This window comes from Streptomyces siamensis, assembly GCF_039543605.1.
GTDB classification, from domain to species: domain Bacteria; phylum Actinomycetota; class Actinomycetes; order Streptomycetales; family Streptomycetaceae; genus Streptomyces; species Streptomyces siamensis.
Window position 1 is genome coordinate 1 of sequence record NZ_BAABKB010000032.1, and the last position, 55,727, is coordinate 55,727.

52 protein-coding genes, 3 tRNA genes and 1 pseudogene are annotated in these 55,727 nt (G+C 71.9%); 35 read left to right on the forward strand and 21 right to left on the reverse strand.

All coding sequences use genetic code 11. The features are described 5' to 3' along the window. The first annotated feature begins 299 nt into the window (after window positions 1-299). From ABEB03_RS33615 to ABEB03_RS33675, 13 genes are all read left to right on the forward strand, one after another. Entirely contained in the window at window positions 300-2,921 is a 2,622-nt protein-coding gene (locus ABEB03_RS33615; RefSeq protein ID WP_425589342.1) for a sensor histidine kinase, read from the forward strand. A 68-nt stretch (window positions 2,922-2,989) separates the two neighbouring features. Next, window positions 2,990-3,424 carry a roadblock/LC7 domain-containing protein gene (locus ABEB03_RS33620; RefSeq protein WP_095937899.1) on the forward strand — a complete coding sequence of 145 codons (435 nt, stop codon included), beginning with the start codon at window positions 2,990-2,992 and terminating at the stop codon, window positions 3,422-3,424. Window positions 3,425-3,426: 2 nt separating this feature from the next. Then, the gene (locus tag ABEB03_RS33625) at window positions 3,427-3,798 is read left to right on the forward strand and encodes a DUF742 domain-containing protein (RefSeq protein WP_028798869.1); all 372 of its coding nucleotides are present in this window, start codon (window positions 3,427-3,429) and stop codon (window positions 3,796-3,798) included. Further along, window positions 3,776-4,375 (forward strand): GTP-binding protein, encoded by a 600-nt coding sequence (locus tag ABEB03_RS33630; protein ID WP_345656621.1) that lies wholly within the window; start codon window positions 3,776-3,778, stop codon window positions 4,373-4,375. The genes ABEB03_RS33625 and ABEB03_RS33630 overlap by 23 nt, the downstream gene beginning before the upstream one ends. 60 nt (window positions 4,376-4,435) lie before the next feature. After that, entirely contained in the window at window positions 4,436-5,071 is a 636-nt protein-coding gene (locus ABEB03_RS33635; protein WP_345656622.1) for a GAF domain-containing protein, read from the forward strand. 231 nt (window positions 5,072-5,302) lie between these two features. Further along, entirely contained in the window at window positions 5,303-6,496 is a 1,194-nt protein-coding gene (locus ABEB03_RS33640) for a Gfo/Idh/MocA family protein (RefSeq protein ID WP_345656624.1), read from the forward strand. 146 nt (window positions 6,497-6,642) lie between these two features. Beyond that, on the forward strand, window positions 6,643-7,671 hold the full coding sequence (tdh, locus tag ABEB03_RS33645) for an L-threonine 3-dehydrogenase (RefSeq protein WP_345656626.1): 1,029 nt from the start codon (window positions 6,643-6,645) through the stop codon (window positions 7,669-7,671). A gap of 160 nt (window positions 7,672-7,831) precedes the next feature. After that, window positions 7,832-9,025, forward strand: a complete 1,194-nt coding sequence (locus ABEB03_RS33650) for a glycine C-acetyltransferase (RefSeq protein ID WP_095937904.1) — start codon at window positions 7,832-7,834, stop codon at window positions 9,023-9,025. A 31-nt stretch (window positions 9,026-9,056) separates the two neighbouring features. Continuing rightward, complete coding sequence (locus tag ABEB03_RS33655) at window positions 9,057-9,962, forward strand: LysR family transcriptional regulator (RefSeq protein ID WP_345656627.1); 906 nt, start codon at window positions 9,057-9,059, stop codon at window positions 9,960-9,962. 61 nt (window positions 9,963-10,023) lie between these two features. Beyond that, window positions 10,024-10,584, forward strand: coding sequence for a helix-turn-helix domain-containing protein (locus ABEB03_RS33660; RefSeq protein WP_345656628.1), 561 nt, complete (start codon window positions 10,024-10,026; stop codon window positions 10,582-10,584). Continuing rightward, a complete protein-coding gene (locus ABEB03_RS33665) occupies window positions 10,581-11,141 on the forward strand; it encodes a GNAT family N-acetyltransferase (RefSeq protein WP_345656629.1) in 561 nt (186 codons plus the stop codon). Before ABEB03_RS33660 ends, ABEB03_RS33665 begins: the two co-directional genes overlap by 4 nt. 30 nt (window positions 11,142-11,171) lie before the next feature. Further along, window positions 11,172-11,531: an MmcQ/YjbR family DNA-binding protein gene (locus tag ABEB03_RS33670; RefSeq protein WP_345656630.1), complete on the forward strand. Its 360-nt coding sequence runs from the start codon at window positions 11,172-11,174 to the stop codon at window positions 11,529-11,531. Window positions 11,532-11,651: 120 nt separating this feature from the next. Then, window positions 11,652-13,067, forward strand: coding sequence for an MFS transporter (locus ABEB03_RS33675; protein WP_345656632.1), 1,416 nt, complete (start codon window positions 11,652-11,654; stop codon window positions 13,065-13,067). A 56-nt stretch (window positions 13,068-13,123) separates the two neighbouring features. Here the strand turns inward: ABEB03_RS33675 and ABEB03_RS33680 are convergent, their stop codons facing one another. Further along, entirely contained in the window at window positions 13,124-14,035 is a 912-nt protein-coding gene (locus tag ABEB03_RS33680; protein ID WP_345656633.1) for a transketolase family protein, read from the reverse strand. Window positions 14,036-14,058: 23 nt separating this feature from the next. After that, on the reverse strand, window positions 14,059-14,760 hold the full coding sequence (locus ABEB03_RS33685; RefSeq protein WP_345656634.1) for a transketolase: 702 nt from the start codon (window positions 14,758-14,760) through the stop codon (window positions 14,059-14,061). Between the two features lie 151 nt (window positions 14,761-14,911). Between ABEB03_RS33685 and ABEB03_RS33690 the strand changes: the two genes are divergently transcribed. Beyond that, window positions 14,912-14,985, forward strand: a tRNA-Pro gene (locus ABEB03_RS33690). A 156-nt stretch (window positions 14,986-15,141) separates the two neighbouring features. On the opposite strand, the gene ABEB03_RS33695 is transcribed toward ABEB03_RS33690, so the two are convergent. Then, window positions 15,142-15,690 carry a YceI family protein gene (locus ABEB03_RS33695; RefSeq protein ID WP_345656635.1) on the reverse strand — a complete coding sequence of 183 codons (549 nt, stop codon included), beginning with the start codon at window positions 15,688-15,690 and terminating at the stop codon, window positions 15,142-15,144. A 197-nt stretch (window positions 15,691-15,887) separates the two neighbouring features. On the opposite strand from ABEB03_RS33695, the gene ABEB03_RS33700 reads away from it, so the two are divergent. Then, window positions 15,888-16,457 carry a MarR family winged helix-turn-helix transcriptional regulator gene (locus tag ABEB03_RS33700; protein ID WP_345656637.1) on the forward strand — a complete coding sequence of 190 codons (570 nt, stop codon included), beginning with the start codon at window positions 15,888-15,890 and terminating at the stop codon, window positions 16,455-16,457. A gap of 136 nt (window positions 16,458-16,593) precedes the next feature. Here ABEB03_RS33700 and ABEB03_RS33705 read toward each other — a convergent pair whose 3' ends face one another. Then, window positions 16,594-17,406, reverse strand: coding sequence for an SAM-dependent methyltransferase (locus ABEB03_RS33705; protein ID WP_345656638.1), 813 nt, complete (start codon window positions 17,404-17,406; stop codon window positions 16,594-16,596). Between the two features lie 309 nt (window positions 17,407-17,715). Here ABEB03_RS33705 and ABEB03_RS33710 point away from each other — a divergent pair, with 309 nt between their 5' ends. From ABEB03_RS33710 to ABEB03_RS33720, 3 genes and pseudogenes are all read left to right on the forward strand, one after another. Next, window positions 17,716-18,903 carry a thiolase family protein gene (locus tag ABEB03_RS33710; RefSeq protein ID WP_345656640.1) on the forward strand — a complete coding sequence of 396 codons (1,188 nt, stop codon included), beginning with the start codon at window positions 17,716-17,718 and terminating at the stop codon, window positions 18,901-18,903. Window positions 18,904-18,957: 54 nt separating this feature from the next. Further along, window positions 18,958-19,206: pseudogene (locus tag ABEB03_RS33715) on the forward strand (AMP-binding enzyme); the annotation flags it as partial. A gap of 75 nt (window positions 19,207-19,281) precedes the next feature. Continuing rightward, the gene (locus ABEB03_RS33720) at window positions 19,282-20,055 is read left to right on the forward strand and encodes a sulfite exporter TauE/SafE family protein (protein ID WP_345656641.1); all 774 of its coding nucleotides are present in this window, start codon (window positions 19,282-19,284) and stop codon (window positions 20,053-20,055) included. Here ABEB03_RS33720 and ABEB03_RS33725 read toward each other — a convergent pair. The 3 genes from ABEB03_RS33725 to ABEB03_RS33735 form a co-directional block, all read right to left on the reverse strand. Further along, entirely contained in the window at window positions 20,044-20,832 is a 789-nt protein-coding gene (locus ABEB03_RS33725) for an HAD-IIA family hydrolase (protein ID WP_345656642.1), read from the reverse strand. The genes ABEB03_RS33720 and ABEB03_RS33725 overlap by 12 nt on opposite strands. An 80-nt stretch (window positions 20,833-20,912) precedes the next feature. Next, the gene (cobF, locus tag ABEB03_RS33730; RefSeq protein ID WP_345656643.1) at window positions 20,913-21,683 is read right to left on the reverse strand and encodes a precorrin-6A synthase (deacetylating); all 771 of its coding nucleotides are present in this window, start codon (window positions 21,681-21,683) and stop codon (window positions 20,913-20,915) included. A gap of 78 nt (window positions 21,684-21,761) precedes the next feature. Continuing rightward, entirely contained in the window at window positions 21,762-22,286 is a 525-nt protein-coding gene (locus ABEB03_RS33735; protein WP_345656644.1) for a DUF309 domain-containing protein, read from the reverse strand. A gap of 100 nt (window positions 22,287-22,386) precedes the next feature. Between ABEB03_RS33735 and ABEB03_RS33740 the strand changes: the two genes are divergently transcribed. Continuing rightward, window positions 22,387-22,463: transfer RNA gene (locus tag ABEB03_RS33740), tRNA-Pro, on the forward strand. Between the two features lie 64 nt (window positions 22,464-22,527). Here ABEB03_RS33740 and ABEB03_RS33745 read toward each other — a convergent pair. Further along, window positions 22,528-23,064, reverse strand: a complete 537-nt coding sequence (locus ABEB03_RS33745; protein ID WP_095937919.1) for an NUDIX hydrolase family protein — start codon at window positions 23,062-23,064, stop codon at window positions 22,528-22,530. A 313-nt stretch (window positions 23,065-23,377) separates the two neighbouring features. Between ABEB03_RS33745 and ABEB03_RS33750 the strand changes: the two genes are divergently transcribed. The 4 genes from ABEB03_RS33750 (at window position 23,378) to ABEB03_RS33765 (ending at window position 27,397) form a co-directional block, all read left to right on the forward strand. Further along, window positions 23,378-23,611 (forward strand): hypothetical protein, encoded by a 234-nt coding sequence (locus tag ABEB03_RS33750; protein WP_345656645.1) that lies wholly within the window; start codon window positions 23,378-23,380, stop codon window positions 23,609-23,611. Further along, complete coding sequence (locus ABEB03_RS33755) at window positions 23,608-24,693, forward strand: maleylacetate reductase (protein ID WP_345656646.1); 1,086 nt, start codon at window positions 23,608-23,610, stop codon at window positions 24,691-24,693. Before ABEB03_RS33750 ends, ABEB03_RS33755 begins: the two co-directional genes overlap by 4 nt. A 279-nt stretch (window positions 24,694-24,972) precedes the next feature. Continuing rightward, complete coding sequence (locus ABEB03_RS33760) at window positions 24,973-26,391, forward strand: hypothetical protein (protein ID WP_345656647.1); 1,419 nt, start codon at window positions 24,973-24,975, stop codon at window positions 26,389-26,391. A gap of 238 nt (window positions 26,392-26,629) precedes the next feature. After that, window positions 26,630-27,397, forward strand: coding sequence for an NPP1 family protein (locus tag ABEB03_RS33765; protein WP_345656648.1), 768 nt, complete (start codon window positions 26,630-26,632; stop codon window positions 27,395-27,397). A gap of 75 nt (window positions 27,398-27,472) precedes the next feature. On the opposite strand, the gene ABEB03_RS33770 is transcribed toward ABEB03_RS33765, so the two are convergent. Next, window positions 27,473-28,360, reverse strand: coding sequence for an SDR family NAD(P)-dependent oxidoreductase (locus tag ABEB03_RS33770; RefSeq protein ID WP_345656649.1), 888 nt, complete (start codon window positions 28,358-28,360; stop codon window positions 27,473-27,475). A 71-nt stretch (window positions 28,361-28,431) separates the two neighbouring features. Between ABEB03_RS33770 and ABEB03_RS33775 the strand changes: the two genes are divergently transcribed. The 3 genes from ABEB03_RS33775 (at window position 28,432) to ABEB03_RS33785 (ending at window position 31,817) form a co-directional block, all read left to right on the forward strand. Further along, window positions 28,432-29,355, forward strand: coding sequence for a LysR family transcriptional regulator (locus ABEB03_RS33775; protein WP_345656844.1), 924 nt, complete (start codon window positions 28,432-28,434; stop codon window positions 29,353-29,355). A 131-nt stretch (window positions 29,356-29,486) separates the two neighbouring features. Further along, a tRNA-Pro gene (locus ABEB03_RS33780) sits at window positions 29,487-29,560 on the forward strand. Between the two features lie 442 nt (window positions 29,561-30,002). Next, window positions 30,003-31,817: an ABC transporter ATP-binding protein gene (locus ABEB03_RS33785; RefSeq protein ID WP_345656650.1), complete on the forward strand. Its 1,815-nt coding sequence runs from the start codon at window positions 30,003-30,005 to the stop codon at window positions 31,815-31,817. A gap of 121 nt (window positions 31,818-31,938) precedes the next feature. Here the strand turns inward: ABEB03_RS33785 and ABEB03_RS33790 are convergent, their stop codons facing one another. Continuing rightward, window positions 31,939-33,882: an FAD-dependent oxidoreductase gene (locus ABEB03_RS33790; RefSeq protein ID WP_345656652.1), complete on the reverse strand. Its 1,944-nt coding sequence runs from the start codon at window positions 33,880-33,882 to the stop codon at window positions 31,939-31,941. Between the two features lie 236 nt (window positions 33,883-34,118). Here ABEB03_RS33790 and ABEB03_RS33795 point away from each other — a divergent pair, with 236 nt between their 5' ends. The 7 genes from ABEB03_RS33795 to ABEB03_RS33825 all read left to right on the forward strand — a co-directional run bounded on the left by ABEB03_RS33795 (window position 34,119) and on the right by ABEB03_RS33825 (window position 39,438). Continuing rightward, window positions 34,119-35,243, forward strand: coding sequence for a SchA/CurD-like domain-containing protein (locus tag ABEB03_RS33795; protein WP_345656653.1), 1,125 nt, complete (start codon window positions 34,119-34,121; stop codon window positions 35,241-35,243). A 67-nt stretch (window positions 35,244-35,310) separates the two neighbouring features. Further along, window positions 35,311-35,793, forward strand: coding sequence for a cupin domain-containing protein (locus ABEB03_RS33800; RefSeq protein ID WP_345656655.1), 483 nt, complete (start codon window positions 35,311-35,313; stop codon window positions 35,791-35,793). After that, on the forward strand, window positions 35,790-37,067 hold the full coding sequence (locus tag ABEB03_RS33805) for a beta-ketoacyl-[acyl-carrier-protein] synthase family protein (RefSeq protein WP_345656656.1): 1,278 nt from the start codon (window positions 35,790-35,792) through the stop codon (window positions 37,065-37,067). Before ABEB03_RS33800 ends, ABEB03_RS33805 begins: the two co-directional genes overlap by 4 nt. Next, a complete protein-coding gene (locus ABEB03_RS33810) occupies window positions 37,064-38,311 on the forward strand; it encodes a ketosynthase chain-length factor (RefSeq protein WP_345656658.1) in 1,248 nt (415 codons plus the stop codon). The genes ABEB03_RS33805 and ABEB03_RS33810 overlap by 4 nt, the downstream gene beginning before the upstream one ends. Before the next feature lie 25 nt (window positions 38,312-38,336). Beyond that, entirely contained in the window at window positions 38,337-38,594 is a 258-nt protein-coding gene (locus ABEB03_RS33815) for a phosphopantetheine-binding protein (RefSeq protein ID WP_345656659.1), read from the forward strand. Window position 38,595: 1 nt separating this feature from the next. Further along, window positions 38,596-39,075 (forward strand): SRPBCC family protein, encoded by a 480-nt coding sequence (locus ABEB03_RS33820; RefSeq protein WP_345656661.1) that lies wholly within the window; start codon window positions 38,596-38,598, stop codon window positions 39,073-39,075. Between the two features lie 27 nt (window positions 39,076-39,102). Beyond that, window positions 39,103-39,438: a TcmI family type II polyketide cyclase gene (locus tag ABEB03_RS33825; protein WP_345656662.1), complete on the forward strand. Its 336-nt coding sequence runs from the start codon at window positions 39,103-39,105 to the stop codon at window positions 39,436-39,438. 87 nt (window positions 39,439-39,525) lie between these two features. Here the strand turns inward: ABEB03_RS33825 and ABEB03_RS33830 are convergent, their stop codons facing one another. The 6 genes from ABEB03_RS33830 to ABEB03_RS33855 all read right to left on the reverse strand — a co-directional run bounded on the left by ABEB03_RS33830 (window position 39,526) and on the right by ABEB03_RS33855 (window position 46,165). Beyond that, window positions 39,526-40,554, reverse strand: coding sequence for a methyltransferase (locus ABEB03_RS33830; RefSeq protein WP_345656663.1), 1,029 nt, complete (start codon window positions 40,552-40,554; stop codon window positions 39,526-39,528). 50 nt (window positions 40,555-40,604) lie between these two features. Continuing rightward, window positions 40,605-41,669: a right-handed parallel beta-helix repeat-containing protein gene (locus tag ABEB03_RS33835; RefSeq protein WP_345656664.1), complete on the reverse strand. Its 1,065-nt coding sequence runs from the start codon at window positions 41,667-41,669 to the stop codon at window positions 40,605-40,607. Between the two features lie 179 nt (window positions 41,670-41,848). Next, on the reverse strand, window positions 41,849-42,499 hold the full coding sequence (locus tag ABEB03_RS33840) for a hypothetical protein (RefSeq protein WP_345656666.1): 651 nt from the start codon (window positions 42,497-42,499) through the stop codon (window positions 41,849-41,851). Between the two features lie 57 nt (window positions 42,500-42,556). After that, window positions 42,557-42,787: a DUF397 domain-containing protein gene (locus tag ABEB03_RS33845; protein ID WP_345656667.1), complete on the reverse strand. Its 231-nt coding sequence runs from the start codon at window positions 42,785-42,787 to the stop codon at window positions 42,557-42,559. Continuing rightward, the gene (locus ABEB03_RS33850; RefSeq protein ID WP_345656668.1) at window positions 42,784-43,647 is read right to left on the reverse strand and encodes a helix-turn-helix domain-containing protein; all 864 of its coding nucleotides are present in this window, start codon (window positions 43,645-43,647) and stop codon (window positions 42,784-42,786) included. Before ABEB03_RS33850 ends, ABEB03_RS33845 begins: the two co-directional genes overlap by 4 nt. Window positions 43,648-43,945: 298 nt before the next feature. After that, on the reverse strand, window positions 43,946-46,165 hold the full coding sequence (locus tag ABEB03_RS33855) for an NADP-dependent isocitrate dehydrogenase (RefSeq protein WP_345656669.1): 2,220 nt from the start codon (window positions 46,163-46,165) through the stop codon (window positions 43,946-43,948). 322 nt (window positions 46,166-46,487) lie between these two features. On the opposite strand from ABEB03_RS33855, the gene ABEB03_RS33860 reads away from it, so the two are divergent. Then, a complete protein-coding gene (locus ABEB03_RS33860) occupies window positions 46,488-48,044 on the forward strand; it encodes a M1 family metallopeptidase (RefSeq protein ID WP_345656670.1) in 1,557 nt (518 codons plus the stop codon). A 65-nt stretch (window positions 48,045-48,109) separates the two neighbouring features. On the opposite strand, the gene ABEB03_RS33865 is transcribed toward ABEB03_RS33860, so the two are convergent. The 3 genes from ABEB03_RS33865 to ABEB03_RS33875 form a co-directional block, all read right to left on the reverse strand. After that, window positions 48,110-49,210 (reverse strand): mechanosensitive ion channel family protein, encoded by a 1,101-nt coding sequence (locus ABEB03_RS33865; protein WP_345656671.1) that lies wholly within the window; start codon window positions 49,208-49,210, stop codon window positions 48,110-48,112. 445 nt (window positions 49,211-49,655) lie between these two features. Further along, on the reverse strand, window positions 49,656-50,420 hold the full coding sequence (locus ABEB03_RS33870; RefSeq protein ID WP_345656672.1) for a crotonase/enoyl-CoA hydratase family protein: 765 nt from the start codon (window positions 50,418-50,420) through the stop codon (window positions 49,656-49,658). An 82-nt stretch (window positions 50,421-50,502) separates the two neighbouring features. Then, window positions 50,503-51,477: a lysylphosphatidylglycerol synthase transmembrane domain-containing protein gene (locus ABEB03_RS33875; protein WP_345656673.1), complete on the reverse strand. Its 975-nt coding sequence runs from the start codon at window positions 51,475-51,477 to the stop codon at window positions 50,503-50,505. A 288-nt stretch (window positions 51,478-51,765) separates the two neighbouring features. On the opposite strand from ABEB03_RS33875, the gene ABEB03_RS33880 reads away from it, so the two are divergent. Next, complete coding sequence (locus ABEB03_RS33880) at window positions 51,766-53,685, forward strand: ABC transporter ATP-binding protein (RefSeq protein ID WP_345656845.1); 1,920 nt, start codon at window positions 51,766-51,768, stop codon at window positions 53,683-53,685. A gap of 387 nt (window positions 53,686-54,072) precedes the next feature. Here the strand turns inward: ABEB03_RS33880 and ABEB03_RS33885 are convergent, their stop codons facing one another. Then, window positions 54,073-54,663 carry a TetR/AcrR family transcriptional regulator gene (locus tag ABEB03_RS33885; RefSeq protein WP_345656674.1) on the reverse strand — a complete coding sequence of 197 codons (591 nt, stop codon included), beginning with the start codon at window positions 54,661-54,663 and terminating at the stop codon, window positions 54,073-54,075. A 310-nt stretch (window positions 54,664-54,973) separates the two neighbouring features. Then, window positions 54,974-55,672 (reverse strand): NADPH-dependent F420 reductase, encoded by a 699-nt coding sequence (locus ABEB03_RS33890; protein WP_345656676.1) that lies wholly within the window; start codon window positions 55,670-55,672, stop codon window positions 54,974-54,976. Between the last annotated feature and the right edge of the window lie 55 nt (window positions 55,673-55,727).

Below are 55,727 nucleotides of genomic sequence, written 5' to 3' on the forward strand. Positions count from 1 at the left end.
CCCTCGCCGTTTGTTTGCGACCGCTTCTGACCAGCTCCGATCGAATCGAGGCGCCGGGGGAACGCGTGTCCGAGAGGGTTATCGGTCGGTCGTACGAGGCCTCATACCAGAGCGGGACGTCTGCCGGGGGACTTTGTCAACTGCCCACCGCACATGATGGCTTGGCGACTACTGTCAGTTGCCGTCGGGCGACGCGGGGCCGATTTTTTCGGCTCTCCCGACCGACACCGCGATGGCGCACGCCCGAGTCGCGGACCCGCGGGAGCCCCATGCCCCGACGTACCAGTACGAGGACGCCGATGTCTCACCTTCGCGCACCGGCCGCACGCGCAGACCGTCGTGAGGGCGGCGGGCGGCACGGACGGCCGGTCGCCCACACCGCCCCGTCGCAGCCCGAGACGCATCTGCGACCCCAGCTGCTGCGCCTCGCGGTGCTGCCGCCGACCGCCGTGGCCCTGAGCGCGTGCGCGGCCGTCCTGTTCATCGTGCGCTCCACCGGAATCCGGCCCGGCCTCGTCCTGTGGGCCGTCCTCGCGGGGGCCGGCGGCGTCGCCCTGGCCGGCATCCTGATCGCCGCGGTGGCGGCCGGCCGCGCCGCCAGGTCCGTACGGGACCGCGTCGGCGCACTGCGGCGCAGCAGCGCCCGCACCGAGGGCGAACTGCGCGCCCTCGTCGAAGGACTGCGCCGTGGCGAGAGCCCGCCCGCACGCAAGACGCGCCGTCAACCTCCCGCGCACGCCGACGACTTCGATCTGCTCGCCGCCGACCTCTCCCGCGCCCACGACGGTGCCGTCGCCGCCGTGGTGCAGGCCGCCCAGCTCTCCAGCCGGACGGGCAGCGAACAGAAGGTCGAGGTCTTCGTCAACCTGGCCCGGCGTCTCCAGTCGCTCGTGCACCGGGAGATCTCGATCCTCGACGAGCTGGAGAACGAGATCGAGGACCCTGACCTGCTCAAAGGCCTCTTCCACGTCGACCACCTGGCCACCCGCATCCGCCGCCACGCCGAGAACCTCGCCGTGCTGGGCGGCGCCGTCTCCCGCCGCCAGTGGAGCAACCCGGTCTCCATGACGGAGGTGCTGCGGTCCGCGATCGCCGAGGTCGAGCAGTACTCCCGGGTCAAACTGGTGCCCCCGATCGACGGCACCCTGCGCGGGCACGCGGTCGCCGACGTCATCCATCTGCTGGCCGAACTCGTCGAGAACGCCACGGTGTTCTCGGCACCGCACACCCAAGTGCTGCTGCGCGCCGACCTCGTCACCTCCGGCCTCGCCGTCGAGGTCGAGGACCGTGGCCTCGGCATGCCCGTGGACGAGCAGAACAAGATGAACGCGCTCCTCACCGATCCCGACCAGGTCAACGTCGCCAGCCTGCTCCAGGACGGCCGGATCGGCCTGTACGTCGTTTCCCAACTGGCTCGGCGGCACGGCATCCACGTCCGCCTCCAGAGCAACATCTACGGTGGCGTCCAGGCCGTGCTCGTCGTCCCGCAGGAACTGCTCGGCGGCGCCCCGGGTGAGCCAGGGGCGCTGCCGCAGGGGCGGCCCGACACGACGGGAAGGGGATCGCGTCCCGCGCCGGCGGACCCGAACCCGCATCCCGCACCGGCAGCTCCGGCCGCGCAGCCCGTGCCCGCACCCGCGGGCGCCCGCGTGGTGGCGCCCGTGCCCCGGCAGGCACAGCGGGAGCAGCCACCCCCACGCGTCCCGCAGGCCCGGCCCGGCGGTGCCCCCGCACCGCTCCCCGTACGCGGGACCCGGGCGGCGCGGCCCAACCCGGCGGACGCCGTGCCCGGCATCCGCCCGGAGGACCGGCACACCGTCGCGGAGAACGTGACCGCGCCGCCCACGCCACGCGTCGGGACCGTGCGCGGCACCATGGGCAAACCCCAACTGCCCAGGCGGCGGGCCCAGGAGCACATCGCGCCCCAACTGCGTGACGGGCCGGCCCCGCGCCAGGACCCCGAGTTCGTCGCCGGCCACGACCCGGGGCTGATGGCCGCCTTCCAGCGGGGCATCGGGCTCGCGGAGGCCGCGCACGCCGAGGCGGCACGCGGGGAGGAGCCGCCCGCGGACCGGCCGCACCTGGACCTGGTCCCCACGGACCCGCCGGCGCCCCGGGCAGCGGGCGTCGCGGGTCCCGTGAACGGCGGCGACCACCACGCGAGCCTCGGAGGCACGGGCCTCCGCAGCGAGGGTCCCGGGAGCGGCGGCTCCCCATACGCGCGTCTCGGCAGCGAGGGTCCCGGGAGCGGCGGCTCCCCATACGCGCGTCTCGGCAGCGAGGGTCCCGAGAACGGAGGCGCCCACTACGCCGGTCTCGGCAACGGGGGTCCCGGTCGCGCGGATGCCCACTTCGCGGGTCCGGGGACCTCGGGTCCCGGTCATGCGGACCCCGGCGGCGCGGACGCCCACCACACGGTCCTCGGCAGCGCGGGCCCCGGGATCGGCGGCGACCACCCCGCGGTTCTCGGAAACGCGGGCGCGGGCCACGCGAACGTCGCGAACGTGGGCCGCTGGGTCCGGGAGGCCGGTCCCGCGGATCTCGGGAGCACCGGCGCCGGCCACCCGCACCTGGGGAACACGGGCGTCGGCCGGGCGGACCTCCGGAGCACGGGCGGCAACGATGCAGGGCTCGGGAGCATCGACGCCGGCCACCGGCATCACGGAAACGCGGGCACCGGGCATGCGGAGTCCGCGCACACCGGTCATGCGGAGTCCGCGAGCACCCGCAGCGGGCTCACGGAGGAGCCGGCCACGGCACACATGGCCGAAGCGCCCACGACGCACGGGCCGGCACCGCACGGGACACGACCCACGACGTACGCGCCGGCACCGCACGAGACACAGGGGACACGGCACACCCTGCCCACGCCCGGACACGACCTCGCCCCCCGGCACGACGGCAGTGCTCCGGCCGGATGACCAGCCCCCTCACCACCCCCACCCCCTGCGCTCCCGCAGGCCTTCGTACCCCAAGGAGTCGATCCACCATGGCGAGCGATGCGCCGACCGGCCTCGTGTCCGACCTCGACTGGCTGATGAGCGGACTCGTACAGCGCGTGCCCCACACCACGAGCGCCGTACTGCTGTCCTGCGACGGACTCGTGAAGTCGGTCCACGGTCTCGACCCGGACAGCGCCGACCACATGGCGGCGCTCGCCTCCGGCCTCTACTCCCTCGGCCGCAGCGCGGGTGTCCGCTTCGGGGACGGCGGCGACGTACGACAGGTCGTCGTGGAACTCGACTCGACCCTGCTGTTCGTCTCCACCGCCGGCTCCGGCACCTGTCTCGCCGTGCTCGCCGGACGCGAGGCCGACGCGGCGGTGCTCGGCTACGAGATGGCGATGCTGGTCAAGAGCGTCCGCCCCTATCTGATGACCGCGCCCCGGCAGCACTCCGTCGAACCCCCGGCGATGAGGCCTTGAGCGTGGCCGCGGCCGGGGACGGGCCTTGGCTCGACGACGCGGCCGGACGCCTGGTGCGTCCCTACACGGTCAGCAACGGCCGGACCCGGCCGACGACCGCGCTCGACCTCCTGTCCCAGGTGATGGCCACCGGGGCGACCCCCCTCGGCTACCTCGGCCCCGAGCACACCCAGGCACTGGAACGCTGCCGGGCGCCCGTCTCGGTCGCCGAGATCGCCGCCCACCTGCGGCTTCCGGCGGTGGTCACCAAGGTGCTGCTGTCCGACCTCGTCGACTGCGGGGCGCTCACCACGAAGCCCCCGGAGTTCCACCACAACCCCACTGACCGGTCTCTTCTGGAGGCAGTGCTCGATGGACTACGACGACAGCTCTGACCCGTTCCCCACCGCGCTGAAGATCTTGGTGGCGGGAGGGTTCGGGGTCGGCAAGACGACCTTCGTCGGAGCGGTGAGCGAGATCGCGCCGCTCAGCACGGAGGAGCTGCTCACCACGGTCAGTGCCGCGACCGACAATCTCGACGGCATCGAGAACAAGGTCGAGACGACCGTCGCGATGGACTTCGGGCGCATCACCCTCGACCCGGAACACACGCTCTACCTGTTCGGCACCCCCGGGCAGGAGCGGTTCTGGTTCATGTGGGACGAGCTCTCCGAAGGCGCGCTCGGCGCGGTGATCCTCGCCGACACCCGCCGCCTGGAGGACTCCTTCGCGGCCGTCGACTTCTTCGAGCAGCGCGGTCTCGGATTCATCGTCGCGGTCAACGAGTTCGACGGTTCCTACCGCTACGACCCCGAGGAGGTGCGGGCGGCCATCGACCTCGACCCCGAGATCCCCGTGGTGCGCTGCGACGCCCGGATCTCCAGTTCGGGCGTGCAGACCCTGCTCACCCTGGTCCGGCATCTGCTCGCCCACGCCCCCTCCCACGCCCCGAGCCACGGGGCCCACACATGACGCACCCGCCACGTCACGGAGCCCACGCATGACGCCATTCCCGAGCCACGGAGCACGCAGATGAGCTACGACCCGCCGCGTCCGGCCGGTCGTCTGCTGCTGACGCCGGAGGACAAGGACGCGCCGGCCCGGGTGCGGCGGCTGCGCCTGCTCGGGCTGGGCACGTACGCGGAACCCGCCTTCGACGCCTTCGCCGACCGCCTCGCGGACGTCGCCGCGGTGCCGTACGCCATGGTCAACTTCATCGACGAGCAGCGGCAGTTCTTCGCCGGCCTGCACACCCCGGACGGCAACGTGACGGGCGTCGCGCCCACCGTGCCGGACACCGGGGACGGCGCCGCGTCGACCACGGGCGCCACCTCCGCCGCCGAGCCCGGCACGGACCCCGACGCGGGGCGGTACCGGAACCGCGACTTCGGCTACTGCCCCCACGTGGTGGTCCGCCGCAAGGCGCTCGTCCTGGAGGACGTCTGCGACTACCCGCGGTTCGCCGGCAACGCGGTCGTCGACGAGATCGGTGTCCGCTCCTACCTCGGAGCCCCGCTCATCGACCGCACCGGCATCGCCCTCGGCACGATCTGCGCCGTCGACGTCGAACCGCGCCCCTGGGGGAGAGCGGGCCTGGAGACCATCAAGGCGATGGCCGCGGAACTCGTCGAGCAGATCGGACGACGGGAGGACGGGCGGGCCCTGTGAGGGCCTGCTCCGGTGTCGCGGCCCGGCATCGGTCGGGGACAGGGCCCACGGAGGACGCAGGTGACGCGCGGCCCGGCAGCGGTCGGCGCCCCGAGGCCCGGCAGCGGTCGAATCCTGGCGCCCCGAGGCCCGGCAGTGGTCGAATCCCGGCGCCCCGTGGGAGGTTGGGCGTGCCCCCGCCGAGGAACGCTTGCGCCCGGACCTCCTCGACACCGCACGGAAAGGCACACCATGACCGATCTGCGTCTCGGTGCCCTCGGCTTCGGACTGCGCGGCTCCCTCGCACGCGTCGCCCACCGCCCCGGCCGGGGCTCGCGCGTGACCGTCGTCGCCGAGCACGATCCGGCACAGCGGGACCGCGCGGCCGACCGCATCCCCGGCGTCCGTACCGTCGACGACCACCACGAGGTCGTCGACGACCCCGACGTCGACGCCGTGCTCGTCCTCACCCCGGACCACACGCACGCCGACATCGCCTGCCGGGCGCTGCGTGCCGGAAAGCCCGTCCTCGTCGAGAAGCCCCTGGACATCACGATCGAGCGCTGCGACCTGATCCTGCGCACCGCCCACGAGACGGGCACCCGCCTGTACGTCGGTCACAACATGCGCCACATGCCGGTGATCCGTCTGATGCGCGACATCATCGCGCGCGGCGGGATCGGCACGGTCAAGACCGTGTGGGTGCGCCACTTCGTCGGCTACGGAGGGGACTGGTACTTCAAGGACTGGCACGCCGAACGGCGGTGCACCACGGGCCTGTTGCTGCAGAAGGGCGCCCACGACATCGACGTGCTGCACTGGCTGGCCGAGGGTTTCACCGAACGGGTGCAGGCGCTCGGCGGCCTCATGGTGTACGGGGACAACCCGCACCGCCGGGCCCCGGGGGAACCCAAGACCGACGACTGGTACACGAAGGACGGCCACTGGCCCGCGCACACCCAGCGCTCACTGAACCCGGTCATCGACGTCGAGGACGTGTCGCTGGTCAACATGCGCCTCGACAACGGAGTGCTGGCGGCCTACCAGCAGTGCCACTTCACCCCCGACTACTGGCGCAACTACACCGTCATCGGCGACGCCGGGCGTCTGGAGAACTTCGGGGACGGCCCCGGCGCCGTGGTGAAGGTGTGGAACAGCCGGCGCTCCGGACAACGGGACCGGGCCGACGCCGAGTACCCGGTGCCCGCGGTGGACGAGGACGCCGAGCACGGTGGCGCGGACCCGCTGCTGATCGACGAGTTCCTGCGCTTCGTCCGCGACGGAGGGCGCACCGACACCTCCCCGGTCGCCGCGCGCATGGCGGTGGCGGCGGGATTCCGTGCCACGCAGTCGCTGCGGGACGGCGGCACCCCGCTCGACGTGCCCCCGCTCGACCCGGAACTGGTCGCCTACTTCGAGCGGGGACAGGTCCGCGAGGAGGCGTGAAGGAAAGCTGGGGCCGCGCTTAAGAAAACCTCGATGGACCAGGAGTACCCGCGTACGGCAGATTTCTCGGGGAATTCACCCCTCTCCCCGGACCGGGCCCCTTCGGCGTGCCCTGCCCCGGGAACCTCACCCACAGGAGCCGTCGCGTGAAGGCGCTGGTCAAGGAGAAGGCGGAGCCCGGACTCTGGCTCACGGACGTCCCGGAGCCGCAGGCCGGCCCCGGCGACGTACTGATCAAGGTCCTCAGGACCGGTATCTGCGGCACCGACCTGCACATCCGCAACTGGGACGGCTGGGCGCAGCAGGCCGTCAGCACGCCCCTGGTGCTCGGCCACGAGTTCGTCGGCGAGGTCGTCGAGACCGGCCGTGACGTCGCCGACATCAAGGTCGGCGACCGCGTCAGCGGCGAGGGCCATCTGGTCTGCGGCAAGTGCCGCAACTGTCTGGCCGGACGCCGTCACCTCTGCCGGGCCACGGTCGGCCTCGGCGTCGGCCGCGACGGAGCGTTCGCCGAGTACGTCGTCCTGCCCGCGTCCAACGTCTGGGTGCACCGCGTCCCCGTCGACCTCGACGTCGCCGCGATCTTCGACCCCTTCGGCAACGCCGTGCACACGGCGCTGTCCTTCCCGCTGGTGGGCGAGGACGTCCTGATCACCGGAGCGGGCCCGATCGGTCTGATGGCCGCCGCCGTGGCCCGCCACGCGGGAGCCCGCAACGTCGTGATCACCGACGTCAGCGAGGAGCGCCTGGAACTCGCCCGCAAGATCGGTGTGAGCCTGGCCCTCGACGTCTCGGAGGCGACGATCACCGACGGCCAGCGCGAGCTCGGTCTGCGCGAGGGCTTCGACATCGGCCTGGAGATGTCCGGCCGCCCCGAGGCGATGCGCGACATGATCGCCAACATGACGCACGGCGGCCGGATCGCCATGCTCGGCCTGCCGTCCCAGGAGTTCCCGGTCGACTGGTCCCGGATCGTCACCTCCATGATCACGATCAAGGGCATCTACGGCCGCGAGATGTTCGAGACCTGGTACGCCATGTCGGTCCTCCTCGAAGGCGGACTCGACCTCGCCCCCGTGATCACCGGCCGCTACGGCTTCCGCGACTACGAGGCGGCCTTCGCCGACGCGGCGAGCGGCCGCGGCGGCAAGATCATCCTCGACTGGACCGCTTGATCTCCGGCTCGGTTCGCCACCGGGGCGCACCAGCCCGGCCGGAGGCCCGACCGTGCCCGGCCCGTCGGGCCTCCGGCGCGCTCGCCCTCCCGGCACAGGTGCGCCCCTCCGGCCCACTCGCCCCCTGCCCCTGCGCCCCCTGCACTTGATGGAGCCCCTTATGTTCGACTCCGTACGCGACGATCTCCGCGCCACCCTCGACGAGATCCGCGCCGCGGGCCTGCACAAGCCCGAGCGGGTCATCGGCAGCCCGCAGTCCGCGACGGTGAACGTCACCGCCGGCGGCCGTCCCGGCGAGGTCCTCAACTTCTGCGCCAACAACTACCTCGGCCTCGCCGACCACCCCGACGTCGTCGCGGCCGCCCACGAGGCGCTCGACCGCTGGGGCTACGGCATGGCCTCCGTGCGGTTCATCTGCGGCACGCAGGAGGTGCACAAGGAGCTGGAGGCGCGGCTGTCCGCGTTCCTCGGCCAGGAGGACACGATCCTCTACTCCTCCTGCTTCGACGCCAACGGCGGCGTCTTCGAGACCCTGCTCGGCGCCGAGGACGCGGTCATCTCCGACGCCCTCAACCACGCCTCGATCATCGACGGCATCCGGCTGTCGAAGGCGCGCCGCTTCCGGTACGCGAACCGTGACATGGCCGACCTGGAGGCCCAGCTCAAGGCGGCCTCGGACGCCCGCCGCCGGCTGATCGTCACCGACGGCGTCTTCTCGATGGACGGCTATGTCGCGCCGCTGCAGGAGATCTGCGACCTCGCGGACCGCTACGACGCCATGGTCATGGTCGACGACTCGCACGCCGTCGGCTTCGTCGGCCCCGGCGGACGCGGCACGCCCGAGCTGCACGGCGTCATGGACCGTGTCGACATCATCACGGGCACCCTCGGCAAGGCGCTCGGCGGCGCCTCGGGCGGCTACGTGGCCGCCCGCGCCGAGATCGTCGCGCTGCTGCGCCAGCGTTCGCGCCCGTACCTCTTCTCGAACACGCTCGCCCCGGTGATCGCGGCGGCCTCGCTCAAGGTGCTCGACCTGCTGGAGTCGGCCGACGACCTGCGGATCAGGCTCGCCGAGAACACCGCGCTGTTCCGTTCCCGGATGACCGAGGAGGGCTTCGACGTCCTTCCCGGCGACCACGCGATCGCCCCCGTCATGATCGGGGACGCGGCCGTCGCCGGACGCATGGCGGAGCTCCTGCTGGAGCGGGGTGTCTACGTGATCGGCTTCTCGTACCCGGTCGTTCCGCAGGGCCAGGCCCGCATCCGGGTGCAGCTGTCGGCCGCCCACTCGACCGAGGATGTGAACCGCGCGGTGGACGCCTTCGTGGCGGCCCGCGCCGAGCTCGACGGCTGAGGAACCCCCGCGACCTGAGAGAATCGGTCGCATGATCGAAGCGCGGCGGCTCCACATCCTCCGTGCGGTGGCCGACCACCGCACGGTCACGGCGGCTGCCGCCGCGCTCTACCTCACGCCCTCGGCGGTCTCCCAGCAGCTGACCGCGCTGGAGCAGGAGACGGGCCACCGCCTCGTCGAGCGCGGCGCGAAGGGCGTCAGGCTGACGCCCGCCGGTGAGATCCTGCTCGGCCACACCAACGCGGTGCTGGCCCAACTGGAGCGCGCGGAGGCCGAGTTGGCCGCGTACGGCGCGGGTTCGGCGGGTACGGTGACCATCGCGTCCTTCGCGACCGGCATAGGTCTGGTGGTCGCGCCCGCACTGGCGCGCCTGTCCGGCGCGGCCCCCGGGATCCACGTCCGGGTGCAGGACGCCGAGGGCGACGCCAGTCTGCCGATGGTGCTCGACCGGCAGATCGACATCGCGGTCGCCGTCGAGTACCGGGGAGCCCCCGACGCCGACGACCCCCGCCTGACGCACGTCCCGCTCTACGCGGAGCCCTTCGACGCGGTCGTCCCCGTCGCCCACCGCTTCGCCGACGCCGACGAGGTGCCGCTCGCCGAGCTGGCCAAGGACCCGTGGATCGGCCCCTACCCGGGCAACCCCTGTCATGACGTGGTCGTCCTGGCCTGCGAGAACGCCGGCTTCCAGCCCCGTCTCGAACACTCCTCCGACGACTTCCGTGCCGTCGTCGCGCTGGCCTCGGCCGACGCGGGCGTCGCACTCGTACCCCGCTCGGCGCTGCGCGGCATGGACCTCACGGGCGTGGTCGTGCGCCCTGTCGACGGCGTCGCGCCCACCCGTCGTGTCTTCGCCGCCGTACGGCGGGGAGCGGAGGGGCATCCGTTGATCCGGCCGGTCCTGGACGCGCTCACCGAGGCCGCGACCGCCGACTGAGCAAGCCGCCGTCCCGGATGTGGGATAGCATCCCGAATGAGGGACGCGAGAGGGAGGCGCCATGGGCGACGAGGTCGATGTCCGGCTCGGTGCCCGGCTGGCCGAGCTGAGGGCCGAGCGCGGCTGGTCCCTCGGCGAGCTGGCGGAGCGCAGCGGAGTGAGCCGGTCCACCCTGTCCCGCACCGAGCGCGCCGAGATCAGCCCCACCGCGTCGCAGCTCAACCGGCTGTGCGCGGTGTACGGACGCACCATGTCGCAGCTGCTCAGCGAGATCGAGCCGGAACCCGCCCTGCTGGTACGGGCGGCCGAACAGGCGATCTGGGAGGACACGTCCTCGGGCTTCGTGCGACGGTCGGTGTCGCCGCCGCACGCCGGGCTGCGCGGTGAACTCGTCGAGGGACGGCTCGCGGCGGGCGCGGCCATCGACTACGACCGTCCCCCCGTACCCGGCCTGGAACAGCACATCTGGGTCCTCGACGGAACCCTCGAGGTGACCGCTCAGGACGTCGCGCAGCGGCTCGGCGCCGGGGACTGCCTCCGGCTGCGGGTGTGGGGGCCGACCCGCTTCCGATGTCCCGGCCCCGAGGCCGTGCGCTACGCCCTGGTGGTGGTGCTCCCGTGACCGCCGTCGCCCGCCTGGACGCCTCCGAAGTCCTCGCCTGCGCGGGAGAGCTGGCCGACCTCCTGACCGACACCGTGCTCGGGGGAGCCTCCGTCGGCTTCCTCGCGCCGCTGGACCGGGCGACAGCCGTCGCCTGGTGGGAGGAGCGCGCCGCCGCGGTGTCGGCGGGCCGGCTCGCCGTATGGGTGGCCCGCGACGCGGAACGGCTGCTCGGCACCGTCGGGCTCGCCTTCCCGGACAAGCCCAACAGCCGCCACCGCGCCGAACTCGTGAAGCTGATGGTCCACCGCGACGGCCGGGGACAGGGCGTCGGCCGCACGCTTGTGACCACCGCCGAGGCCGCCGCCGTCCATGCCGGGGTCACCCTCCTGCACCTGGACACGGAGACCGACAGTCCCGCCGAGTCCCTCTACCGCTCCGCGGGCTGGACCCGGATCGGCGCGATCCCCGACTACGCGGCGGCCCCGTCCGGAGAGCTGCGCGGGACGACGATCTACTACAAGCAGGTGGGAGCGGCGGCGCCCGCACCGGCCCTTCGACCTCGTATCCAGGCGTGATTGTCAGTGCCTTTGGCTACGGTGCGTCCCATGCCGGAAGCCGAAGACGTACGCCGTGTCGCCCTCTCCCTGCCCGACACGACGGAGAAGATCGCGTGGAGCATGCCCACGTTCAGGGTCGCGGGCAAGATGTTCGCCACGCTCCCGGAGGACGAGACCTCCATCGCGGTGCGCTGCCCGAAGGAGGAGCGCGACGAACTCGTCCTGGCCGAGCCCGGCAAGTTCTGGATCGCCGACCACGAGGCGGGCTTCGCCTGGGTGCGGGTCCGCCTCGCCGCCCTGGAGGACGACGACGAACTGCGTGACATCCTCGCCGACTCCTGGCGTCAGGCGGCACCGCCCCGGCTGATCGACGCCTACCCGGACCTGGGCCTCCCGTCCGCCGACTGAAACGGCCCCGGCGCCGTCCGTGCCCCGTGGCATGATCCGGAAGCGTGAGCCGAGCGCACGGCGCCCGGTTCGGCTGGGGACGGGTGGGGCATGTGCAGTCAGGGGAGGGGAACGAACGGGATGGCCGGGACGTCATCGGGCGGGACATCACTGGGCGACGAGCCGGGCGGCGGACGACGGGACGAACCGTCGGACCGCGCGGGGAAGGCGCGCCCCGGAGAACGGCGGCGTCGCGACATCGTTGCCGCGGGGGCGCCCTCGCCCGTCTGGTCGCGGGACTTCGCCCTCTTCTTCGTCGCACGCGCCCTCGCCCGGCTCGGCGACACCATGCTCCCGGTGGCGCTGGCCGCCGGACTGCTGCGGTACGGATACGGGGTCGGCGCGGTCGGCCTGGCCATGGCCGCGTCGGCGGCCCCGTTCGCGGGCCTGGTGATCTTCGGAGGGGTCATCGCCGACCGGTTCAGCACGCGCAAGCTCATGATCGGCGCCGACCTGGTGCGGCTGGTCACCCAGTCACTCGCCGCCGCGCTGTTCTTCGCCGGCCACGTGGTGCTCTGGCAGATCTGCGTGATCGGCGCGGTCAACGGCGTGGCCGGCGCGGTGTTCCAGCCCGGCGTCGCCAGTACGGTGCCGCGCCTCGCCACCGACGTCCAGGGGGCCAACGGCGCCATACGGATCGCCGAGTCCGCCGCCCAGCTCGCCGGCCCCGCGCTGGCGGGCCTGCTGGTCGCGTTCTCCTCCGCCGGCGGCGTCTTCGCCGCCCACGCGGCGACCTACGCGCTCAGCGCCCTGTGCCTGCTCCTGCTCCGGCTGCCCCCGGCCGCCCCCGGAAGCCGGTCCCACAGCGGCAGCTTCAGGGCCGATCTCGCCGAGGGCTGGCGGGAGTTCAGATCCCGCACCTGGCTCTGGGGCGTCATCGTCATCTGGTGCGTCTACATGATCTCCATCTGGGGGCCGACCGTCCCCCTGGTGGCCACCGAGGTGGTGCAGGAGCACGGCCCGCGCGCCTACGGCCTGGTCAACTCGGCCCTCGGCGCGGGCACCGTCATCGGCGGACTGATCGCGCTGCGGCTGCGCCCCCGCCGCATGCTGCGGGCCGGCGCGTTCGCCCTCTTCGCCTTCGCCTGCTTCCCGGCGACCGTCGGATGGGGGCTCGGCGTGGCGGCCATGTCGGCCGGCGCCGTCGTGGCCGGCGCGGGCATGTCGGTGTGGGGCGTGATGTGGGCGACGAGCGTGCAGACCCAGGTGGCGCCCGACGTCCTCAACCGCATCCACGCGTACGACGTCGCGGGCTCCCTGGCCATGATGCCCGTCGGCCAGGCGCTCGCCGGACCGGCCGCCGCGGCGCTCGGCGCCGACCACGTGCTGCTCATCGCCGGCGTCATGACCCTCGTCGTCTCGACCGCCCTGCTGGCGGTGCCCGCGATCCGCAACCTGGTCCGTGTCGACGGCCCCCCGCCGTCGCCCCGCCCGCCCGCCGCGACGGAACCCGTGTCCGCCGCGGCCGCCCGGCAGGAGGACCGCCCGGCCGTGTGAACCCACCGGCGGCCGGCGCGCCGCTCACCCGTCGCCCCGGGCCGCCGGGCGTCCGGTCATCCGTGGACCCGGGCGCCCAGGAAGGCGCCGATCCGCTCCCGAAGGGACGCCGGGTCCAGACCGTGGGCGGCGACATGCTCCTCGACCGTCCCGTACCGGCGCAGCTCACGGCGGCCCACACCGAGGCCCAGGACCCGGTGCGGCACGTCGGCGAGCGCGTCGGCCACCTCCTTCGTGGACGTGCCCGCCAGATACGGCTCGACGAGGACCACATCGGTGCCCGCGGTCTGTGTGGCCCGGCGCAGCGCCGCCGCGTCGAAGGGCCGGACGGTGGTCGCGTACAACACGGTCACGTCGAGCCCCTCCGTGGCGGCCAGCGCGGCGTCGAGCATCGGACCGACCGCGACGACCACGCCCGCGTGCCCCTCGCGCACGGTGAGGAAGCGCGCTCCGTCGACAGGCAGCCCCTGCGCGTTCGACTGCGCGGACAGGCGAACGTACACCTTGTCGTCCCCGGCCGCCACCGCGTGGCGCAGCAGCGTCTCGGCCTCGTCGGGATGACCCGGGACGTGCACCGTCCAGCCGTCCAGCGTGTCGAGGAGGGTCACGTCGCCGGGCGACATGTGGGTGAAGCCGCCCGCCGGCCAGTCGAAGGACGCGGCGGCACTGACGAGCACCGCGCCCGCGTCCTGGTGCCCGAGGTCCAGTTTGACCTGCTCGAAGGGCCGTTCCACGAGGAAGCTGGCGAAGGTGTGCAGCACGGGACGCAGCCCGGTCAGCGCGAGGCCCGCGCCCGCGCCGATCAGCAACTGCTCGCGAATGCCCACGTTGACGACCCGGTCGGGATGCCTGCTCCGGGCCTCCGCGAAGCCGTCCTTGCCGATCTCGGCCAGGACGACCGCGACACGGGGGTCCTCGTCGAGCAGCCGGGAGACGACAGGGGCGAAACGGTCACGCATGGTGTCCATGGGATGTGTGTCCTTCCGTCGGCTCAGGCCGACTTCGGTTCGACCTGGGCGACGACCACGCGCGGACGTCCCGGATGGGGGGCCGTGAAGGCGGCGTACAGGGCTTCGTGGTCGCGGCCGTCCACCGTCGCGGCGGACCAGCCGGCCGCCTCGAACCGGGCCGCGATGCCGCCGGGGCGGGCGTGACTGGCGGACGAGTTGTCGACGACCACGGTGTGGAGCCGTTCCAGACCGGCCGGACCGGCGAAGGCGATCGCCTCGTGATTGCTTCCCTCGTCCAGTTCCGCGTCGCCGATCAGCACCCATACGCGGGGTTCGTCCAGTCCCTGTGCGCGCAGCCCCAGAGCCGTTCCGACTCCGATCGGCAGTCCGTGACCGAGGGACCCGCTGCCGATCTCGGCGCCCGGTACGAGGACACGGTCGGGGTGGTGGCCCAGCGGCGACGCGTAGGAGCCGAATCCGGGCAGCCACGACTCGGGCACGAACCCCTTGGCCGCGAGCACGGCGTAGTACGCCATGGGTCCGTGTCCCTTGGAGAGCAGGAACCGGTCCCGCTCCGGATCGTTCACACGGTCGGGCGCGACCCGCAGCACCCGGTCGTACAGCACCCACAGGGCGTCCATGGTCGACGTCGCCGCAGGTCCGTGCTTCTCGTCGCCGGTCATCAGCCCCATCAGGCGGGGCAGGTCCGTGTACGCGTACCGCTGCGTCGCTGTGATCGTCATGCCGACGATCGTGCAACCTCAACCAAACTTCAGGTCAACCCGCACTCGTCCCGGGCCTGGACCCACATAAACGGGTGCGCGACCACAGGCGCGAGTGCGGTATTGTTTCCGTGCACGTTCGGCCCAGGGAAACCCCAGGTCAGACGGGCACCGGGACGTGGCGCAGCTTGGTAGCGCACTTGACTGGGGGTCAAGGGGTCGCAGGTTCAAATCCTGTCGTCCCGACGGTGCGAAGGGTCTTCGCGGGCAAGAGCCCGCGGGGCCCTTTTTGCGTTTCCCCCGCGACCGCTGACGGTGACGCGGTGGCGGTGGCGGTGACGGTTGAGTGCGTGAGCCGGCCGGGGCCCCGGCCGAACTCGTGGCACGGACGGACTGCTCCGGTCAGTCGGCGCGGCGGGTGAAGCGCGCGGCGATCGTGACGCGGGTCAACGGCCTGAGCATGCCGGCCTGGTTCCAGGACATGCCGAAGTCCCCGCGGTCCAGCGGGAGTTCGGCGGTGAGCGTGACCGCGTCGGCGGAGATCTCGGACGCCTTGGCGGTGAAGGACAGCGCGCGGGTCACGCCCACCACGGTCAGGTCGCCGGTGACGTGGACGGCCGCGTCGCCGGACGGCGTGACCTCCGTGGCGGTGAAGACGAGCGAGGAGTGCGTCTCCACGTCGAAGAAGTCCGCGGAGCGCAGGTGCTTGTCGCGCTTGGCGTTCCTGGTGTCCAGGGACGCGGCGCCGATGGTCACGCTGCCGTGCGCGCCGCCCCCGGCGAGGACCTCGCCGTCGCCGGCGACCTCGGTGAACACCCCCTTGACGTTCAACAGGCCCCAGAACGTGCGGTGCTGGAACCCGACGGTGGTGCCTGCCGGGTCGAGGGTCCAGTGACCCGCCGAGACGTCCGGGAGTGCGCCGGGCCGGGAGGAGGGGGTGGTGTGGGACATGGTCGTCCGTGCCTTTCGTGAGCGGTCCGGTGCCCTGGCGGCGCCGGAGTCGGTGATAGGGGGCGGGAGGGGCTCGGCCCGGTGGCCGCGGCCGGGTGCGATGTCGATCGGTTGAATGATGAATACATCGCCAGCTACTACTACGCCAGCTATTAGGTAGCTCGCGAGATAATAGATGGGCGGGGTATTCTCGGCAAGTGGGTGAGGACTCGGGATCGGACTACGGGAGCCAGCGCATGGGGGAGTCCCAGCAGTCAGTGGAGCGGGCCGGGTGTCCCGGCGCGGCGGACCAGTGTCCGAGCGCCGAGGAGACCGACCTGCTGCAGCGGTGGAACGGCCTGGCGACGGGGTTCCGCGAGCTCACGGACGAACTGATCGCCGAGGCCCAGCGCGAGGTGGGGCTGCCGCCCTCGTCCCTCGAAGTGCTCTGCTTCCTGGTCGCCTCGCCGGACCGGGCCGCTCCGATGCGGCTGCTGTCCCAGACGCTCGGCTTCTCCACCGCGGGGACGACCGGAGTGGTCGACCGGCTGGCCGACGCCGGTCTCGTCGAGCGCCGCCCGTCCCGTTCGGACCGCAGGGTGACGTATGCCGTGCTGACGCCGCTCGGCCGGGAGACGGCCACGACCGCGGCGAAGGTGTTCGCCGACGCGGTGCGCCGTCGTGTCGTGGAACCCCTGGGGGAGGAGGGCTTCGCCTCCTTCGCCCGCGCCTTCGTCACGCTGGGCATCGTGGACGCGCCCTGCGAGGAGTCGACGGAGTCCTGCTGACGGCGGTGCCCGGGCCGCCCGCTGCTCCCCGCCGCGCGGTCGTCGGCCGCCCGCCGTCGGCGGGCGGCCGACCGGACCGGTGCCGGCGGCGGCCGACCGGACCGGTGCCAGGGCCGGCCGGCCGGACGGGTGCCCGTCAGGCCTTGAAGCCGACCCCGCCGTACAGGGAGACCGGTGCGTCGCCGATGGAGGTCTCGTCCTCCGCGAGCTCGGGATGCCAGTCCTTCACGGACACGACGCCCGGTTCGACCAGGTCGAGCCCCTCGAAGAAACGGCCGACCTCGGCGTGGGAGCGGCCGACGAGGGTCATCCCGCCCTTCGCATACGTCTCGATTCCGCGCCGTACGTTCTCGGGCTCGAAGTCGGCGGTCATCGCCGACAGGGCCAGGCAGCTGCCCGGCGCCAGCGCCTCGACCAGGGTCTCCACCAGCTCGTACGCCCCGCTCTCGTCGGTGATGAAGTGCATCAGGGCGATCAGGGACAGGGCTACGGGCCGGTCGAGGTCCAGGACGCGCCCCGCCTCGGCGAGTATCTTCTCCGGCTCGCGCACGTCGGCCTGGATGTACTCCGTCACGCCCTGCGGGGTCCCGCGCAGCAGCGCCCCGGCGTGGGCGAGGACGATCGGGTCGTTGTCGACGTACACCACCCGCGCGTCCGCGGTGGTGCGCTGCGCGATCTGGTGGAGGTTGGGCTCCGTGGGAATGCCGGTGCCGATGTCGAGGAACTGCCGGATCCCCGCCGCGCCGACGACATGGCGGGTGGCCCGCTGCATGAACCAGCGGTTGCTTCGGGCGGCCCGTTCGGCGCCCGGATCGAGCGACATGATGTGCCGGCCGAGCTCCTCGTCGACCGGGTAGTTGTCCTTGCCTCCGAGATACCAGTCGTACACCCGTGCCGGATGCGGCCTGCCGGTGTCGATCCGGTCCACGGTGGACTCGGGCCCCGTCATGCGGCAACTCCTTTGCTGGGTCTGCCTGTTCGCCCTGCCTGGGGGTGTTCGGCAGTACGTGCGAGCAGTGTGCCATCCCGGCGGGGCGGCAGGGGTCCGGGTGACGTTCCGGGGTCGGGGGAGCGGGATCTTCCCAGACGGCCGGGCGTGGGTCTATAGTCGAAAACTAGCAGTGCTAATTAATTGCTTCCGTCCCTTTCGCCGGTCCCCGTGATCCGGAGATCCCGCGCCCGCGGGACCGGCGATCCCGTGATCCGCGCCCGCGTCACACCGTGATCGCGTGATCCGCCGTCCCTCAGGAGTCCTGTCGTGCGTCCCGTCCACTTCGCGGCCGCCCGCCGCACCCCCATCGGAAAGCTGCGCGGAGCCCTGTCCTCCGTGCGGCCCGACGACCTCGCCGCGACCGTCGTGCGCGGGCTGGTCGCCGGACTGCCCACGCTCGACCCGGCCCGCATCGACGACGTCTACTGGGGCGCCGCCAACCAGGCGGGCGAGGACAACCGCAACGTCGCCCGCATGGCCGCGCTCCTGGCGGGCCTGCCCGAGTCCGTACCCGGCGCCACCGTCAACCGGCTGTGCGCCTCCGGCCTGGAGGCCGTCACGACCGCGGCCCGCGCCATCGCCTCCGGTGAGGCGGACATCGTGCTCGCGGGCGGCTCCGAGTCGATGAGCCGGGCGCCCTTCGTCCTGCCCCGCCCGGACGAGGCCCTTCCCCATCGCATCGAGACGGTCGACACCCGGCTCGGCTGGCGCCTCGTCAACCCCGCGATGAAGGACCTGCACGGTCTCCTGTCGATGGGGGAGACGGCCGAGGAGGTCGCCGAGCGGTACGGAGTCTCGCGCGAGCGCCAGGACGCGTTCGCGCTGCGCAGCCATCAGCGCGCCGCGGACGCCCGCAAGAACGGGTACTTCGACGCCGAACTGCTCCCCGTCGAACGCCCCGACGGCGTCGTCGTCGACACCGACGAATGCGTACGCGAGGACACCTCGCTCGACAAGCTCGCCCGGCTCAGGCCGGTGTTCCGCGAAGGCGGCACGGTCACCGCGGGCAACGCCTCCCCGATGAACGACGGCGCGGCCGGCCTGCTGCTCGTCAGCGAGGACGCCCTGAACGACCTGGGGCTGGAGTCCCTCGGACGCTACGTCGCCGGAGCGTCGGCCGGTGTCCACCCCGACGTCATGGGCATCGGTCCCGTCCCCGCCACGCAGAAGGCGCTGGGACGCGTCGGCTGGGGCATCGGCGACCTCCAGGAGGCCGAGTTCAACGAGGCCTTCGCGGCCCAGGCCCTCGCCTGCGTGGACCGGCTCGGGATCGACCCGGAACTCGTCAACCCGACCGGCGGGGCCATCGCCCTCGGCCACCCGCTGGGCTGCTCCGGCGCCCGCATTCTCACCACCCTGCTGCACCGCATGCGCCGCACCGGCGCCGCGCGCGGCCTGGCCACCATGTGCGTGGGGGTCGGGCAGGGCAGCGCGGTCCTGGTCGAGCGCGGCTGAAGCCCCGTACGCGGCTCCGCCGGGCGGAGCCGCGTGACCGGTCCGAAACCGGCGATGCGGCACCCCGGCGTCGCCCAGGTCGCGGTGATCGGACCGCCCGACGAGCTGCACGGCGAGGAGGTGTGCGCGGTCGCCGTCCCCGTGACCGGTACGGCCGCCGACGGCGACGGCGTCATCACGTGGTCGAGGGAACACCTGGGCCGTCACACGCACCCGCGCCGCGTGGAGTTCACCGACGCGCTGCCGCTCGGTCCGGGCATGAAGGCGATCGAGCGGGAGCTGCGGGCCCGGTACACCGGCTGAGTCGCCGGCGCAGGTGCCACCTGTCGAGACGCTCCTTACGGCGGCCGGATAGGTGGGCATAGCATCGGTTCCCGCATGAACACGATGACGCTCTGGCACATATCCGGCTGGGAGTTCGCCGCGCTCGCCTTCGCGGCCCTGCTCGTCGGCTTCTCGAAAACCGCGGTGAGCGGCGCCAACACGGTCAGCCTCGCCGTCTTCGCGGCCGTCCTGCCCGCCCGCGCCTCCACCGGCGTGCTGCTCCCGATCCTGATCGCCGGGGACGTCCTCGCGGTCCTCACCTACCGGCGCCATGCCCACTGGCCCACGCTGTGGAGGCTGTTCCCGGCGGTCGCGGCAGGAGTGGTCGTCGGCACGCTGTTCCTGGTGTGGGCGGACGACGCGGTCGTACGGACCTCGATCGGCGCGATCCTGCTGCTGATGGCCGGCGTCACGATGTGGCGGCGGCGCCGGGCCGGCACCGAGGACGAACCGGACGCCGTCACGAGCCGGGCCGGTCGCATCAAGGCCCGCTCCTACGGAGTCCTCGGCGGTTTCACCACGATGGTCGCCAACGCGGGCGGCCCGGTGATGTCGCTGTACCTGCTGTCGGCGGGCTTCCGCAAGCTCGGCTTCCTCGGCACGTCCGCCTTCTTCTTCCTGATCGTGAACGTCTCGAAGGTGCCCTTCAGCGCCGGACTCGGTCTGATCGACGGCCGCTCGCTGCTGCTGGACGCGGCCCTCGTGATCTTCGTCGTCCCGGGTGCGTTCCTCGGCAAGTGGGCCGTGAACAGGATCAACCAGCGCCTGTTCGAGCAGCTCGTCATCGCGGCGACCGTCGTGGGCGGCGTGCAACTCCTACTGCGGTAGCCCGAGAAGCTCCGGAAGACCGGCGAACGAGTCGATGACGTGGTCGGGTTCGCCGCTCGCGGACCGATGCGTCTCGGGAAGGTACTTGCCGGTCCTCACCAGCACCCCGGTCACCCCGGCCCGTTGCGCCGCGAGGACGTCCGACTCGATGTCGTCCCCGACCATCAACGCCTCCCGCGCGCTCACTTCGAGATGCGCGAGCGCCGCCCCGAAGAACGCGGCGGACGGCTTTCCCGTGATCACGGCCTCGGTGCGGGCGGCGGCCTCCAGCCCCGTCACGAAGGCCCCCGAGTCGAGCTGGAGACCCTCGTCGGTCCGCCAGTACAGATTGCGGTGCATGGCGACCAGCCGGGCGCCGCGCTGAAGGTCCCCGAAGGCACGGTTCAAGGACGCGTAGTCGAACTCGGGACCGGCCCCGCCGAGCACGACGACGTCGGGAACCACGTCGGGATCGTCGACCAGGGTGACACCGGCCAGGTCCTCACGGACGTCGCCGCTGTTGAGCAGGGTGCAGCGCGCGCCCGGGAAATGCTCCGCGAGGTGTGCGGCCGTCACCGCGGGCGCGGTCAGGATGTCCTCGGCGGCCACCGCGAATCCCGCGTCCGACAGCGTCCGGGCGATCGACGCCCGCGTGCGTGAGGTCGTGTTCGTCACCAGCGCCACGGGGAGACCTGCGTCGCGGATCCGGCGCAGGGCCCCGACCGCGCCGGGCAGCGGCCGCCACGACATCGTGAGGACACCGTCGATGTCGACGAGGACCGCGCGTACCGACTCCATGTCTGGACGATACCGACGGCCCGGCCCGTCGGCCGCCCGGCGATCCGGCCGCCCTCCCGCGGGTGCCGCCGTCGCGCCCGCTAGTCCCGCGGATTCCGGCGCAGCAGGTAGGTGTCCATGATCCACCCCTTGCGCTCCCGGGCCTCGGCGCGCAGCCGCTCGATGCGCGGAGCCGTCTCGGCGAGGGGACCGGACGCGAGGATCTCGTCGGGCGTGCCGATGTAGGCGCCCCAGTAGATGTCGATGTCCTGGTCGGCGTACTGCCGGAAGGTCTGGTGGGCGTCGAGCATGACGACCACGTCGTCCACACCGTCGGGGAAACCCTCGGCGAGGCGGCGGCCCGTGGTGATCTGCACCGGCCGGGCGACGCGGTTCAGCCCCGTACGGTGCCGTGCCACCAGTGCGGAGACGCTGCTGACACCGGGCACGACGTCGTACGTGAACGCCACCGAGCCGCGCTCCAGGATCTCCTCCAGGATGCCGATGGTGCTGTCGTACAGCGCGGGATCTCCCCACACCAGGAAGGCGCCGCTCTCGTCCTCGCCGAGCTCCTCGGCGATCAGCCGCTCGTAGATGGCGGCGCGGGCACTGCGCCAGTCGCCGACGGCGGGGGAGTACGCCGTGCCTCCCGCGGACCGGTCGCGGTCCGGGTCGCGGGCCTCGACCAGTCGGTACGCCCTGTCCGGTATGTGCGTGTCGAGGATGTCACGGCGCAGTCGGACGAGGTCCGACTTCACCTCGCCCTTGTCCAGGATGAAGAACACGTCCGTGCTCCTCAGCGACTTGACCGCCTGCAACGTGAGCTGATCGGGGTCGCCCGCCCCGATCCCGATGACATGAATCTTTCGCACACCCAGAGTCTGCCGCACGCCACCGACCGTGGACGCACCGCACCTGGGATCGGCCCGGACACCGGTCCGGCGCGGGTGTCAGGAGCCCGGCCCGGCCAGCCGCGGAGCCGATTCCCGCGCGTCGATCGCCGTGCCCTCGCGTTCCACCGCGGCGGCCACGCCACGTGCCCAGGCGCCCAGTTCCCCGAGGTCCATTCCGTACGGCCGCTCCCGGCCGGTCAGGGCAGACCACTCCGCGGTGCCCCCGGCGCCGCGCCGCAGCAGCCGGGCGCCGCCCGTGACGTTCCCGCGGGCCGCGTGCGTGAGCCCCACCGCGAGCTGGGCCAGACCGCGCCACAGCGCGCGCTCGTCCTCGGGGCCGGACTTCCAGGCGTCCTCGAAGACCTCGTGCGCGTGGAAGGGTTTGCCCGCGTCCAGCAGCGCCTGCGCCTCGGCGACGGTCTCCTCGGGGGTGCGCACGACGCCCTCCGGCTGCCGTTCCACCCCGTGCGCGCCGTACGGCAGCGGCCGTCCGAGGCCGTCGCGCGGCCGGGCGCTGCGCGCGCGGCCCTCCATGTCCCGGTCGCGCCCGTCGTCCTGCCGGGCCTCGGATGCTGCGCTCATGTCCCGATTGTCGCGCGTTCCGCGCCCCCTTCGGAGCAGCCCCCGGTGTGGGGTAAAGTTCTGTTCGCACGATCACGCGGGTCACCGTGGGTGAAGGCACCGGGACGTGGCGCAGCTTGGTAGCGCACTTGACTGGGGGTCAAGGGGTCGCAGGTTCAAATCCTGTCGTCCCGACCAGCATTGAAGCCGGTCGGAGGCCGTTTTCTCAGCGATGGGAAGACGGCCTTTTCCGTTGCCTCCTTCAGGACAGCCGGCCGACGTGGGCGAGGGCCTGCCTGAGCAGAACCCCGTGCCCGCCCGGCATCTCGTCGATGACCAGCGGCGACGACGCCTCCTCGGGACTGAACCAGACCAGGTCCAGGGCGTCCTGCCGGGGGCGGCAGTCGCCGGTCACCGGGACGATGTAGGCGAGCGACACGGCGTGCTGGCGCGGGTCGTGGAACGGAGTGACCCCCAGTGTCGGGAAGTACTCGGCGACCGTGAAGGGCTGGAGGGAGGCCGGGACCCGGGGGAGCGCCACCGGTCCGAGGTCCTTCTCCAGGTGGCGCAGCAGGGCGTCGCGGACCCGCTCGTGGTGCAGCACCCGACCGGAGACGAGGGTGCGGCTGACCGTCCCGTCCGGACCGATGCGGAGCAGGAGCCCGATGTGGGTGACTTCGCCGCTGTCGTCGACGCGCACCGGTACCGCTTCGACGTACAGGATCGGCATGCGGGCGCGGGCCAGTTCCAGCTCGTCGGGAGCCAGCCAGCCGGGCGTGGTTTCGGTCATGTCAGACATTGGTTGATCATACTTTCAGGGTGCCCTGCTTCGTGTGTTCCGCGTCACGTGTGCCGCTCGGAACAGCATGTCATCGTGATCCGCCGGACGTCACCGGCTTCGGGAAGTGCCCCTGTCGCGTCGTGCCCACGACGGCGCCGTGCTCCGGCCGCACCGCGACCGCGCCGTGCTCCGGCCGCATCACGCCCACGACCGCTCCGGGCGCCCCGCGCCGCACGCGAGGACGGCCTCCCGGCCGCGAACCGCGAGCACGGACGGTCTCGTGCCCGCGGCACATGCCTGGCAGGATGGCCTGCCGGACCAGGGGAGCGGTATGACGCCATTCACCACCGACATCACCCGCGCAGTCGTCACGAGCCTCGACCGTACGGCCGATCCGCGACCGCGCGAGGTCCCGGGCGCGCTCACCCGGCACCTCCACGACTTCGCCCGCGAGACGGACCCGACGACGGGACAGTGGGAACGCGCCGGTGTCCCGGCGCAGGGGGTCGGGGTGGCCGGCCCCGTCCGGCACGCCTGCTTCGACCTGGTACTGGAGCCGCGATGAGCACCCCCCTCGACTTCTCGTACGAGACCAGGCCCGCGCGTGTCGTCTTCCGGCCCGGCGCCTCGGTGACCGCGACGCCGGGTGAGGTCGCGCGGCTCGGACTGCACCGGGTGCTGGTGGTCTGCGGCAGCCGGGGCGAGACGACGGCGCGGGCGGTCGCGGACGCACTGGGCGGCGCCTGCGTGGGGGTGCACGCCGAGGCGCGCATGCACGTGCCGGTGGAGGTCGCCGACCGGGCCGTCGAGGTGGCACGCGAGCTGGGCGCCGACGGGTGCGTCGCGGTGGGCGGCGGCTCGGCGATCGGCCTGGGCAAGGCGATCGCCCTGCGCACCGGTCTCCCGCTGGTCGCCGTACCGTCCACCTATGCAGGATCCGAGATGACCTCCGTCTGGGGACTCACCGAGCACGGCGCCAAACGCACCGGCCGCGACCTCGCCGTGCTGCCCCGCAGCGTCGTCTACGACCCAGAACTCACCCTCGGGCTGCCCGTCCCGCTCTCCGTCACCAGCGGCATCAACGCGCTGGCCCACGCCGCGGAGGCGCTCTACGCACCCGACGCCTCGCCCCTCGTCTCCCTCATGGCCGAGGAAGGCGTACGGGCGATGGCCGGAGCGCTGCCCCGGGTGGCCGCGGCGCCCGGCGACCTCGACGCCCGCAGCCGCGCGCTGTACGGAGCCTGGCTGTGCGGCGCGTGCCTGGGCGCCACCACGATGGGACTGCACCACAAGCTGTGCCATGTGCTCGGCGGCACCTTCGACCTGCCGCACGCCGCGACCCACACGGTGGTCCTCCCGTACGTGCTCGCCTACAACGCGTCCGCGGCACCCGGCGCGCTCGCGGCGCTGTCCCGCGCCTTGGGGACCGACGACGTGCCCCGCGCCCTGCGTGAACTGGCCGGAACGCTGGGCGCTCCGCAATCCCTCGCGGAACTCGGCCTGAAAGAAGCCGACTTGACGGTGGCGGCCGCGCAGACCGCCGCCCAGACGTACCCCAACCCCCGTGAGGTGACCGCGAACGGCGTGCTGGGGCTGCTGACGGCGGCCTACGAGGGCTGGGACCCGCGGAGCGAGACGCCGCGCTGAGGGCGCGGCGAAGCCTGCCCGGGAGGTCGCCGACCACTCCGCCTGATGGATCGTCAATTACCGGAAGCGTGCGTGTGGTTGGTGCGAAAGGGGCCGTTCGGTCGTACGTCGTCGGGGACGTGGCGCACATCACCCCCTGAACGGGCCGAAGGTGAAGCAGTGCTTCACGGGTTCATGACAGGCTCACCACTGGTTACCCGCTGGTAATCCACTGTCACCCCCCACTCACCCCCCTCAGGACTGAACTTGCGTATCCGCAAGCGGCCCTTGCGTGCCGTCATGCCCGCACTCGCCGCATCCGCCCTCTTCCTCGCCGCCGGTTGCTCCTCGGAGCCCGCGGCCTCCCCGGCACCCGGACACTCCCGGGACAGCGAAACCTCCGGTCCCGCGGCCGCGGGCACCGACCGTCCGGCGGCCGTGGTGGCCGCCCCCGAGCCCGCGGCCACCTCGACGGCCGTCGCGCGGGCGGGTGTGGCCGGCGGCAAGGCCCGCAAGACCTCGATGAAGGTGAGGTCCTACGACAGCCGCACCCGACGGGCGGTCATATCCGCTCCGGACAAGGGAGGTTCCGGCAAGGTCACCTCCTCGCCGTCCCCGACCGGCGGGAGCCCGGAGCGTCCGCACCGCGCCGCCGTCGGCGACGTCATCGCCAGTGCCCCCGTGCCGGGAGCCCCGGACGGACTCCTCGCCAAGGTCACCAGGGTGATCGCCGAGAGCGGCGACGGCACCGAGGTCCAGACGGCGCCGACCACCCTGGACGCCCTCCTCGGCGACGACGACGCCGAGGGTTCCGTGCCCGTCGACCCCGCGTCCTTCGATGTCGACCGGCTGCTGCCCGACGTCAAGGTCTCGTGGGCGAAGACCGGGAACGTGCACGCGGGTCCGCAGGGTGCCAAGGTCCCGCTCGGCAGCCTGCGCATCGACGTCGGGGCCCGGCTCGGCACGGCGGCGGGCGCGCCCGCCGAGGCGTCGGCATCCGTGTCCGGCTTCGTCCAGGTCGCGCCGGAGGTCGACTTCTCCTACGGCGGCGGGGCGGCCGGCTCCGGTCCCGGCGCCGCGTACCTCGGCGTCTCGGGGGACTGGACCTCGAAGTGGGCGCTCAAGGGGCGCGCCGCCGCGTCCGCCGACCCGGTCCGGGTGCCGTTCGCCAAGCTGCACGCCGACCCCGTGCTCCAGGTCGGGCCGATCCCCGTCGTGGTGAACCTCGACCTGACCTGCTACTTCCAGATCGCCGCCGACGGCAGAGTCACCGTGGACGTCGAGCAGGCCCTCAAGGGCGACTTCAAGGCGGGTGGCACCTTCGGCACGGCCGAGGGATGGACTCCGGTCGACGAGTCGCACATGACGAGCAGTCCGGTGCGCACCTCCGTCACGGCGGCGGGCCGCGTCAAGGCGTCCCTCGGGGCGGAGGCCACGGTCGGCCTGTACGGCACGGTGGGCGTCACCGCGGACCTGGCGCCGTACCTCCGCGCCGAGGCCGCGGGTGCAGTCGGGGTCAACTCCTCCGAACTGTCCGGGGGTTCGGCGGGCGCCGGCGCGAAGGCCGGGTCCCGCGGATCGTGGTCCGTCCACGGTGGCGTCGATCTGACCGGCACGCTGCGCGTGCAGTTGGGTGTCTTCGGTACCCCGGTCCTCCAACGCAGCATCCCCCTGGGCGCGTTGCATCGGGAGTGGACGCTCGCCGAGGGCAGGGCGTAGCCGCAACGGTCGTCACGGACGTCCCCGGTCCGGCGCGACAGTCGCCGGACCGGGCGATCCCCGGGTGCCGTCGCGCGGTCAACCGGTCGGCCCCATTTGTCAATTGGCCCTCCCTTCATCGCTGTGACACCTCCTGACGCTGGCGTTTTCCGCATGCGTCCTGGAAAGCTGATCTGGGCATGCCAACACGACCGCCTGGCCTGCCTGCCCCCACGCCGCGGTCCATCAGGAGGACGCAGTGAAGAGAAGCTCGCGGATCCGCAAGGCCTCGTTCATCCTCGGCAGCGCCGTCGCGCTGGTCGTCGCCGTCCCCGGCAGCGCACTCGCCGACCCCCCGAAGTCCTTGCCCGCGAACGCGGACGGACTGGAGCAGACGTTCCAGCCGGCCTACGACTACGACACCGACGGCTGCTACCCGACCCCCGCCATCGGCCCCGACGGCACCATCAACGGCGGGCTCAAGCCGTCCGGCGCCCTCAACGGCCAGTGCCACGACTCCTGGGACCTCGACAACACCAACGGCTACTCCCGCGAGAAGTGCAACAACGGCTGGTGCGCCATCATCTACGGCCTCTACTTCGAGAAGGACCAGGCCGTCGCCGGCAGCGGCCTCGGCGGACACCGCAACGACTGGGAGCACGTCGTGGTGTGGGTCCAGGACAACGAGGCCAAGTACGTGTCCACCTCCGCCCACGGCGACTTCAACGTCTACGGCCGTGACCAGATCCGCTGGGACGGCACGCACCCCAAGGTCGTCTACCACAAGGACGGCATCGGCACCCACTGCTTCCGGCCCGCCAACTCCAACGACGAACCGCCGGAGAACCACAAACACACCTGGCAGTTCCCCACTCTGGTCGGCTGGAACGGCTACCCCGCCGGGCTGCGCGACAAGCTGAGCTCCTACGACTTCGGCAGCGCCCACTTCGGCCTCAAGGACGGCAACTTCACCTCCCACCTGGAGAAGGCCAAGCCGGCCGGCATCCCCTTCGATCCCAACGCCTGACCGCCGGGGCCGGTGGCGGGGGTCTGTCCGGGCGCCCCCGCCACCGGCCCCTGGCCACCGGGCGCCGCGCCCCGGTCACCGGCGCAGGAGCCCCTCCTGCTGGAGCGGAGGGCTTCCCGCACGCCAGGGAAGCACCTCCCCGAACCGCACGAGTTCGCCGTACGCCGACGGGTCGGCCTTCTCGGCGAGCAGCAGGTCCAGAACCGCGACCGCGGCCTGGGCGGGGGACTGCGCCTGGCTGAAGTCGGCGAACCACGGCCGCGAGAGCGCCGTGTCCACCAGTCCCGGGCACACCGCCGCGATCAGAGTGCCGTGCGCCAGGTCGGCGTCCCGCCGCTCCGCCGCCACCGCCCGTACCGCGGCGACCTGCGCCACCTTCGACGGCACGTTGATCCAGCGGGGCCAGCCCAGCTGCTCCGAACTGCCGTCGTGGACGGCGGCCCGCCAGGACGCGACGGCTGCCTCGACCTCGTCCAGCGACACACCGTCGAACAAGTGGCGCAGCCGGGGATCGAGATGGCCGAGCGTGCCCAGGGAACTGGCGACGACGACCAGCCGTCCACCGGGACGCAGTACGGGGCCGAAGGAGCGCAGGACCGCGTGCGCGCCCCCGTTCGCGACGTCGATGAACTCGTCGGCCTGCTCGGCCTGCGACCGGTCGGGGGTGAGCGGCGCGCTCGCGTTGGACACCACGATGTCCACCCCCGCGTACCGGCCGGCGAGTTCGGTGGCCAGCCGCCGGACGGCCTCCGCGTCGGTGACGTCGAGCACCCGGCCCTCCACCCGGCTCCTGGTGGCGTCCGCCTGCCCGACACATGAGACCGCGTCCGTGACCCGACGCTCGTTCCGACCGGTGAGCAGAACGAGGTCGTCGGGCCCCAGACGGGCGGCGAGACCTTCGACGAGGGCGCGTCCGAGCCCCTGATTGGCGCCGGTGACCAGCGCGATGCGTGGATCTGTCATGTCGTCCACGCTAGGAACGCATCGACCATGCGTCCAACGAAAGCTTCTCAGGTCTGGTATGCGTGAACGTCATGGACTTCAGTGACGTCTCCCTGGTCGCGCTCCGTGTCTTCCGCGAAGTGGCCGAGCGGGGCACGCTCACCGCGGCGGCGGGAGCCCTCGGCTACACCCAGTCCGCCGTCTCGCGGCAGATCGCCTCACTCGAACGGGCCGCCCGGTCACCTCTGTTGGAACGGCGCAGGGACGGCGTGCGGCTGACCGCGGCGGGACACGTCGTACTGCGCCGCGCCGTCACCGTGCTCGACGAGATCGACGCGACGGCACGGGAACTCGCCGGACTGCCCGCCCAGGCCGGGACGGTCCGGCTCGGCTGGTTCGCCAGCGCCGGTGCCGTCCTGCTGCCCCGTGCCGTCGCGGCGCTGCGCCGCAGCCACCCGGCGATCACGGTCACCACCCGGGAGGGCGCCACGCCCGTCCTGGTCCGCGCGCTGCGGGCCGGCACCCTGGACCTGGCACTGCTCGCCTCCGCACCGCCGTTTCGTCCGTTCGACACGGAGACGCCCCCGCTGGTCCTGCGGACGCTCGGCGAACGCAGTCTGCGGCTCGCGGTGCCCGTCAGCCATCCGCTCGCCGCGAGCGACCACGTCGACGTCGCCGACCTGCGCGGACAGCGCTGGATCGCCGGCCCGTCCGCCGGTGAGGAGAAACTCATGGGCGTCTGGCCGGGCCTGGACGAACGTCCCGAGATCGCGCACACCGCCCGTGACTGGCTGGCCAAGCTGCATCTCGTCGCGGCCGGCTGCGGCCTGACCACCGTGCCCGCCGCACTGGCTCCGGCCGCCCCGCCCGGCGTACGGATCGTGACGGTGCACGGCGGTCCCGAGGAGCGGCGCCGACTCGTCCTGGCCCGCCTCCCGCGCCCCCTGCCGGAACCGGCGGCACGCCTGGCCGACGCACTGCGGGCCGCTGCCGCCGACCTGCACGGCGGGAACTGAGAGCCCGCCGCCCGCACGGCCCCGCGCCCCGCACCGGCGGAGGCGGCCGTCACGACGTGTGCACGGCCATCCACGCACGTGCGGTAGGGTTTACCTGCACGATCACCCGGGGCAGCCCGGGTGGGACGCATCGGGACGTGGCGCAGCTTGGTAGCGCACTTGACTGGGGGTCAAGGGGTCGCAGGTTCAAATCCTGTCGTCCCGACAGCATGAAGGGCCTTCGCGGGCGGAAGTCCGCGGGGGCCCTTCGCACGTCGTCATCCGGCCTGGTGCCGAGCACGCCGCCGCACCGCCCGTGCCCGCCGCGATCGCCCCGTCCGGCGCACTGCTGACGGCCGGACACACCGGACACCCGCGAACCCGCCCCCGTCCACCCGTGGGCGCATCGGAGCACGAGGTGCCGATGGCCGAGAAAAACGCTTGGCCCGGCCAGGTGCCCTCGCGGGAAAATGCGACGTCCGACCTGCCAGTACGCGCACATCGCCGCCCCCGGGAGCCGTGTGGGGGTCCGTCGACGTGCCCCGCCGGTCGGAGGGCGCCCCGGGCAGGGGCGCTCACCCGGACCGCAGTTCCGCACGGCCATCGAAGCGCCCGCAGCTCCGCGGGAGCTCCCGTGGCGGGCTGCCACACGACGACACAGGGTTGGGATGGGATCGCCTGAATCGCGCGAGGTCTCCCCGGGCAGGGGCTCGGTGCTCCTCGCCCTGCGCTACTACGGACGGGAGTTGGCCCGGCTCCGGCGGCTGACGCTTCCCGCCATGCTGCTGCCGGCACTCGGCAACATCGGCATCAACTACGTGGCGCCGCTGGTCGTCGCGAAGCTCGTCGGCCGGATCGCCGACGACGCCGACACCGGCTTCGGCTCCACACTGCCCTACGTCCTCGGCTTCGCCGGAGTGCTGCTGCTCGCCGAGACGTTCTGGCGCATCGGACTGCACTGCCTGAACCGCCTCGCCGCCCACGGCGTCGAGCGGCTCTACGTGATCGGCATGGACGAGCTGTTCGCCAAGGACGCCGCGTTCTTCCACGACAACTTCGCCGGAGCGCTGACCAAGCGGGTCCTGAGCTTCGCCTCCCGCTTCGAGGAGTTCGTCGACACGATGACCTTCCAGGTGGTGGGCAGGTTCGTGCCGCTGCTGTTCGGGTCGGTCGTGCTCTGGCGCTACGAACCGCTGCTCGTCGTCGGCCTCCTGCTGATGATCGCGCTGACGGCGCTGTGCGCGGCGCCCCTCATCCGCCGCCGGCAGGCCCTCGTCGACCAGCGCGAGGAGGCGATCGCCCGGGTGTCCGGCCATGTCGCCGACAGCCTGATGAACATGGACACGGTCCGCGCCTTCGCCGCCGAGGAGCGCGAGGCCGCCGAGCACCGCTCCCGCGTCGCGACGTCACGGCGGCTCACCCTGCGGTCGTGGGACTACGGCAACCTGCGCATCGACACGTTCGTCGCGCCGATGTCCGTGCTGACCAACGCGCTGGGCCTGCTGCTCGCGGTCACGCTCAGCGGCAGCGGACAGGGCGTGGAGACCGTCGTCGTCGCCTTCACGTACTACACGAACGCGACGCGGATCATGTTCGAGTTCAACCAGATCTACCGCCGCCTGGAGAGCTCGATGACGGAGGCCGCGCAGTTCACCGCGCTGCTGCTGACACCGCCCACCGTGCTCGACCCGGCGACGCCGGAACCGCTGACGTCCCGGGACTCGGACGTCCGCTTCGAGAGGGTGACGTTCGCCCACGCGGGCGCGGAGCCGCTCTTCGCGGACCTCGATCTGGCCGTGCACAGCGGGGCGAAGATCGGCCTCGTCGGCCGCTCCGGCGGCGGGAAGACCACGCTCACCCGGCTGCTGCTGCGGATGACCGACATCGACGGCGGACGGATCCTGATCGGTGGTCAGGACATCAGCAGGCTGCGCCAGGCCGACCTGCGGAGCATGATCGCCTACGTGCCGCAGGACCCGGCGATGTTCCACCGCACGCTGCGGGACAACATCGTGTTCGCCCGTCCCGACGCCACCGACGCCGAGATGCGCCGCGCGGCCGAGGCGGCCCACGTGACGGAGTTCGCCGACGCGTTGCCGGACGGCTTCGACACGATGGTGGGAGAGCGCGGCGTCAAGCTGTCCGGGGGGCAGCGCCAGCGCGTCGCCCTCGCCCGGGCGATCCTGCGCGACGCCCCGATCCTGCTGCTCGACGAGGCGACCAGCGCACTGGACTCGGAGAGCGAGATCCTCGTGCAGGAGGCGCTGTGGCGGCTCATGGAGGGGCGGACCACGCTCGTGGTGGCGCACCGGCTGAGCACGGTCGCCGCGATGGACCGGCTCGTCGTCCTGGACCGGGGCCGGATCGTGGAGCAGGGCACCCACCAGGAGCTGCTCGCCTCTGAGGGCGCCTACGCGAAGCTGTGGCAGCACCAGTCGGGCGGCTTCCTCGACGACAGCCCGGCCCGCGCCGACCTGCGCTGACCGTGGGAGGCGGAGGCCGCACGAGCAAGGCCGCAAAAGCGGGGACACACACGGGAGGCCGTGCCGGACTGCTCCGGCACGGCCTCCCGTTCCTGGTCACGCCGCGGGGCGTGAGTGAGGGTCAGCGGCGGTCCAGGACCGCCGCGAGAACCTCACGCAGCGCCGTCGCGGGGTCCGCCACGGCTCCTTCCGAGCGCCAGGCGACGAATCCGTCCGGACGGACCAGCACCGCGCCGTCCGCGGTGACGCCGTGGACCGCGGCCCAGTCGGCGTCGCCCTCCGGGATCAGCTCCGCGTCGGGGCCCGCGCCGACCCGGTACGACTCGAGCGGCACGGACATCCGTCGTGCGACCTCCTTCGCCGCGGCGTGCCAGTCGCAGGCGCCGCCCGCCGCGCTCAGCAGCACCGGCGTCCGCTCGTACAGGTCGAGGGTGGAGACCCTCGCACCGGAGCTGTCGAGCCACATGTGGGGCGCGCGGCTGCCGGGCTCGCCGTTCAGACGCATGCCCTCGGGCACGATCGGCAGCGCCGGGTCGGCACCGAGGACCGCGCCCCGGGGGTACCGGTAGGCCAGCGCCACGTTGAGGATGCCGCCACCGGGTCCGCCGGGTCCGCCGGGTCCGCCGGGTCCACCCGGACCACGGCCGGCAGCCGCACCTGGTCCACCGGGTCCACCGGGTCCACCGGGTCCGCCGGGTCCACCCGGACCACGGCCGGCAGCCGCACCCGGTCCGCCGGGTCCGCCGGGTCCGCCCGGACCACGGCCGGCAGCCGCACCCGGTCCGCCGGGTCCGCCCGGTCTTCCCGGACCACGGCCGGCAGCCGCGCCGGGTCCGCCGGGTCCGCCGGGCCCGCCCTGGCCGGAGGGCGCACCGGGACCAGCCGGACCCGCGGGGCCGCCGACTCCGGGCTCGGGCGTGTAGCCGGGGTGGCTGTGCTCGACCGAACGGGACGAGGCCCGCGCGCTCGTCGCCTGCGCGACCGGACGGCGTTCGGCGTCGTAGGACGTGAGCAGCTCGGGACCGGCCCAGCCGCCCAGTACCGCGGCCAGCTTCCAGGCCAGGTTGTGGGCGTCCTGGATACCGGTGTTCGAGCCGAAGGCGCCGGTCGGGGACATCTCGTGGGCCGAGTCGCCCGCGAGGAACACCCGCCCCTCGCCGTACCGTTCGGCGACCCGCTCGGCCGCGTGCCAGGCGGCCCTGCCGGTGATCTCCACATCGAGGTCCGGTACGCCCACGGCCCGCCTGATGTGCTCCGCGCACCGCTCGTCGGTGAACTCCTCCAGCGTCTCGCCGTGTTCGGGGTGCCAGGGGGCGTGGAAGACCCAGTGCTCCTTGTTGTCGACCGGAAGCAGGGCACCGTCGGCGTTCTCGCTGGTCAGGTAGCACACGATGAAGCGCCGGTCGCCGACGAAGTCCGCGAGGCGGCGCGAGGTGAAGGTGACGCTCACGTTGTGGAACAGGTCACCCGGGCCGGTGTGCCCGATACCCAGACTCTCCCGGATGGGGCTGCGCGGACCGTCCGCGGCGACGAGATAGTCCGCGCGGATGGTCGTGTGCTCGCCCGTCTCGCGGCTCTTCACCCGCGCGGTGACCCCGTCCGAGTCCTGCTCGAACGAGATCAACTCCGTGGAGTAGCGCAGGTCTCCGCCCAGCTCCTCGGCACTGCGCAGCAACACCGGCTCGAGGTCGTTCTGGCTGCACAGGCACCACGCCGCGGGGCTGAAGCGGGCGAGCCCGCCACCCGGGTCGATCTGCTTGAACAGCCACTCACCGGCATCGCCCACCAGGGTCGGCGTCTGCATGATGCCGTGGTTCTCCGCCAGGATCGACGCGGCCTCCTCGATGCGCCGCTGCACCCCGGCCACCCGGAACAGCTCCATCGTGCGCACGTTGTTGCCGCGTCCGCGGGGATGGATCGACGTGCCCGAATGGCGCTCGACAAGTGTGTGCGGCACACCCAGACGCCCCAGGAACAACGAGGTGGACAGCCCCACAAGGGATCCGCCGACGATGAGGACGGGCGTGTGGTGACCGACCTCGCCGGCCTCTTCCAATCGGTTCATTGATCGCCTCCAGTGTCACCTGCGACACGAGTCAGGGATGGGGATGCAGGTTCCATGCCCTGTGCGGGCCCGTTCGTGCGGTCGGGGCACCCGGATGACACGCGGTTCACTCGTCCGCACCGTGGGGCTCGCGCACTTCGGGACTCCCACTAACGATCGGCTCATGGCGACCCCGGACCTTTCGGGGACGGCGGTCGTTCCTGACCAATCGTGAAAGAAGAGAAGAGGTGTGCCGGATGACCACTTCGGGACGCATATCGCAGTCGGCGTTCGACGGCTCCAGGCTTCGGGTGATCCTGCTGCTGGACCTGTACGAAGGTGCCCAGCAGCAATTCCTGGACGCGTACGAGCACATGCGCAACCAGGTCGCTTCGGTCCCCGGCCACATCAGCGACCAGCTCTGCCAGTCGATCGAGAACCCCTCGCAGTGGCTCATCACCAGTGAGTGGGAGAGCGCCCCGCCCTTCCTCGCCTGGGTGAACAGCGAGGAGCACGTCGAGACCGTGCGGCCGATGCACAACTGCGTTCGGGACACCCGTTCGATGCGCTACAGCATTCTGCGGGAGACCAGCCCGAGCCAGCCGCACGAGGCGACGCCGGGCAGGTCGGACATGCAGGTGGAGGCCCGCGTGGGTGACGGTGTGGCACGCCACGCCCTCACTTTCACCGTGAAGCCCGGTTCGGAGTCGAAGGTCGCCGAGATCCTCGCCGGATACCAGTCCCCCGAGGCACGGGTCGACGACACCACCCGGTTGCGCCGTACCTCTCTGTTCATGCACGGCAACCGTGTCGTGCGTGCCGTCGAGGTCGAGGGCGACCTGCTCGTGGCCCTGCGTCACGTGGCGCGGCAGCCGGAGGTGCGGGCGGTCGAGGAGGCCATCAACCCGTACCTGGAGCAGGAGCGGGACCTGACCGACGACGACTCGGCGCGGGTCTTCTTCACCCGGGCGGCGCTCCCGGCGGTGCACCACGTGGTGTCCGGCGGGCCGGCCCCGGCCGATCTGCGGCGCCACGCGCTGTTCTACCCGGCCAAGCGGGGCTGCGGGATGGACCTGGCCCGGCTCCTCGCCCATCAGGACGAGGCGGCGGCGGACGACCCCAAGAGCCCCGTGTACGGCAGCACCGTGTTCCAGCGGGACGACATCGTCGTCCGTCTGATCGACGTCGTGGGCGACCTCGACGCCGACCCCGTCGCCTCCCTCGGCCTCAAGGGCCGGAAGAAGGCGGCGGAGCTGGAGCGACTCCTCGACGGTGCGGCCATCGGCGTCGAGGGCTCCCTGGAGACGGAGCGCAACATCAACCGCCTCCTGTCGCACGCCGACATGCTGCCCATCACCGACCGCAGCTCGGCCGACTCCTGACGGACAAGGCGGCCCCGTACCGGGGCCGCCCCACCCGTCCGTCACTGCAACACCGGAGGGAAGAACCATGATCAAGAAGCATCCACGCATCGTGGACCTGAGCGAGACAGAGCCCAACACCAGGCGCGGCGGCGACATCCGGGCGATGCTCACGCCCGCCACCGCCGGCTCCACCAGCGGCTTCATGGGGCTGGCCATCATCCAGCCCGGTGAGCGCATCGGCGAGCACTACCACCCGTACTCCGAGGAGTTCGTGTACGTGGTCAACGGCAAGCTGGAGGTGGACCTGGACGACGAGGCGTTCGCGCTGCAGCCCGAGCAGGGCCTCCTGATCCCGATCAACATGCGGCACCGCTTCCGCAACGTCGGCGACACCGAAGCCCGCATGGTCTTCCACCTGGGCCCGCTCGCTCCCCGTCCGAGCCTCGGCCACGTCGACACGGAAGAGACCGACGACGCCGTGTCCGGCCGCGCGATGGCCACCGCCGGAGCGGACCGGTCCGCGCCAGACAACGGACGGCCGTCCGAGCGAAGTGGGGCCATAAAGTGACCCGGCGGGTGGCCGTCACCGGTATCGGTGTGGTCGCTCCGGGCGGCACCGGAGCGACGGCGTTCTGGGACCTCCTTGCCAACGGCCGCACCGCGACCCGCGGCATCACGCTGTTCGATCCGGCGGGGCTGCGCTCGCGCATAGCCGCCGAATGCGACTTCGACCCGCTCGAGCAGGGCTTCGACCCCGACCTGCGCGACCACGCCGACCGGTACATACAGTTCGCCGTGGTCGCCGCCCGGGAAGCCGTACGCGACTCCGGACTCGACACCGGCCAGGAGAACCCCTGGCGCGTAGGCGTCTCACTGGGCAGCGCCGTCGGCGGCACCACCCGCCTGGAACACGACTACGTCCTGGTCAGCGAGCGGGGCCGACGGTGGGACGTGGACCACCGCACGGCAGAGCCGCAGCTGCACAAGGCGTTCTCGCCCAGCACGCTCGCCTCCGTCGTGGCCGAGCAGTTCGGTGCCCAGGGGCCCGTCCAGACCGTCTCCACCGGATGCACGTCCGGGCTCGACGCGGTCGGCTACGGCTTCCACACCATCGAGGAGGGCCGGGCGGACGTCTGCATAGCCGGCGCGTCCGACTCCCCGATATCCCCGATCACCATGGCCTGCTTCGACGCCATCAAGGCGACGTCGCCCAACAACGACGACCCGGAGCACGCCTCCCGGCCCTTCGACGCGCACCGCAACGGCTTCGTCATGGGTGAGGGCGGCGCCGTCCTCGTCCTGGAGGAGTACGAGCACGCCCGTGCCCGCGGCGCGCACATCTACTGCGAGATAAGCGGCTACGCCACCTACGGCAACGCCTACCACATGACCGGTCTGACCAGCGAGGGACTGGAGATGGCCCGGGCGATCGACACCACGCTCGACCAGGCCCGTCTCGACCCCACCCTGATCGACTACGTCAACGCGCACGGCTCCGGCACCCGGCAGAACGACCGGCACGAGACCGCGGCGGTCAAGCGGTCCCTGGGTGCCCACGCCTACGACACGCCCATGAGCTCCATCAAATCCATGGTGGGGCATTCGCTCGGCGCGATCGGCGCAATCGAGGTGGTCGCCTGCGTCCTGGCACTGAAGAACCAGGTGGTGCCGCCGACGGCGAACTACGAGACCCCCGACCCCGAGTGCGATCTGGACTACGTGCCGCGCAACGCACGTCCGCGGAAGCTGAACAACGTGCTCTCCGTGGGCAGCGGATTCGGCGGCTTCCAGTCCGCGGTGCTCCTGACCGGGCCGGGCGGGAGGAGCGGGAGGACAAGATGAGCACTGAGCGCCCCCGGGGTGCGGCCATCACCGGCATCGGTGTGATCGCGCCCAACGGCCTGAGCGCCGACGCCTACTGGAAGTCCGTCAGGGAAGGCCTCGGCGTACTCGACCGGATCACCCGCGAGGGATGCGGGCACCTTCCGCTCCGCGTCGCGGGCGAGGTCCGGACCTTCGACGCCGCGGCCCTCATCGAGGAGCGGTTCCTCGTCCAGACCGACCGGTTCAGCCACTTCGCGATGGCCGCGGCCGCCCTCGCCCTCGAGGACGCCGGGCTCGGAAACGGAGACGCCGCGGAGCCCTACTCGATCGGCGTGGTCACCGCGGCCGGGTCCGGCGGCGGCGAGTTCGGTCAGCGGGAACTCCAGAAGCTGTGGGGACAGGGCTCCCGCTTCGTCGGCCCGTACCAGTCCATCGCCTGGTTCTACGCCGCGAGCACCGGCCAGATCTCCATCCGCAGCGGCTTCAAGGGTCCCTGCGGTGTGGTCGCCAGCGACGAGGCCGGCGGCCTGGACTCCATCGCGCTCGCGACCCGCGTGGTGAGGCGCGGCACGGACGCGGTGGTCGTCGGAGCCGCGGAGGCGCCCCTCGCCCCCTACTCGATGGTCTGCCAGCTCGGCTACCCCGAGCTCAGCACCGTGGAGGACCCCGAGCGGGCCTACCGGCCCTTCACCTCGGGTGCCTGCGGTTTCGTACCCGCGGAGGGCGGCGCCATCCTCGTCGTGGAGGACGAGGAGCACGCCCGCGAGCGGGGCACGCCCGTCCGGGCCACCGTGGCGGGACACGGCGCCACCTTCACCGGAGCCTCCCGCTGGGACAAGTCCCGTGAAGGACTCGCGCAGGCCATCCGGGTCGCCCTCGACGAAGCGGGCTGCGCGCCGGAGGAGATCGACGTCGTCTTCGCCGACGCCTTCGGCGTACCCGAGGCGGACCGTGCCGAGGCGCTGGCCATCGCCGACGCGCTGGGCGCGCACGGTACCCGCGTGCCCGTCACCGCACCCAAGACCGGGATCGGGCGCAGCTACTGCGCGGCACCCGTCCTGGACACGGCGGCGGCGGTGCTCGCCATGGAACACGGTCAGGTACCGCCCACTCCGAACGTGTTCGACATCTGCCACGACCTCGACCTGGTGACCTCCAAGGCTCGCCCCGCCGAGCTGCACACGGCCCTGGTCCTCTCCCGGGGACTCATGGGCTCCAACGCGGCGCTGGTCGTGCGCCGCGGCGGCGACATTGCCCGGTAGGACCGGGCGGGAAGGGAGAACAGACATGATCACCGAAGTGACTGTCGGCGAACTGGCCACGCTGATGAAGAAGGCGGCCGGTGTCACCGTCGACCCCATGGAGCTCGCGAAGTCGTCCGACTCGCCGTTCGGCACCCTCGGACTCGACTCGCTCGGCCTGCTGGGCATCGTCGGCGAACTGGAGAACCAGTACAGCCTGCCGCTGCCCGTCGACGCGGAGCGCTGCAGGACGCCGCGGGAGTTCCTCGACCTCGTGAACAGCACCCTCAAGACTGGAGCCTGAAGTGGCCGGACACACAGAGAACAGCATCACCATCGACGCCCCTCTCGACCTGGTCTGGGACATGACCAACGACATCGAGAACTGGCCCCGCCTGTTCAGCGAGTACGCGTCCGTGGACGTCCTCTCCCGCGAGGGCGACTCGACGACCTTCCGCCTGACCATGCACCCGGACGAGAACGGCACGGTCTGGAGCTGGGTGTCGGAGCGCACCGTGGACCGCGCCGGCCGGACGGTGCGGGCGCGCCGCGTCGAGACGGGTCCCTTCGCCCACATGAACATCCGGTGGGAGTACAAGGAGACCGCCGAGGGCGTCCACATGCACTGGGTGCAGGACTTCGCGATGAAGCCCGACGCTCCGGTCGACGACGACTGGATGACGGACAACATCAACCGCAACTCCGTCACGCAGATGGCCCTCATCCGCGACAAGATCGAAAAGGCGGCGCGCGAACGCCAGAGCGCGCCCGCCATGCCCCGCTGACCCCAGGACGAGGAAGGACGACCCCCGATGCACCACGCCCTGATCGTCGCCCGCATGGCGCCCGGCTCGGCGCCCGCGATCGCCGACGTGTTCGCCGCCTCCGACCGCGGTGAGCTCCCGCACCTGATCGGCGTCGACCGGCGCAGCCTCTTCCAGTTCGGTGATGTGTACCTGCACCTCATCGAGTCGGAGCAGGACCCCGCGCCGGCCATCGCGAAGGTGGCCGGGCACCCCGAGTTCCGCAGCATCAGCGAGCAACTGTCGGCGTACGTCAGCGCGTACGACCCGCAGACATGGCGCAGCCCCAAGGACGCCATGGCGCAGTGCTTCTACCGCTGGGAGCGGGAGCCCGCCCGCACCTGACCCGACGCAGCGACAGACCCGAGGCCGCCGGCTCCGCGACGAAGCGGAACCGGCGGCCTCGGGTCTGTCGGGAACGACCGGGGAGGATCAGGCGGGGGTGGTGCACTCGAAGGCGTGCAGATACGGGTTGACCGGGCGGATCTCACCGATGACCAGCCCGGCGTCCGTCAGCCTGTCGACCATGCTCTGCCGGGTGTGCTTCGCGCCGCCCACGTTGAGCAGCAGCAGCAGGTCCATGGCCGTGGTGAACCCCATCGACGGGGTGTCGTCCACGAGGTTCTCGATGACGACGACACGGGCACCGGGCCGGGCCGCCTTCCGGACGTTCGCCAGCGCCCTGCGGGTGCTGTTGTCGTCCCACTCCAGGATGTTCTTGATGATGTAGACGTCCGCCTGGACCGGGATGTCCTTGCGGCAGTCGCCGGCCACGATGCGCACCCGGTCGGCGAGCGGGCCTCCGTCGCGCAGGCGCGGGTCGGCGTTCTCCACCACTCCGGGCAGGTCGAGCAGCGTGCCGTGCATCGAGGGGTGCTTCTCCAGCAGGCTGGCCACCACCTGGCCCTGGCCGCCGCCGATGTCCGCGACCGAGGACACGCCGCTCAGGTCGAGCAGGGCGGCGACATCGCGTGCCGACTGCTCGCTGGACGTCGTCATGGCCCGGTTGAACACGTGCGCCGACTCGGGGGCGTCGTTGTTGAGGTAGTCGAAGAACTCCTTGCCGTACACGTCCTCGAAGACGTTGTGGCCGGAGCGGACCGCCTCGTCGAGCTTCGGCCAGACGTTCCACGTCCAGGGCTCGGTGCACCACAGGGCGATGTACCGCAGGCTCTGCGGGTCGTCCTCGCGCAGCAGCCGGGACATCTCCGTGTGGACGAAGGTGCCGTCGGGGCGCTCCGCGAAGACACCCTGGCAGGTCAGGGCGCGCAGCAGCCGGCGCAGCGTGTTGGGCTGCGTCTTCACCGCCGCCGCCAGGTCCTCCACGCTCATGGGCTTGTCGTCGAGGGCGTCGGCCACGCCCAGGCGGGCCGCGGCCCGGACGGCGGCGGCGCGGGCCGCACCGAAAACGAGCTCCCTGAACCGCATGGACGGTGGGGGAGCCTGCTCAACCGTGGTCATCCATTGCCTCGCTTCTGCTGTCGTGCTCTGTGGGGGTGGGGGAGGGGCCGTCAGCACATGCCGGCGGGCTGGGAGACAGCACACCGGTTGCCGCGGAAGGAGTTGCCCTTGCCGGTGTCCCGGTTGGCCAGGTCGGCGGCGCCGTTGCGCAGCACGACGTTGTCGCGGATCACGTTGTTCCGGTTCTGCGCGCCGACGAAGCTCTTGAAGAGGACGATGCCGCCGGACAGCGGGGAGTTGCCCACGTTGTCCTCGACCCTGTTCTTCGTCACGCGCGTGTCCTCGGCGCCCGTCAGGACGATGCCCGAGCCCTGGAGGAAGGGCAGGCGGGGGGTCTTGGCGCAGTACTTGTTGTTGCCGTGGACGTAGTTGTGGTCGACGCTCAGGGCTCCGACGCGCGGCTTGTTCTCGTCGCCGACGACGAACACCGCGGTGCAGTTGCCCGTGGCCTCGTTGTGGTCGACGCTCAGGTTCCGCAGCCGTCGCACCGTGACACCGATCCGGTTCCCGGAGACCAGGTTGTGGCTGATCACCGTGCCCTTGGCGTCCCGGGCGCCCTCTTCGGTGTCGACGGTGTTGGACACGAACAGTCCGGCGTCGCCGTTGTTCCTGACGATGTTGTGGCGGAACACCCCGCGGACGGACCGCTCCTGGGCGATGCCCCACTGGCCGTTCTTCTGGGAGGTCACGTCCCGGACGGTCAGGCGGTCGGTGCCGGACGCCCACAGGCCCTGCTTGGCGAAGCCGCTGAGGGTCAGTGAGCTGACGGTGACCCCGGTGACGGGTTTGCGCTCGGTGCCGGTCACGCAGATGCCGTTGCCGGCCTTGGCACACGTGCCGCTCTTGTCGGCCGTGTTCGGCACGATGACGGTGGACCGGGCGTCGGAGCCGCGCAGCGTCAGGTTCGACACCGTGACGCTGACGCTCTCGTGGTAGGTGCCGGGGGAGAGGAGGACGGTGTCCCCCGGCCTGGCGGAGTTCACGGCCTTCTGGATCGACTCGCCGGGGCTGACCCGGTGCACCGTCAGGTGGTCGGCGGACGGGGCGGCGGCGCCCAGCCCCGATGCCACGACGGCCGCGGTGCAGGCGAGGTAGGCCATCTGTCGTTTGGTCATAGGCCGAAGCTATGAGGGGGTGTTCCGGCCCGCCACCGCTGATCCCCCAGGTGGGCAGCGCTTGTCGCCCTTCCGCGCGGGCGGTTCGGCCGTACGCGTGTCCGCCGCCCGTCGACCGTGCCTTTCCCCGTGTCAGGAGGTCGCCGTGCCGGGTGGCTTCGGCCGTCCCAGCGGCGCGGTCACGGCCTGACGAGGGGGAGCTGGCGCGGCACGCGCCGGGCGGGCGGCACGGGTAACTGCTCGACCCGGACGTCGAGCAGCGAGTGCCGGCAGTGGTACGAGGGGACGGTGTCGACGAGCAGCAGATACGTGATCGTCGTGCCGCTGCCGATCCGGCCGGGACCGATGCTCAGCTCCGAGCCGAGCACCGACACCGGAGGGGGCTGCGCCGCGCTCGGCTCCGACTCCGTGGCGACCATTTCGAGGTACGGCACGGCGAGGTCCACGCGGAAGGGCTGCCCCCGGTCGAACGCGCTGCTCGGGATGTCACGCCGGCCGGGGTTGGTGAGCACCAGCCGCACCAGATGCGGATCGGTCAGCAGGGTGCCGTTGCGGCGGATCTCCAGACGACCGCCGACGAGCTGGTTGACCAGCGGATCGTGGCCCGTCGTGTACGTCAGGCGCCGCCTGGGGTGGGAGGCGCGCAGCGCGGCCCAGATCGCGCCGCCGCCCATGAGGACGGCCACGGCGACTCCGGCGGCGGTCCAGAAGGTCTCCGCGGTGTAGAAGGCGCCGGAGGCGACGGGCGCGAGGGTTCGAACGTGGTACACGGGCAGCCCGACGCGCCGAGGGGCCGGCCGCGCGTCGTACTCCATTCGTACGTGCGGCAACGTTCCGGTACTTCCCTCACCGCCCCGGCCCGCCGACGGTCCCCTGCTGACGAAGATTCAGGGACGGCCCCCGTCGCCGTGGCCCGCCGCGTCCAGGAACGCGGTCCACTCGGCGGGGGCGAAGACGAGCGCGGGACCGCCGGTGTCCTTGGAGTCCCGTACGGCGACGAGGCCCTCGACGAAGGCGACCTCGACGCACGCGCCGTTCCCGGAACTGCGACGGCTCCTGCGCCACGCGGCGCCGCTCAGGTCGACCTGTCGGCCCGTCCGTCCGTCGTGCCTGCTCATGTGCTGTACATCTCCCTTGCGATCTTCTCCAGGGTGGCGGGGGTCTCCTGCGGATCGGGGGCCGCGGCCCGCACCAGGTCGAAGGTCTGGATGAAGGTGCGGACGTCGCGCTCCTTCTCCAGGTACACGTTTCCTGCGATGGAGTTGACGTAGACGACGGTGGGTGTGCGGGGCTCGAACTCCAGCAGGGAGAAGGTCCCGGCGAGCGCCGCGTGGGCGCCCTTCGCCGTCGGCATGACCTGGATGGTCACGTTCGGCAGGGCCGTCGTCTCGGCCAGATGGGCGAGCTGGGCCGCCATGACGTCCCGGCCGCCGACCGGGCGGCGCAGCGCGCTCTCCTCCAGCACGACCCACAGCTCCAGCGGTTCGGGCTCCCGGGTGAGCAGCGCCTGGCGTTCCTTGCGGAAGCTCACCAGCTGGTCCACCTCGTACGGCTCGTTGGGCCGGGCGGCGGCGATCACCGCCCGGGCGTAGTCCTCGGTCTGGAGCAGACCGTGGACGAACGTGGGTTCGTACGAGCGCAGGGCGCGCGCGTCGGACTCCAGGCCCGCGTAGGTGGCCATGCCCGAGGGCAGCACCTCCCCGTAGTGCGCCCACCAGCCCTGCTGCTGGGCGTCCTTGTGGATCTGCATGACCGTCTCGGTCTGCGCGGGGTCGGTGACGCCGTACCACTGGAGCAGGTCCCGGACGTCCCGTGCCTTGATGGGTGCCTGTCCCGTCTCCACACGGCTGATCTTGGACATGGAGCACTCCAGGTGCGCCGCGACGTCCTCGATCTTCTTGCCCGCGTGCTCACGCAGTCTGCGCAGCTCGGACCCGAGCTGACGGCGTCGTACGGTCGGTCCACCGGCTGTGGCCATCGTCCCTCCCCACACCGGACGTGGTGGCTTCTTGCTCGACGCAAGTGTGCCCGTCCGCCAACTCCCCTGTCATCCCTTTCAGTTGGTTCGAGACATTTGGCTGACGCACTTGCGTGGAGGAAGTCGCACGGTCGCGCCGAGGCGTGCGCCCCCGACAGTACGAAACCGCCCCGGCCGGAGGATCCGGCCGGGGCGGCGCGTCACGGAACAGGTCCGCGGGGGTGTCACGGTCACGGGCCGCACAGGGCCCGTGCGTGTCGCACCGTCACGGACCGGGGTCCGTGACGGTGCGCGTGGATCAGGCGAGGGTCGCCAGCGTCTCGTTCCAGGTCGCCGACGGGCGCATGACCGCCGCGGCCTTGGCGGGGTCGGGCTGGTAGTAGCCGCCGATCTCGGCCGGGGAGCCCTGGGCCGCGATCAGCTCGTCGACGATGGTCTGCTGCTGCGCGGTGAGCGTCTCGGCGAGCGGGCCGAACGCCTTCGCGAGGTCCGCGTCGTCGGTCTGCGCGGCCAGCTCCTGCGCCCAGTACAGGGACAGGAAGAAGTGGCTGCCGCGGTTGTCGATGCCGCCGACGCGACGGGTCGGGGACTTGTCCTCGTTGAGGAAGGTCGCCGTGGCGCGGTCGAGGGTGTCGGCGAGGACCTGGGCGCGAGCGTTGCCCGTGGTCGTCGCGAGGTGCTCGAAGCTGGACGCCAGCGCGAGGAACTCGCCGAGGCTGTCCCAGCGCAGGTAGTTCTCCTTGACCAGCTGCTGCACGTGCTTCGGGGCGGAGCCGCCGGCACCGGTCTCGAACAGACCGCCGCCCGCCATCAGCGGGACGATCGACAGCATCTTGGCGCTGGTGCCCAGCTCCAGGATCGGGAACAGGTCGGTCAGGTAGTCGCGCAGCACGTTGCCGGTGACGGAGATGGTGTTCTCGCCGCGGCGGATGCGCTCCACGGACAGCTTCGTCGCCTCGACGGGCGACAGGATGCGGATGTCCAGGCCCTCGGTGTCGTGCTCCGGCAGGTACTGCTCGACCTTCTCGATGAGCACGGCGTCGTGCGCGCGGCTCTCGTCGAGCCAGAAGACCGCCGGGTCGCCGGTGGCGCGGGCGCGCGTGACGGCCAGCTTCACCCAGTCCTTGATCGGGGCGTCCTTGGTCTGGCAGGACCGGAAGATGTCGCCGGCGGAGACCGTCTGCTCCAGCACGACATTGCCGGCCTCGTCGACCAGGCGGACCGTGCCCGTGGTGGGGATCTCGAACGTCTTGTCGTGGCTGCCGTACTCCTCGGCCTTCTGCGCCATCAGACCGACGTTCGGGACGGTGCCCATGGTCGACGGGTCGAAGGCGCCGTTGGCGCGGCAGTCGTCGATGACGACCTGGTAGACACCCGCGTAGCTGCTGTCCGGCAGGACCGCGAGGGTGTCCTGCTCCTGGCCGTCCGGGCCCCACATGTGGCCCGAGGTGCGGATCATGGCCGGCATGGAGGCGTCGACGATGACGTCGGACGGGACGTGCAGGTTGGTGATGCCCTTGTCGGAGTCGACCATCGCCAGCTCCGGGCCCTCGGCGAGCTCGGCGTCGAAGGAGGCCTTGATCTCGGCGCCCTCGGGCAGGGACTCCAGGCCCTTGAAGATGCCGCCGAGACCGTCGTTCGGGGTCAGGCCGGCGGCGGCCAGCGTCTGGCCGTACTTCGCGAACGTCTTCGGGAAGAAGGCGCGCACCACGTGGCCGAAGACGATCGGGTCGGAGACCTTCATCATCGTGGCCTTGAGGTGCACGGAGAAGAGCACGCCCTCGGCCTTGGCGCGGGCGATCTGAGCGGTGAGGAACTCGCGCAGCGGCGCGACGTGCATCACGGACGCGTCGACGACCTCGCCGGCGCGGACCGGTACGGACTCGCGCAGCACGGTGGTGGAGCCGTCGTCGCCGGCCAGCTCGATGCGGAGCGCGCCCGCCTCGGAGATCACCGTGGACTTCTCCGTCGAGCGGAAGTCGTCGACGCCCATGGTGGCGACGTTCGTCTTCGACTCGGGGGTCCACTTGCCCATGCGGTGCGGGTGGGTCTTGGCGTAGTTCTTGACCGACGCGGGGGCGCGGCGGTCGGAGTTGCCCTCGCGCAGGACCGGGTTCACGGCGCTGCCCTTGACCTTGTCGTAACGGGCGCGGATGTCGCGCTCCTCGTCCGACTTCGGGTCGTCCGGGTAGTCCGGAAGCGCGTAGCCCTGCCCCTGGAGCTCGGCGATCGCGGCCTTCAGCTGCGGGATGGACGCCGAGATGTTCGGCAGCTTGATGATGTTCGCCTCGGGCGTCTTGGCGAGCTCACCGAGCTCCGACAGGGCGTCCGCGATGCGCTGGCCCTCCGAGAGGTACTCGGGGAAGAGGGCGATGATGCGCCCGGCCAGCGAGATGTCGCGGGTCTCCACAGCGACGCCGGCCTGCGAGGCGTACGCCTGGACCACCGGCAGGAACGAATACGTCGCCAGGGCCGGGGCCTCGTCAGTGTGCGTATAGATGATGGTCGAGTCAGTCACCGGGTGCTCCGCTCCACGTCTGCAACATTGCTCGACATCAAGATATCTCGTGAGCGACCCCGGTTCGACAGGGGTCCGCTCCGGTCCGCCGCGCGGCGGACCCGGCCACGGGCCGGCGGTCACGGAAGGCGACCGAGCGTGACGGCCGGGCCACCGGTGACAGCAGTAACCACCTGTGAACAGAGAAGTGAACAGAGAAAAGGCCTGCCGCAGGCAACCGCGCTCTCCTCTCACGCGTACTGCAAGTGGATCGATCAGCACAGTCGATCACCACATCCGACGGCCCGGCACCGGACCCGGGCCGTCCGAACGAAAGCGGACCATGAGATATCGCACCAGAGTGACGGCCCCGGCCGCGGCCCTGATAGGCACGGCCGCCGCGCTCGCCACGGGGCCCGCGGCCCACGCGCGGACCTCGGCCTTACGCGGTGACCGCGCGGGAGCCCCGGGCGCCGAGACCCTCGGCGACCCCGTCTTCCCGGCACTCGGCAACGACGGCTACCGCGTGGCGGCCTACCACCTCGACCTCGCGTACGACGCGGCCACCCGCCTCGTGGACGCCACCGCGACCCTCACGCTGCACACCACCCAGGCACTGACCCGCTTCTCGCTCGACGCCCTCGGCCTGGACATCCGCGCCGTACGCGTCGGCGGCGCGCCCGCAGTCTTCGAGCAGGTCGAGGAGAAGCTGCGTGTCACGCCCGCCCGGACCCTTCCGGACCGGGCCCGGGTCACCGTCTGTGTGGAGTACACCGCCGACCCCGCCAAGCCGCTCGCGCACACCGCGTGGGTCCCGACGCCCGACGGGTTCGCCGTGTGCCCGCAGCCGAACTCCGCGCACACCGTCTTCCCGTGCAACGACCACCCCACGGACAAGGCGTCCTTCACCTTCCGCGTCACCGTGCCCGCCGCGCTGCGCGGAGTCGCGAGCGGCACCCTGGTGCGCACGGAGAGCCTCGACGGCGACCGGACCGCGTACACCTACCGCTCCCGCTCCCCGATCGCCACCGAACTCGTCCAGATCACGGTCGGCGACTACACCGTCACCTCACGGCAGGGGCCGAACGGTCTGGCGCTGCGCGACGTGGTGCCGACCGCGCGGGCCGCCGCGCTCGAACCCGCGCTCGCCCTGACCCCCGGCCTGCTGGAGTGGCTGGAACAGCGGCTCGGCGCGTACCCCTTCGAGACGTACGGCCTGCTGCCGTGCAACTCGGACGACCCGAACGCCTTCGACTTCACCGGCCTGGAGACGCAGACGCTGACGCTCTACAAGCCGAACTTCCTGCTCCAGGAGGAGAAGAAGATCGGCTCGCACATGATGCACGAGCTGGTCCACTCCTGGTTCGGGAACAGCGTCAGCCCCGCCACCTGGGCCGACCTGTGGCTCAACGAGGGCCACGCCGACTTCTACGGACTGCTCTACCGCTACGAGCGCGGCTGGCCCGACTCGCTCGGCCTGACCACCATGGAAGCCCGCATGAAGGACACCTACGCCAGGGGCGACCAGTGGCGGCAGAGCTCCGGGCCGGTCGCCGCGCCGAACGCCGCGAACCTCTTCGACAGCCAGCGCTACCTGGGCGGCGTGCTGGTCCTGTACGCGCTGCGCGAGGCGGTCGGCGAGGACGTCTTCAACCGCATCGAACGCACCTTCCTGGAGCGCCACCGCAACTCCGCGGCGACCACCCAGGACTACATGGCGGTCGCCTCCGAGGTCTCCGGCCAGGACCAGACCGGCTTCCTCGGTGACTGGCTGTACGGCACCAGGACGCCGCGCATGCCGAACCATCCCGACTGGACGGTCACCCCGGTGACGCCCGGCTTCGTCGCTCCCCGCAACCGCGGGAGCGGCCACTACCACGACGCGTCCGCCACTCTCTGAGCGGACGGGAGCCGGGCGGACGCGTGCCGCCCGGCTCCGTGCCGTGCCGGGGCCGTACGTCGTGGCTACGGCAGCGTCGTGGCCTCGCGCTGGTGGGGGATGCCCGCCTCGAGGATGCCCGCCTCGGGGACGCCCGGTCCACCGGCCTGCAGAGCCACCGTGCGCGCGGGCGCCGGAATGCGGATGCCCTCCTCCCGGTAGCGCTTGTGCAGGCGCTTGATGAACTCGTGCTTGATCCGGTACTGGTCGCTGAACTCGCCCACCCCGAGGATCACCGTGAAGCCGATCCGGGAGTCGCCGAAGGTGTGGAAGCGCACGGCGGGTTCGTGGTCCGGCACGGCACCGGTGATCCCGGTCATCACTTCCGTCACGACCTCGCTGGTCACCCGCTCCACGTGCTCCAGGTCGCTGTCGTAGCCGACGCCGACCTGGACCGTCAGCGTCATCTGCTGCTCGGGCCGGGTGAAGTTGGTCATGTTGGTGCCGGAGAGCTGGGCGTTGGGGATGATGACCAGGTTGTTGGAGAGCTGACGGACCGTGGTGTTGCGCCAGTTGATGTCGACCACGTAGCCCTCCTCACCGCTGCTGAGGCGGATGTAGTCGCCGGGCTGGATCGTCTTCGACGCCAGGATGTGCACACCGGCGAAGAGGTTGGCGAGGGTGTCCTGGAGGGCGAGGGCCACCGCGAGACCGCCCACGCCCAATGCCGTGAGCAGCGGGGCTATCGAGATGCCCAGCGTCTGGAGGACGACGAGGAAGCCCATCGCCAGCACCAGCACCCTGGTGATGTTGACGAAGATGGTCGCCGACGCGGCGACGCCCGACCGGGACTGTGCCACGGCCCGGACGAGTCCGGTGATCACCCGCGCCGCGGTGACCGTCGAGACCAGGATGAGCAGGACGGTCAGGGACCGGTTGACGTTGCGTCCGACGGCCGAGGTCAGCGGCAGCACCGCGGCGGCCGACGCGACACCGCCGGCGAACGCGGCCCAGGGCACCAGGGTGCGCAGCGCGTCGACGATGACGTCGTCGCCGCCCCACCGGGTGCGCTCGGCGTGCTTGCCCAGCCAGCGCAGCAGCATGCGCAGCAGGAACGCCGCCAGCAGGCCGGCGGCGACGGCTATGCCCGCGACCATCAGGTCGTCCAGGGTCAGGGCGCGCTTCACCGGTGACCTCCCTCGTGTCCGGGACCGGGGAGAGGGCCCGCGGGCCGAATGCGCTGTGTCGTCACTTGCCACCTGCTCGAATCCGGGAATGCACGATCGCGCCCGGACCGGTGTTCGCCGTCCGGGGCGACCGCTCATCCTGCCGTATCCGGCTGTCCACCCGTCACCACCCCCGAACGGAACCGGCCTTGACGTCCCGAGCGTGCGGGACGGCACCGGCCCGGTGGTGTGAGCGCGCGTGACGCAACCGGCTCTGGCGTCCGGAGCGCGCGGGACGGCACCGGCTTCGGCGTCCAAAGCGCGCGGGACGGAGCCGACCTCGACGTCCGGACGACGGCACCCGGGCGGAAACCGGCTTCGGCGTCGGGACCATCACCCACGACGGCCCGAGGCTTTTGGCCGGTACGTGCTCACCTGCTCCGGAGACCGGGGTGGTGAGCTTCCGTCAGGCCGGGTCGAAGGAACCGTGGCGGCCCGCGCCCGCGCTGAAGCGCGCGGCTCCCTCCTGGCTCTCGGCCAGCACGCCCATGCCGTGCAGGAGTTCCGTACGCATGGCGGCCTTCTCGACCAGTCCCTCCTGGTCCAGGACCGAGGCGCGGTCGCTCCGCAGGCACGCCTGCGGGAAGTCGGCGATCGTGGCGGCGAGGAGTTCCGCCTCCGCGCGGGCCCGGCCGGTCGGGACCAGGCGGTTGGCGAGGCCCATCTCGAAAGCCTCACGTGCGGGCACCGCGCGCCCGGTGAGGATCATGTCCATCGCGCGACTGGTGCCGATGAGACGGGGGAGCCGTACCGTCCCGCCGTCGATGAGCGGCACACCCCAGCGACGGCAGAACACGCCGAAGACGGCGTCCTCCTCGGCGACCCGCAGATCGCACCAGAGCGCCAGCTCCAGGCCTCCGGCGACGGCGTGGCCGGCGACCGCCGCGATCACCGGTTTGGACAGCCGCAGCCGGGTGGGACCCATGGGCCCGTCGCCGTCCTCGGTGACCTCGTTGCCGCGCTCGGTGCCGATGGCCTTGAGGTCCGCGCCCGCACAGAAGGTGCCGCCCTCGCCCCAGAGCACGGCGACCCTGGCCGTCTCGTCCGCCTCGAACTCACGGAAGGCGGCGGCGAGTTCCGCGGCGGTCGGCCCGTCCACCGCGTTACGGGCGGCGGGCCGTGAGAGGACCACCGTGCTGACGTGGCCCTGACGTTCGATGCGGACCGCCACCGGTGGACCCCTTTCCTCGAATTTCCTCGAATTTCCTCGAACGGTGCGCTCGGTGCGGGCCGAGGCTACCCGCGTCGGCGGCTCAGATCACCTTCCAGCGGACCAGCGCGCCCAGAGTCAGCGCCCCGGGCAGCAGCGGCAGCCACACCGTGATGATCCGGTACGCCAGGACCACCGCCGTCGCCACGGCGGCCGGGCCGCCCGCCGCGACGAGGGCGACGACCAGCGCGGCCTCCACCGAACCGATCCCGCCCGGCGTCGGCACGAGCGCGACCGCGACCGTCGCGGCAAGATAGGCGACCGCCATGTGCGCGGGCGGCACCGGCAGCCCCAGTGCCTGCCCCACGGCTGCCAGCCCGGCCGCCTGGAGCAGCGGGAAGGCCAGCGATCCGCCCCACAGGGCGAGCGCCCGGGCGGGCCGCGAGTGCACCGAACGCGCCTCGGCGAGCGCGGTGCGCACGAAGGAGAGGACGGCCGTGCGCAGTCGCCGTACGAGGACGAGGACCGCCCCCGCCGCGCACGCCGCCACGCCGACGCACAGCAGCAGCGGGCCGAGCGCCCCCTCGGGCAGCAGGCTGCCGAGCCGCAGCGCGCCCGGGAACGCGATCAGCAGTCCCACGAGCAGACCGATCCGGGCGACGGACTCCGCCAGCATGTACAGCGCGAGCGCGGCCGACGAGCGGGCGAGGGGCACGCCGCACACCGTCATGAACCGCAGATTGACCGCGCCGGCGCCCAGGCCCGTCGGCAGCAGGTGGTTGGCCGCGCCCGCCGCGAACTGGGTCGCGAGCAGCCGCCGTGCGGGCAGCCGCTCCACGACCGCTCCCTGGCGGGTGACGGCCGCCGCGACCCAGGTCAGGCAGGTCGCCACGGCCGCCGCGAGGAGCCACGGCCACTCGGCGGACTCCAGATGGCCGAAGCCCTCGGCGAGCACCGACCGATGGCGCACCCCGACCACCAGGACCAGGGCGAGCGGGAGCAGACACAGGGCCGGCCGGACGGCAGGCCGCAGGGGGAAGCGTCGGGGGAGTCCCTGGGGGAGTCGTACCGCAGTCACATCGGGAGAGGTTTTCCACACCGCACCAACGTGGGGTTGCGGGAGCGGAGACGGCGGCTGACACGCCGGGCAAGGTGCGGGAGGGGCCGCTTCCCGGTGCTGAGGGCTCATGGGCTCCTTCGTACTGACGGACACGCGTGCGAAGCGTGCGGACCCGGCGCCCGACTTCTCCGCGAAGTCCGCGGACTTCTTCGCACAAAGCGGGATGCTTTTCGCGCAACGTGGCGGCTTCTTCGCCCCGTCGTTGACCTCAACATTGCTTGAGGTCCTACCGTCTCTCTCATGAGCATGGAGACCACAGCCTGGACACAGCTGCACAGCGTCATGACCGCGCAGCAGGAGCGCCGGCCCTTCGCCCGCGCGACGCTGCGCCGCATCGGCGCCTTCGCCCGCCCGCACCGCCGCCGCATCGGACAGTTCGTGGGCCTCAGCGTGGTGACCGCGCTGCTCGCCGTCGCGACACCGGTGCTCGCGGGGCACGTCGTGGACGCCATCGTGTCCGGCGGCGACGAGGACACCGTCATCCGCCTTGCCGTGCTCATCGCGGTCATCGCCGTCGCCGAGGCGGCGCTCGGACTGCTCGGCCGCTGGCTCTCGTCGACGCTCGGCGAGGGACTCATCCTCGATCTGCGGACGGCTGTGTTCGATCATGTGCAGCGCATGCCGGTCGCGTTCTTCACACGCACTCGTACGGGCGCGCTCGTCAGTCGTCTCAACAACGACGTCATCGGCGCCCAGCGCGCCTTCAGCAACACCCTGTCCGGAGTGGTCGGCAACCTCGTGACGCTGCTGCTCACGCTCGTCGTCATGCTCACCCTGTCGTGGCAGATCACCCTGCTCGCGCTCGTGCTGCTGCCGGTGTTCGTGGTGCCCGCACGGCGGATGGGCGGCCGCATGGCCAGGCTCCAGCGTGAGGCGGCCGACCTCAACGCCGCCATGGGCACCCGGATGACCGAGCGCTTCTCCGCACCCGGCGCGACGCTCGTCAAGCTCTTCGGGCGGCCCGAGGAGGAGTCCACCGAGTTCGCGGCGCGCGCCCGGCGCGTACGGGACATCGGCGTGCGCACGGCGATGGCGCAGTCCACGTTCATCACCGCCCTGACCCTCGTCTCCGCGCTCGCCCTCGCACTCGTCTACGGACTCGGCGGCTGGTTCGCGCTGCGCGGCTCCCTGGAGCCGGGCGCCGTCGTCTCGCTGGCGCTGCTGCTGACCCGCCTGTACGCGCCGCTCACCTCGCTCGCCGGAGCACGCGTCGAGGTCATGAGCGCCCTGGTCAGCTTCGAGCGCGTCTTCGAGGTCCTCGACCTGAAGCCGCTCATCGAGGAGAAACCGGACGCCCGCACCCTGCCCGAGGGGCCCGCGTCCGTGGAGTTCGACGGCGTCCGCTTCACCTACCCGTCCGCCGACAAGGTCTCCCTCGCCTCCCTCGAAGAGGTCGCCGCGCTGGACACCCGGGGCGGCGCCGAAGTCCTGCACGGCATCTCGTTCCGCGCCGAACCCGGGCAGACCGTCGCGCTCGTCGGCTCCTCCGGCGCCGGCAAGTCGACCATCGCCCAGCTGCTCCCGCGCCTCTACGACACCGACGAGGGCGCCGTCCGGGTCGGCGGCGTCGACGTCCGTGACCTGAGTGCCGTGACGATGCGCGAGACCCTCGGCATGGTCACCCAGGACGGCCACCTGTTCCACGACTCGGTCCGCGAGAACCTGCTGCTGGCCCGCCCGTCCGCGAGCGAGGACGAACTGTGGGACGTGCTGCGCCGCGCCCGCCTCGACGCACTCGTCCGCTCCCTGCCGGACGGCCTGGACACGGTGGTCGGCGAACGCGGCTACCGGCTCTCCGGGGGCGAGCGCCAGCGCATGACCATCGCCCGGCTGCTGCTGGCCCGCCAGCGTGTCGTCATCCTCGACGAGGCCACCGCCCATCTCGACAACACCTCGGAGGCAGCCGTCCAGGAGGCGCTGGCCGAGGCGCTGGAGGGGCGCACCGCCGTGGTGATCGCCCACCGGCTCTCGACCGTGCGGGCAGCCGACGTGATCCTCGTCGTCGAGGCGGGCCGGATCGTGGAACGCGGCACGCACGACGAACTGCTGGAGGCCGACGGCCGGTACGCGGAGCTGTACCGGACGCAGTTCGACCAGCACGCGGTGAACGCGGCACCGCGGGACGCGGTACAGGACATCGAGGCGGCGGGCGAGGCCGTGGCCTGACCGCCACGGCGGGCGAGGCCGTGGCTCAGGCGCAGCTGGGCGGGGGAGGAGCGGCGGGCGTCTGCACGCCGCGACCCGGCTCGGGCTCGCCGTCCCCGACGAGCTGTCGGTGATCGGCAACGACGACCAGGAGCACATGTCGGCCTTCCCGTCCGCGTCACGCCGCCCGTACCGACGAGGACGGCCGCGGGGTGTTCATACCGCCCGGCTCGCCGATGCCTGGGGCACCCGCCGCGCACCATGGAAAGACCAACTGGATCCGGCAGACCAGCTCCCGGCGGCGCATGGACCCGGTGTGTGCCGGCCTGGTCATGTCTCCGCCACCGGGTTGTGATCGCCCGGATAACGCGGTGCGGCCCTCTTCCGGTGCCGGCCGCGGCCGGGCGATCAATGTTCGACGTGAATTCCGGCGAGGACCAGGGCAACGGCCTCCTCGGCCCACTGCGGGTGACCGCCCCGTCCCGCCATGTAGTCGGCGTAGAACGGGCCGAGGAGTGCCGACACGGCCGCTTCGAGATCAGTGTCCTCGCGGATGTGTCCAGCCTGCTGGGCCTGTTCCAGGGCATCTCGCAGGAGGGCACGGCGGGGGAGTACGGTGCGTTCGCGCAGCAGGGCGAGGAGTTCCGGGGTGTGGGCCTCTTCGGCGAGGCAGGTGCCGATGAGCGCCATGCCGTTGACTCGCTCGATGGTGGCGGCGAAGTCCGTGAGGATGTTCACGAGGTTGGTGCGGAGGTCTCCACCGGGGGCAGGAGCGTCTGTCATGCGGGCGGCGGCGAGCGCCGCGGTGAGGAGGTCAGCCTTGGTCTTCCAGCGCAAGTGGATGGTGGACTTGCTGACCTGTGCGGCAGCGGCGACCTGGCTGAGGCTCATGCGTGTGTAGCCCTGGGATGCCAGCAGTTCCAGAGCGGCCTGCAGGATGGCAGCGTCCTTCTCGGCAGAGCGTGGCCGCCCCGCGGCTTTGGTTTCCGTTCCACTCACCCGGTCAGAATAGTTGAGCTTCCGTACCGAGCGGTTCGGTACGGGATGCGGGGAGCATGGATGGGCGTCGCCGAACGCGTCGGCGCCAACGCCGTCGAGACCAAGGCCATGCGGGCATGGCCAGTTCGGGCACACACACATCCGACCGGACCCGGGACGGCCATCGACAGTTCGGCCAGACGCAGCGGCCGGGTCGCCTCGGACCGTCGATGAACAGTGCGTACCTGCGGGAGCGAACTGTCGTACGAGAAGGAGGAGGCGGGGCGTGCGCAGGCCGGCGTCTCCGTCTCCGGCCGCCGGGACCGCGGGGTCAGGCACTCGTGCGGGTGCCCGCGATGTGGAAGTTGAAATCGGCGTGGCCGAGCGTGCCCCACAGGCGCAGCCAGATGGGCAGCAGCATCTCGGTACCGCGGGCGGTGATGATGCCGCCTAGGTCGATGACGCTCGCGGCGGGCCAGCCGAAGGACACCAGCAGTTCTGTGACCTGCTTTTTCGCGTCGGTATCGTCGCCGGAGACGAACACATCGTGCTCCCCGGCCACCCGGGACGGGTCGACCATGACCTCGCAGTTCATCGTGTTGAGGGCCTTGACGACCCGCGTGTCCGGGAAGGCGCGCTGGATTTGCTCACCGAGGCTGTCGGTGTCGACCGGGTTCAGTGACGGCGGCATCCCGGTGGAGAAGTCCAGCGGGTTGGCGATGTCGATGAGCACCTTGCCGGCGAGGTTGTCCGCGCCCGCGGCGGTCAGCGCCTCCAGGCTGGCGGCGCCCGCGGTCGTGTTGACCACGGCATCGGCCCAGGCGGCCGCCTCGGTGAAGGTGACGAGCCGCACGGCGAAGTCGTTGGCCTGCCACTGTGCGAACGGTGGATTGCCGTAGCCGTCGGGTTCGGTGCGGGCCAGGGTGGCCTGCGGGTCGCGGGTGCCGACGACGGTCTCGTGGCCGAGGGTGGCGAGCTTGGCGGCTACGGTCCGGCCGACGACGCCGGTGCCGAGAACGGCGTAACGCATGAGGGGTTCCCTTCGAGGAGGGCGGACGCGACGACCGGTCCGCCCCATGCGGAGA

What these genes read in the sequence shown, in the direction of transcription:
- ABEB03_RS33680 (WP_345656633.1), bottom strand. Translation starts at nt 14,035, where the DNA reads ATGGACACCATGCGTGACCGTTTCGCCCCTGTCGTCTCCCGGCTGCTC.
- ABEB03_RS33725 (WP_345656642.1), bottom strand. Translation starts at nt 20,832, where the DNA reads ATGGAGTCGGTACGCGCGGTCCTCGTCGACATCGACGGTGTCCTCACG.
- ABEB03_RS33795 (WP_345656653.1), top strand. Translation starts at nt 34,119, where the DNA reads ATGACCACTTCGGGACGCATATCGCAGTCGGCGTTCGACGGCTCCAGG.
- ABEB03_RS33635 (WP_345656622.1), top strand. Translation starts at nt 4,436, where the DNA reads ATGAGCTACGACCCGCCGCGTCCGGCCGGTCGTCTGCTGCTGACGCCG.
- ABEB03_RS33890 (WP_345656676.1), bottom strand. Translation starts at nt 55,672, where the DNA reads ATGCGTTACGCCGTTCTCGGCACCGGCGTCGTCGGCCGGACCGTAGCC.
- ABEB03_RS33845 (WP_345656667.1), bottom strand. Translation starts at nt 42,787, where the DNA reads ATGAGCAGGCACGACGGACGGACGGGCCGACAGGTCGACCTGAGCGGC.
- ABEB03_RS33790 (WP_345656652.1), bottom strand. Translation starts at nt 33,882, where the DNA reads ATGAACCGATTGGAAGAGGCCGGCGAGGTCGGTCACCACACGCCCGTC.
- ABEB03_RS33640 (WP_345656624.1), top strand. Translation starts at nt 5,303, where the DNA reads ATGACCGATCTGCGTCTCGGTGCCCTCGGCTTCGGACTGCGCGGCTCC.
- ABEB03_RS33850 (WP_345656668.1), bottom strand. Translation starts at nt 43,647, where the DNA reads ATGGCCACAGCCGGTGGACCGACCGTACGACGCCGTCAGCTCGGGTCC.
- ABEB03_RS33830 (WP_345656663.1), bottom strand. Translation starts at nt 40,554, where the DNA reads ATGACCACGGTTGAGCAGGCTCCCCCACCGTCCATGCGGTTCAGGGAG.
- ABEB03_RS33675 (WP_345656632.1), top strand. Translation starts at nt 11,652, where the DNA reads ATGGCCGGGACGTCATCGGGCGGGACATCACTGGGCGACGAGCCGGGC.
- ABEB03_RS33670 (WP_345656630.1), top strand. Translation starts at nt 11,172, where the DNA reads ATGCCGGAAGCCGAAGACGTACGCCGTGTCGCCCTCTCCCTGCCCGAC.
- ABEB03_RS33835 (WP_345656664.1), bottom strand. Translation starts at nt 41,669, where the DNA reads ATGACCAAACGACAGATGGCCTACCTCGCCTGCACCGCGGCCGTCGTG.
- ABEB03_RS33615 (WP_425589342.1), top strand. Translation starts at nt 300, where the DNA reads ATGTCTCACCTTCGCGCACCGGCCGCACGCGCAGACCGTCGTGAGGGC.
- ABEB03_RS33685 (WP_345656634.1), bottom strand. Translation starts at nt 14,760, where the DNA reads ATGACGATCACAGCGACGCAGCGGTACGCGTACACGGACCTGCCCCGC.
- ABEB03_RS33745 (WP_095937919.1), bottom strand. Translation starts at nt 23,064, where the DNA reads ATGTCTGACATGACCGAAACCACGCCCGGCTGGCTGGCTCCCGACGAG.
- ABEB03_RS33810 (WP_345656658.1), top strand. Translation starts at nt 37,064, where the DNA reads ATGAGCACTGAGCGCCCCCGGGGTGCGGCCATCACCGGCATCGGTGTG.
- ABEB03_RS33620 (WP_095937899.1), top strand. Translation starts at nt 2,990, where the DNA reads ATGGCGAGCGATGCGCCGACCGGCCTCGTGTCCGACCTCGACTGGCTG.
- ABEB03_RS33720 (WP_345656641.1), top strand. Translation starts at nt 19,282, where the DNA reads ATGAACACGATGACGCTCTGGCACATATCCGGCTGGGAGTTCGCCGCG.
- ABEB03_RS33815 (WP_345656659.1), top strand. Translation starts at nt 38,337, where the DNA reads ATGATCACCGAAGTGACTGTCGGCGAACTGGCCACGCTGATGAAGAAG.
- ABEB03_RS33785 (WP_345656650.1), top strand. Translation starts at nt 30,003, where the DNA reads ATGGGATCGCCTGAATCGCGCGAGGTCTCCCCGGGCAGGGGCTCGGTG.
- ABEB03_RS33800 (WP_345656655.1), top strand. Translation starts at nt 35,311, where the DNA reads ATGATCAAGAAGCATCCACGCATCGTGGACCTGAGCGAGACAGAGCCC.
- ABEB03_RS33735 (WP_345656644.1), bottom strand. Translation starts at nt 22,286, where the DNA reads ATGAGCGCAGCATCCGAGGCCCGGCAGGACGACGGGCGCGACCGGGAC.
- ABEB03_RS33880 (WP_345656845.1), top strand. Translation starts at nt 51,766, where the DNA reads ATGGAGACCACAGCCTGGACACAGCTGCACAGCGTCATGACCGCGCAG.
- ABEB03_RS33750 (WP_345656645.1), top strand. Translation starts at nt 23,378, where the DNA reads ATGACGCCATTCACCACCGACATCACCCGCGCAGTCGTCACGAGCCTC.
- ABEB03_RS33650 (WP_095937904.1), top strand. Translation starts at nt 7,832, where the DNA reads ATGTTCGACTCCGTACGCGACGATCTCCGCGCCACCCTCGACGAGATC.
- ABEB03_RS33770 (WP_345656649.1), bottom strand. Translation starts at nt 28,360, where the DNA reads ATGACAGATCCACGCATCGCGCTGGTCACCGGCGCCAATCAGGGGCTC.
- ABEB03_RS33755 (WP_345656646.1), top strand. Translation starts at nt 23,608, where the DNA reads ATGAGCACCCCCCTCGACTTCTCGTACGAGACCAGGCCCGCGCGTGTC.
- ABEB03_RS33775 (WP_345656844.1), top strand. Translation starts at nt 28,432, where the DNA reads ATGGACTTCAGTGACGTCTCCCTGGTCGCGCTCCGTGTCTTCCGCGAA.
- ABEB03_RS33655 (WP_345656627.1), top strand. Translation starts at nt 9,057, where the DNA reads ATGATCGAAGCGCGGCGGCTCCACATCCTCCGTGCGGTGGCCGACCAC.
- ABEB03_RS33705 (WP_345656638.1), bottom strand. Translation starts at nt 17,406, where the DNA reads ATGACGGGGCCCGAGTCCACCGTGGACCGGATCGACACCGGCAGGCCG.
- ABEB03_RS33660 (WP_345656628.1), top strand. Translation starts at nt 10,024, where the DNA reads ATGGGCGACGAGGTCGATGTCCGGCTCGGTGCCCGGCTGGCCGAGCTG.
- ABEB03_RS33695 (WP_345656635.1), bottom strand. Translation starts at nt 15,690, where the DNA reads ATGTCCCACACCACCCCCTCCTCCCGGCCCGGCGCACTCCCGGACGTC.
- ABEB03_RS33630 (WP_345656621.1), top strand. Translation starts at nt 3,776, where the DNA reads ATGGACTACGACGACAGCTCTGACCCGTTCCCCACCGCGCTGAAGATC.
- ABEB03_RS33825 (WP_345656662.1), top strand. Translation starts at nt 39,103, where the DNA reads ATGCACCACGCCCTGATCGTCGCCCGCATGGCGCCCGGCTCGGCGCCC.
- ABEB03_RS33860 (WP_345656670.1), top strand. Translation starts at nt 46,488, where the DNA reads ATGAGATATCGCACCAGAGTGACGGCCCCGGCCGCGGCCCTGATAGGC.
- ABEB03_RS33760 (WP_345656647.1), top strand. Translation starts at nt 24,973, where the DNA reads ATGCCCGCACTCGCCGCATCCGCCCTCTTCCTCGCCGCCGGTTGCTCC.